Here is a 56624-nt window from a genome sequence, read left to right on the forward strand (position 1 = left end):
CCAGAGTGTGAATCATAAATCAGATCCAGACAAAACCCATTCTCAAACGGTCTCTTAGGCCAGTCGGTTAGCGTCGGCTGGTGTGCGTCGGCGCGAAGGCGCCGCGAAGCACCCTCGCCTCTCACCGATCAGCGCGCTCGCTATTGCAGACGCGTAAGCGCAGCTGCGAGCTTCTCGGCCTCCAGACGGTAGCCTTCCCGCTTGGTCCGTTCCTGCTCGACCACGTCGTCCGGCGCGTTGGCGATGAACCTTTCGTTCGACAGCTTCTTGTCGATCCGCGCCATCTCGCCCTCGGCCTTGGCGTGCGCCTTCGTCAGACGGGCGCGCTCGGCGGCGATGTCGATCATTCCGGCGAGCGGCAGGGCAAAGGTCTGGCCGCCGACGACGATCTGGGCCGATTGCTCCGGCGCGCTGCCTGCCGTCTCGATCTTGCTCAACCGCGCCAGTCGCTGCAGGGCAGAGCGGTGCCGTTCGATCCGGGCGCGGGTCGCCTCGTCCGGCGCGATCGCCTGGAGTTCGGCCTGAGCGCCCGGCGGAACGTTCATCTCAGCGCGCACGGAGCGGATCTCGCTGACGAGATCGACCAGCCAGTTGATGTCGTCGGCGGCCTCCCGGTCGGTGAAATCGACCGCCGGCCAGTCGGCATGGCAGAGCAGCGTGGCGCGCCCTCCCTCAGCGGTCGTCGACCAGAGCTCCTCCGTAATGAAGGGCATGAAGGGGTGCAGGAGCGCGTAGATCCGGTCGAGGACGAAGCCCATGACGGACCGAACTTCTGCCGCCGCCGCCTCGTCTGTATCGTTCAGCGCCGGCTTGGCGAGTTCGACATACCAGTCGCAGAAGAGGTTCCAGACGAAGCGGTAGAGCGTCGCCGCCGCATCGTTGAAGCGATAGCCCTCCAGCGCCGCATTCGTCTCGGCGATCGCGCGGGACAGTTCGGTGACGATCCAGCGGTTGAGCGGCTGGGTCAGGCTGTCCGGGTCGATCGCCTCGCCGTGCACGGCTCCGTTCATCTCGGCGAAGCGCGTCGCGTTCCAGAGCTTGGTGCCGAAATTGCGGTAGCCGGCGATGCGCTGGGTATCGAGCTTCACGTCCCTGCCCTGCGCGGTCATGATCGCCAGGGTGAAGCGCAGCGCGTCGGCGCCATATTCGTCGATCAGATCGAGCGGATCGACGACATTGCCCTTCGACTTCGACATCTTGGCGCCGTTCTTGTCGCGAACGAGTGCATGCATGTAGATCGTGTGGAAGGGCTCGGTGCCGGTGAATTCGAGCCCCATCATCATCATCCGCGCGACCCAGAAGAAGATGATGTCGAAGCCGGTGACGAGGACCGAGGTCGGATAATAGGTCGCGAGCTCCGGCGTCTCGTCGGGCCAGCCGAGCGTCGAGAACGGCCAGAGCGCCGACGAGAACCAGGTGTCGAGGACATCCTCGTCGCGCCGAAGCGTTACCCGCTCCAACCCTTTGGATCCATATGAGTAGGCGAAGGCATCTCCGAAGTTTATCTCTACATTCTCTCCATATTCCTGCCTTGCAAGACCACGGACCTCTTCTTCATCTTTCCCGACAAAGCACTTGTAGTTAAAGTGGGGGGCACGTGAATTAGTATCTTGTCTGACCCAACGCTCGATTGACTCTTTTGAGTCACCGTACCAGGCCGGGATCTGGTGCCCCCACCAGAGCTGGCGCGACACGCACCAGGGCTGGATGTTCTCCATCCAGTCGAAATAGGTCTTCTCATAGGTTTTCGGCACGATCGCTGTGCGTCCTTCGCGCACGCTCGCGATCGCAGGCTTGGCGAGTTCGGCCGCATTGGCGAACCACTGGTCGGTGAGCATCGGCTCGATGACGACGCCGGAGCGGTCGCCGAAGGGCTGCATGATCGGCCTGTCCTCGACCTTGATCATCAGGCCTTCGGCATCGATCTCGGCGACCACCTTTTCACGCGCCGCGAAGCGGTCGAGGCCGCGGAAGGCATCGGGAACGAGGTTGATCTCGTCGACCACCGCGGCATCTGGCGATCCGCCGGAGGCAACGATCTCCGCCGCCCGCGCCGCGGCCTCCGCGTAAGGGGCGCCGTCGGACCGCATGGCGCCGCGGGTGTCCATCAGCCGGTAGAGCGGAATGTCGTTGCGCCGGGCGACCTGATAGTCGTTGAAATCATGCGCGCCGGTGATCTTCACCGCGCCAGAGCCGAAGTCGGGATCGGGATATTCGTCGGTGATGATGGGGATCAGCCGGCGGTGTTCCTTGGGGCCGACCGGGATCTCGCAGAGCTTTCCGACGATCGGGGCATAGCGCTCGTCGTCCGGATGCACCGCGACCGCGCCGTCGCCGAGCATGGTCTCCGGCCGCGTCGTCGCGATCGAGATATAGTCCCGCGTCTCGCGCAGGGTGACGTTCCCGTCCGAATCCTTCTCGACATATTCGTAGGTCTCGCCGCCCGCCAACGGGTACTTGAAGTGCCACATGTGGCCGGCGATTTCGCGGTTCTCGACCTCGAGGTCGGAGATCGCAGTCTCGAACTTCGGATCCCAGTTGACGAGCCGCTTGTCGCGGTAGATCCAGCCCTTGCGGTAGAGCTCCACGAAGACGTGCAGCACCGCCTTGGACAGGCCCTCGTCCATGGTGAAGCGCTCTCTGGACCAGTCGCAGGAGGCGCCGAGCCGCTTCAACTGGCCGAGGATCGCGCCGCCCGATTCCGCCTTCCACTGCCAGACGCGCTCGATGAAGCGTTCGCGGCCGAGCTCGCGGCGGGTGACGTTCTCGCCGGACGCCGCCATCTGCCGCTCGACGACCATCTGCGTCGCGATGCCGGCATGGTCGAGACCCGGCTGCCAGAGGACGTTCTTGCCACGCATCCGCTCGAAGCGGATCAACACGTCCTGAAGCGTGTCGTTCAGCGCGTGCCCCATATGGAGCGAGCCGGTCACGTTCGGCGGCGGAATCACGATGGAATAGGCTTCGGCGCCCGCCTTCGCGCCGGCTCCGGCGGCGAAGGCGTTTGCCTGATCCCAGCGGGCAGCGATCCTCGGCTCGATGGCGGCCGCGTCATAGGTCTTGTCGATCATGAATTGTCCAGAAGGCGTTATAGCGTTGCCTTCCGGTTAGCGCCTTGCTTTCGGCGCTGTCAACGAAACCGGCCGGGATTGCGCTCATCGGGCCACGATGCGGCTTCGTGGCCCGATGCGAGCGCGGCGGCGCTTGCCGCACTGCCTGTCACAGGCAGGTCGGCATTTTCGGCACGTCTGCCCAAAAAACCCGCCGACTCGGCTGGAGTCGACGGGAGTTGGTGAGTGTGCTGCAGCTACCCGTATGCCAGACGAACCATTCGCCAGCCTTGGCTTTTGTCCGAAGGCGCCGTCGGTTCTGCCGAACTGTGATGAGGCTGGGGCGTGCTAGGGCGGAACGCGCGGTGGAACGCGTCAGTCGTCCTCGTCATGCGCCTGCGCCTCGGCGGAGAGGAAGTCGCCGAGAGGACCGAGCGGCTCGATATAGCTCGCGAAGACCTTCATCGCGACCATGAGCGGAACGGCCAGAAACATACCGACAAGACCCCAGATCCAGCCCCAGAAGGCAACGGACAGGAAGATCGCCGCGGCATTCATCTCCAGCCTGCGCCCGACGATCATCGGGGTCAGGAACTGGCCTTCCACGGTCGTGCAGGCGAGATAGAGAAGCACCGGCACGAGGGCACCGCCGAGATTGCCGAACTCGGCGAGCGAGACCACGCCGACGATGCCCATCCCCATCACCGCGCCGATATAGGGAATGAAGTTGAGGAGGGTCGCCAGCGCACCGAAGATCACGGGCGTCGGCACGGAGACCCACCACAGGGCCGTACCCACCGCGGCGCCGAGGCCGATATTGATCAGCGTGATGGTGAGGAGGTAGCGCGAAAGCTCGCGCTCGATGTCATGCGCGATGTGCAGCGCCCGCTTCTTGTCCGACAGCGTTGGCATGGCGCGCACAAGCTTCTGGTAGAAGAGATCCCCGGACGCCAGCAGGAAGAACAGGAAGACCAGCGAGAAGGCGACTGAGGCGATGACCTGCGGAACGATCACCGTGACGTTGTCGAGCAGGCCCGGGTTCTTCACCACCACTTCCTGGGGCTGGTCCCCACCCGCCGGCGCGCTCGGCGTCTGCGCGTCGTTCGCCGCCTCCTGCACCTGCTTCTGGGCGGTCTGCAGACGCTGCAGCCTCTGCTGCACGGACCGCAGTTCGTGATCGACGGCAGCCGCGTATCGCGGCGCATTGTTGATGATGTTGGTGATGGGGTCACTCAGCATGTAGAAGCCGAGGACGAGGGTGAGAAGCGACCCGATCACCAGCACGAATGCCGAGATCGGCTCCCATATGTGCAGCCGCCGCCTCAGGAACCGGACGATCGGGCTCATGACCAGCGCGAACAGGATGGCGATGATGACCGGAAGGACGAAGCTGGCGGTCAGATAGAGCGCACCGAAGGACAGAATCAGGAAGATCCCGATCACCGCCCAGCGGGGGCCGTGCTCGAATTTCTGCTTGTTGACCAGTCCGATGGTGGGCGCGATGGTCGTCCCGCGGGAGTCAGGCGTCTTCTCGCTGCTTCGTTCCGACAAGCTCACCCTCCCGATCGCGCGGTGTTAACGGCTTCGTGAGCTGTCGGTTCCCGCCTATCAGTCTGCCCGAACGCCGCATCTGGCGCCGCTCGCGCGTGCCGGCGAGACAGCGCGGTTCACCTCGGCCGGCGGCCCGCAAAGCAGCTCATGCGAGGTCCGGCCGATCCCTGGGATATGCCGGACTTCAAGCCGATCTATCGCCGCCAAGTCGCGGGTACGGCACGCCAGCGCTTCACTCGGACGAAGGTCCAACCGGGCGCCGCCGCATCAGTGGAGAATCTGCGACAGGAAGAGCTTGGTGCGCTCGTGCTGCGGATTGGTGAAGAAGGCGTGCGGCTCGTTCTCCTCCACGATCTGGCCGGCATCCATGAAGATCACCCGGTTCGCCACCTGGCGGGCAAAACCCATCTCGTGCGTCACGCACAGCATGGTCATGCCCTCCTCCGCGAGCCCGACCATCACGTCGAGCACCTCCTTGATCATCTCGGGATCGAGCGCCGAGGTCGGCTCGTCGAACAGCATGATCTTCGGGCTCATGCAGAGCGAGCGGGCGATGGCCACGCGCTGCTGCTGACCGCCGGAAAGCTGGCCGGGATATTTGTGCGCCTGCTCCGGGATCTTGACCCGGGAAAGATAGTGCATGGCGACCTCCTCGGCCTTCTTCTTCGGCATCTTGCGCACCCAGATCGGTGCCAGCGTGCAGTTCTCGAGGATGGTCAGATGCGGGAAGAGGTTGAAGTGCTGGAACACCATGCCGACTTCGCGCCGCACCTCGTCGATCTTCTTCAGATCGCCGGTGAGCTCGATGCCGTCGACGACGATCTTGCCCTTCTGATGCTCTTCAAGCCGGTTGATGCAGCGGATCATCGTCGACTTGCCGGAGCCGGACGGCCCGCAGATGACGATGCGCTCGCCGCGCCGCACGGTGAGATTGATGTCCCGCAGGACGTGGAACTCGCCGTACCATTTGTTGACGTTGGCGAGCTGGACGGCGACCTCCTTGGAGATCTCGAGCTTCCGCGGCTCGGCGGGTTTGGTTTCGACGTCGACGGCCATGAAGTCGCTCCTTCAGCGCTTGTGCCCGGTGTCCAGCCGCCGCTCCGTATAGATGGAGTAGCGCGACATCGAGAAACAGAAGATCCAGTAGACGAATGCGGCAAAGATCAGTCCGGTCGCCGGCGTCGAGACGGTGATCCAGGAGGGATCGCTGAAGCCGCGGCGGACCGTGCCGAGAAGATCGGCGAGGCCGATGATGTAGACGAGGCTCGTGTCCTTGAAGAGCCCGATGAAGGTGTTGACGATGCCTGGGATCACGAGCTTCAGCGCCTGCGGCAGGATGATCATCCGCATCTTCTGCCAATAGGTGAGCGCCATGGCGTCGGCGCCCTCGTACTGGCCCTTGGGGATCGCCTGCAGACCGCCGCGGATCACCTCGGCCATGTAGGCGGCCGAGAACAGCGCGACACCGACCAGCGCCCTGAGGAGCTGGTTGAAGGTGACCCCTTCCGGCATGAACAGCGGCAGCATGAAGTTCGCCATGAACAAGACGGTGATCAGCGGCACGCCGCGCCAGAACTCGATGAAGACGATCGAGAGCAGCTTGACCGCCGGCATCTGCGATCGCCGCCCGAGGGCGAGCAGGATGCCGAGCGGCAGCGAGGCCGCGATACCGGTGAGCGCCACGACGAGGGTCAGCATCAGGCCGCCCCAGATGTTGGTCGGCACGTGCTGAAGCCCGAAATCCGCCGAAAGGACGAAGATGAAGGCGAGCACCGCCACCGTCGGAAGGAAGACGCCGACGACATTGCCGCCGCCGCGGCGCGAGCCGACTCCGACCGCGACGACCGCCACTAGCGCGCCGATGCTGGCGATCAGGGCGACAAGGCTGAGCGGGCTGAAGGCCATGTCGAGGAAGCGGATGGTCGTACCGTTGACGAAGGCGGACAACAGGAGCGCCAGGAGCGCGAACAGCGCCGCGGCCGCAGCCGCCTTCACCGGCAGCCGGTGGAAGCCGACGGCGGGATCCGCCGCGACGTCGCTGATCGTCACGCCCGCGGCGATCAGCAGCAGGAGCGAGATCGTGCCGCCGGAAAAGTCGAACTCGCCCCCCGTCAGCAGCACCAGCGTGACCACCGGGAAGACCGCAAGGAGCAGGGTCGCGTTCAGCCGCTTGTACGGGATCTTGGGGATCGCGACCCCGGCCGACAGGATGACGAGCATGATCAGCACGGTGTCGACTCGCCAGCGCTGATCGAGCGGATAGGTGCCATACATGAACTGGCCGAACTTCGCCGAGATGAAGGCCCAGCACGCGCCGCCCCCACCGCCGCCTTCCGGCGTGCAGGCCTCGCGGTCCGAGCCGATGAAGACGGCGTTGAACCACGCCCAGTCGAGGATGTGCCAGACGGCCCAGACGACGAAGATACCGCCGAGGACCGACAGGACCGAATCGACCGGGGTGGCGAAGAGATTGCGGCGCACGGTGCCGACGATGCCGACGTCGCTCGACGGCGGCGGCAGCGGCTGCTTCTGGTCACGCGCGATATACGGGGTGTAGGGGGCGACCTGTTCTTCCATCGTCGTTCCCTCTCAGCGCTCGACCAGCGACATTTTCGCGTTGAACCAGTTCATGAACACCGACACGGAAAGGCTGATGCCGAGATAGACGACCATCCAGATGCAGACGACTTCGATCGACTGGCCGGACTGGTTGAGCACGGTCGAGCCGACGGCGACCAGTTCAGGGTAGCCGATCGCGAGGCCGAGCGAGGAATTCTTCGTGAGGTTCAGATACTGGCTGGTCAGCGGCGGGATGATCACGCGGAAGGCCTGAGGCACGACGACGAGCCGCAACAGCTGGCCGCGCTTGAGGCCGAGGGCGGAAGCCGCCTCGGTCTGGCCCTTGGATACCGACATGATGCCGGCACGCACGATCTCGGCGATGAAGGCGCCTGTGTAGATCGACAGCGCCAGGAGAAGGGCGATGTATTCCGGCCGGATCTGGATGCCGCCGGCGAGATTGAAGCGGGTCGCCGTCGGGAACTCCAGCACCGCCGGCAGGCCGGTGACCAGGAAGGCGAGGATCGGCAGGCCGACGATCAGCCCGAGCGCCGTCCAGAGAAGCGGCTTGCGCTCCCCCGTGGCGAGCTGGATTCGCTTGTTGCGTCGGGCGAGGACCACCACCGCAACGAGGCCGAAGACGAAGGCGCCGAAGGTGACCCAGGCAAGCGGGTCCAACAGGATGCTCGGCACCTGCAGGCCGCGATTGGTGAGATAGACGCCAAAGAAATTCTCGGGGATCCCGCGCGGACCGCTGAGGACCGAGAGAACACCGAAATACCAGAACAGGATGACGAGCAGCGGCGGGATGTTGCGGAAGATCTCGACATAGATGGTCGACAGCGAGCGGATCAGGAAATTCTGCGACAGCCGGCCGATGCCGACGAGGAAGCCGAGGATGGTGGCTAAGAAGACGCCGCTGCCGGCGATGATCAGCGTGTTGGCGATACCGACGAGGATCGCCTGCCCGTAGGTGCCGTTGGAGGAATAGGCGATCGGCGTGATGGCGATGTCGAAGCCGGAGCGCGAATTGAGGAAGCCGAAGCCGGACGCGATGTTCGCCGCGGCGAGGTTGCGCGCCGTATTGTCGACGATCCACCAGGTGAACCCGACCAGGAAAACCACGAGCGCGATCTGGATCACCGCGCTTCTGACGGTCGGATTGGTCAAAAGAGACGACCCGCCGCCGCGCGGTAACGATTGGCTATCGACAGTCACGCAAGGACCCTTTCACGCCGACGACGAGGACCGGGCCCGTCACCCGGGCGGGCACGCGGCCCGCCGGTGGCGGACGCTCGTGTCGAGCGCCCGCCTGCCAGCATCGATCAGCGAACCGGCATGCCGTACTGCAGGCCGCCCTTGGTCCACAGCGCGTTCTGGCCGCGCTGGATCTTCAGCGGCGTGTTGACGCCGATGTTGCGCTCGAAGATCTCGCCGTAATTGCCGACGGCCTTGATGATATTGACCGACCACTCCTTCGGCAGGCCGATCGACTCGCCGAAGTTCTTGTCCTGGCCGAGCAGGCGCCGGATCTCCGGATTGTCAGAGGTCATCATCTGGTCGACATTGTCCTTGGTGACGCCCAGTTCCTCGGCGTCGAGAAGGGCGAAATGCGTCCACTTGACGATGTTGAACCACTGCGGGTCGCCCTGGCGCACGGCCGGTCCGAGCGGCTCCTTGGAGATGATCTCCGGCAGGATGACGTGCTCGTCCGGATTGCCCATTTCGAGCCGCGAGGCGGCAAGGCCGGAAGCGTCGGTGGTCAGGACGTCGCAGCGGCCGCTGTCATAGGCCGAGTTCACGCTGGACTGCGCCTCGATGACGACCGGGTTGTAGTTCATGTTGTTGGACTTGAAGTAGTCCGCGAGGTTCAACTCGGTGGTGGTACCGCTCTGGACGCAGACCGTCGCGCCCGAAAGCTCCAGCGCCGAGTTCACGCCGAGGTCCTTCTTCACCATGAAGCCCTGGCCGTCGTAATAGTTGACGCCGGCGAAGGCGAGACCGAGCGTGGTGTCGCGGTCCATCGTCCACGTCGTGTTGCGGGCGAGCATGTCGATCTCGTTGTTCTGCAGCGCCGGGAAGCGCTGGACGGCCGAGAGCGGAACGTACTGGACCTTGGAAGCGTCACCGAAGACGGCGGCGGCGACGGCCTTGCAGTAGTCGACGTCGAGGCCCTGCCACTCGCCCTGGTCGTTCTGGGAGGCGAAGCCCGGCAGGCCGGTATTGACACCACACCGCAGCATGCCGCGGTCCTTCACGGTCTGCAGCGTCTGCGCCGAGGCGGCACCCGCCGCGAGACCTGCGATCGAAAGACCGATTATTGCGCTCAAAAGCGTCGATTTCATCAGGAAGCCTTCCCCATTTGGGTTTTGGTTTGTAACTCTCGGATCGACGCTCGAGACCGATGCGCAGCAGCCGCCGCGCTTGCGAGCCGTTCGGTCGACCGTGGCAATTCCATGTCATAAAAATGGGCAGGTCAAGAAGCTGACGCTTTTTTCCGTCTATTTCAGCGACTTCGAGCCAAACCGATTAACAGCAGAGCAGAAAGCAGGAAGATTGAGCACCGAAAGTCGAAAGACGCTTCACAAGGGGGCGAACACGACCCTCGCCCACGGTCCTTACGATCCGTATTCCTTGCATGGTTTCGTCAATCCTCCCGTAGTCCACGCCTCGACCGTGCTGTTTGAGGACACTGCCCGCCTGCGGGACCGGGCAAGCAGCCAATACACCTACGGGCTGCGCGGCACGCCGACGACGACCGCTCTGGAAGAAGCGCTCGACCAGCTGGAAGGATCGGCCGGAACCATCCTGGTTCCCTCGGGTCTCGCGGCGGTGACCGTGCCCCTTCTCGCCTTCCTTTCTGCCGGCGACCACTGCCTGGTCGTCGATTCCGTCTACTCGCCGACCCGGCAGTTCTGCAACGGGACGCTACGCCGCATGGGCGTCTCCGTCGACTATTTCGACCCCCATGTCGGGGCCAGCATCGCCGAGCTGATGCGCCCCGAAACCAAGGTCGTCTTCCTGGAATCGCCCGGCTCCAACACCTTCGAGATGATGGATGTCGCCGCGGTCTGCGAAGCTGCTCATGCCGGCGGCGCGGTGACCATGATCGACAACACGTGGGCGACGCCGCTGTTCTTCCGGCCGCTCGAACACGGCGTCGACCTGTCGATCCACGCCCTGACGAAATATCCGGGCGGTCATTCCGACGTGATGATGGGCAGCGTCTCGGCAACGGCAGAGACCTACAAGCGGCTGCGGGCGACGCAGTTGCAGCTGGGGATCAATGCCGCACCGGACGACACCTACCTCGTCCTGCGCGGCCTGAAGACCATGGGCGTGCGGCTCGCGCGGCACCAGGCCTCGGCTCTGGAACTCGCCGAATGGCTCGCGGGCCGGCCGGAGGTCGCCGAGGTCCTGCATCCGGCCCTCCCCTCCTTCCCGGGCCACGCGCTCTGGAAGCGGCAGTTCTCAGGCTCCAGCGGCCTGTTCGGTTTCGTCCTCGAAGGAAGCCTCGCCCGGGCGAACGCCTTCCTCGACGCGCTCGAACTCTTCGGCCTCGGCTATTCCTGGGGCGGTCACGAGAGCCTGGCCGTGCCGGTCGACCTGTCCGACCGCACGATCGCGACGGGCCCGCAAAGCGCCGGCGATGGCAAGGGGACGCTGATCCGACTGCAGATCGGTCTCGAAGACGTCGTTGATCTCCGGGACGACATGGAGACAGGCTTCCGCGCCGCCGCAGCAGTCTGACTCCCGCCGTAAAGCGGCAGGCCGGCACGCTTGCGGCGACGCGGCGCGCCGGTTCCTCTCGCCGCGTTTTCCCGCTAGAAGCCGCGCCGATAGAGCCGCGACGGAGACGAACCGCCATGACCAGTGCCGCGACGCCGAACGACAACGGCGAGACAAAGGCCGCCCTCCTCGCCGAGGCCCTGCCCTTCATGCAGGCCTATGAGAACAAGACCGTCGTGGTGAAATATGGCGGCCACGCCATGGGCGATGCGGCGTTGGGACAGGCCTTCGCCCGCGACATCGCCCTGCTGAAGCAGTCGGGCGTCAACCCGATCGTCGTTCACGGCGGCGGGCCGCAGATCGGCCGCATGCTGAACCAGATGGGCATCGAATCGCGCTTCGAGGGCGGCCTGCGCGTCACCGACGAGGAGACGGTCAAGATCGTCGAGATGGTCCTCGCCGGCTCGATCAACAAGGAGATCGTCGCGCTCATCAACGCCGAGGGCGAATGGGCGATCGGCCTGTGCGGCAAGGACGGCAACATGGTCTTCGCCGAAAAGGCCAGGAAGACGGTGGTCGATCCGGATTCCAACATCGAGCGCGTGCTCGATCTCGGCTTCGTCGGCGAGCCGGTCGAGGTCGACCGCACCCTGCTCGACCTTCTCGCCCGCTCCGAGATGATCCCGGTGATCGCGCCGGTCGCACCCGGCCGTGACGGCGCCACTTACAACATCAACGCCGACACCTTCGCGGGCGCCATCGCCGGAGCACTGGAGGCGACGCGCCTGCTCTTCCTCACCGACGTGCCCGGCGTTCTCGACAGGTCCGGACAGCTGATCAAGGAGCTGTCGGTCTCGGAAGCCAAGAACCTCATTCGCGACGGCACGATCTCCGGCGGCATGATCCCCAAGGTCGAGACCTGCATCGAGGCGATCGAGCGCGGCGTCGAGGGCGTCGTGATCCTCAACGGCAAGACCCGCCATGCCGTCCTGCTCGAACTCCTCACCGAACACGGGGCCGGCACGCTCATCGTGCGCTGATCCCGCCCGGCCGGAACCGACATTTCGGCAAACGCGCTGCCGCTGGGTCCGCGGCGTCGACGTCGGCTGGGCCTCGGCCGGGGCGATTTCGCGGTGCCGGGCGTCCGATTTCGACCGTTCGGCTTGTCTCAAGCTTCGAGGTCTATCATCTACGGCTCCCGGCCCAGCCTGCCGGCAGCCCTCAGATTGGACGCCATGTCATCGCAGCCCGCCCTCCGCCAGACAGAAGACGCGACGCCGCGGGATTTTGCCCATGTGCGCGACTGGGTCTTCGATCTCGACAACACGCTCTATCCCCGCCACTCGAACCTGTTTTCCCAGATTGACGAACGCATGACGTCGTTCGTGGCGGACCTCCTGTCCCTTCCGAAGGATGAAGCGCGCCGGGTCCAGAAGGACTTCTACCGCCGCTACGGGACGACGCTGCGCGGGTTGATGCAGGAGCACAAGGTCGATTCCGACAGCTTCCTGCAGTTCGTCCACGACATCGACTATTCGTGGATTTCCCCCGATCCGGCGCTCGGTGACGAGATCAAGGCGCTGCCGGGCCGCAAGTTCATCTTCACCAATGGTGATCGGCGCCATGCCGAAAGGGCTGCCCGCCAGCTCGGCATCCTCGACCATTTCGAGGATATCTTCGACCTCGTCGCCGCCGATCTCGTGCCGAAACCGGCCTCCGAGACCTATGACAAGTTCATGGGACTGCACCGGGTCGATGCCGCCCACGCCGCAATGTTCGAGGACCTTGCGCGTAATCTGGAAGTCCCCAAGCGGCTCGGCATGCGTACCGTGCTGATCGTCCCGCAGAATTTCGAGGACACGTTCGGAGACGTGTGGGAACATGAGGGCCGCGAGGGCCAGCATATCGACTATGTCACCGACGATCTGGTGACCTTCCTGCGCAAGATTCGCTGATCGCCAAACTTAAGGCTCTGCCGTCGACGCAGCCTGTCTGAGATTGGCGCGGTGAACGCTCGGGCTTGCGGCGTGATGCTGCGCGAAGACGCGGCGAAGCTGGCGCGCCGAACCGAAGCCGCAGCGCTCTGCCACCTGTTCGAGGCCGAGGCCGGAATGGGCAAGCATTTCGGCAGCGAGCGTGGCGCGCAGCCGGTTGACATAGCCGGGAATGGTCGTGCCGACATTCTGGCGGAAGAGCCGGGACAGGGTCCGCTCGCTCGCCGCCGCGATGCCGGCAAGTTCGGCCACGGTCCAGTCGCGGCCGGGCGCCGCGCAGATCGCGTCCTGCACAAGGTGGACCGCCGGATGCAGATGATTGCGGCCTTCGAGCCAGGGCGAGAGCTGGGGGTCGCCTCCCGACCGCCTCAGATAGACGACCAGATGCTTGGCCGCATCGCTGGCGACGGCCGGCCCGCACAGCCGCGAGACGAGATGCAGCGTCAGGTCGATGCCGGCGGTAACGCCGGCGCTCGTCCAGACCGCGCCGTCCTCGACGAACAGCCGATCGGCGAAGACGGTCGCCGTGGGCGCCGCGCGGGCGAGGTCTTCCAGCATGCCGAAATGCGTCGTGCAGTGTCGGCGATGCAGAAGTCCTGCCTCGCCGAGAAGAAGGGCGCCGGAGCAGATCGAGACGATCAACGCCTCGCCGTCGGATCGGAGCGACGGCGCGACGACGTCGCGCAGCCAGCCGACGATCGCGCGTCGGCCGAGATCGCGTTCCGCATCGCTCTCCCTCGGCCCAGCCGCACCGAGGACCGTATCGGCAGCACCGACGACGATCACGATCACCCCCGGCGGAAGCTCGTTCGGCAGTTGCTCGAGCGGACCGATCGGCAGGCCGACGGAGGTCACGAGTTCGCGCGAAGGCGAAACGAAGCGCAGTTCGAACGGACGGGGAGGCTCAACCATGTTGGCGCGGCGAAGGACCTCCGCCGGGCCGGCGATGTCGAGGAGGAGCGGACGAGGCGGAACGACGAGCAGAACCGGCCGCGTCTTCATCTCGGCGGGGCCCACTCAGGCGGCGGCCCGAGCCGCGGCCGGCGGCGCAAGCGCCTCGTCGACCGAGAGGATCCGCGCGAAGCGGCCGGCAAGGACGAGCTCCGTCCTCTGACGGATGTCGTCTGCCGTGTAGAGCCGCCCGTCCGCCGCGGTCATGTCGAATGTCAGCGTGGCCTCGGATACGAAGTCCACCTCATAGCCGAGATCGGACAGATGCCGGGTCGTCGTCTCGCAGCACTGCTCGGTGCGGATGCCCGCGACGATCACCCGGCGGACGCCGTTCTGGACCAGCCAGACGTCGAGGCCGCTGCCGACGAGTGCACTGTGCCGCCGCTTCGAAAAGACCTTGCCCGGAGCGACGTCGATCCCGTCCATCGTCCGCACATGGCCGGAACCTTGCGAAAACGGACCGGCATCCTCGACGTGGAAGATCTGAACGACCGGGATCTTGCGTTCGGCCGCGCCTGAAACGAGCCGGTTCAGCGCACTTTGAAAGCGCGGGAGGTGGTCCTCCTGCCAATAGGGGCGGTGGCGGAAGCTCTCCTGAACGTCGATCACCAGGAGGGCGGTGGCGGAAACGGGCATTTTCTGCGCTCCATCGCAAGCAGCTGACGAAGCCAGTTGAACCATCCAGCGCAGCGATCGGAAAGACGCACCGCCGCCAAACTGCGGACAAAATCAGCCACGCGCTGGAGACGCGTGGTTCTCACCGAGGTCTCGATGCCAGACATGACTGCGACCGCGCTCGGTCACCTTGAACGCGGGCATCCACGAGCTCAAGAAGAACGGATCAACGGCGCCTGCTGCCGGTCGAGGCGCACCTGACCGGCTGCTCCGCTTTCGACTGGTGGCGCGCCGTCAGTCGTCGAGGCGTGAGCGGCCGGACCGGGCAAGGCCTGCGCGGTGGGACGCAGACTTCTCCGCTGCCTCCTCGTCCTCTCCGCTCGGTGTGCCGCCGGCGCCGGCTTCGGCATGGTTCGCGTCGAGGATGGCGTCCATCTGGGCCGTTGAATCGCCGGTTCCGGTTCGAAGTGCCTTGCGGCGATCGTCCCGGCTTGCAGCGTCGCTGTCGCTCGCGCCGGGATGGGCCAGCGTCTCGTCTCTCGCGAGATGCTCCGGCGTATCCTTGTCCTGCTGTTCGCGCATCATCTTCGGGTCGGTGTCGAAATCGGGCATGGTCATTCCCCTCGGCCGCGTCTGTGGAACGCCGGCTGACGAAGTGGTATCGAACGCACGGAGAGAAAAGGACAAGGTCGGGTGCGGCAGCGCGACTGCGCCATTCCCTCGGCGATCGGCCTGTCAGCCTGGCAGATCATGATTGGCAAACGAAACCGTGCAACAGCGGTTCCGCCGGAGCGCCTGGCGGTGTTATCGGCGACACTCGGGTAGAAGCGCGCACCTCCCGGGAAACGCGCCGGCAGCAGCCAATGCGCGTTTTGATCCGGAAATCGTAATGGCGCGGACGGACCGCGCCATTAACGAGCTGCGCTCAGAAATGCGTGAGGGAAAGCATCTAGCTTGCCGCCCGGCATCGAGGCTGACGGTCAATGGTCGAAACAGACGACCGGGAAGACCGAGTCCTTAACCGCAGCCGTCGCATCCGGCACGCTTTCCAGCGAGGCATCCGGGTCGGCGGTTCGGAAGGCAACGTCGTTGGCATGCAGGAAGGACGTGACGGCGTCCGGCCGGATCGCGAAGTTGATCGACTGCGGGATGTCACCCGTCGCGTCCGCCACGGCGACCGCATTCAGCTTCGCAGTCACGACACCGACCACTCGTCCCGCGAGATCGACCAGCGGACCGCCGGAATTGCCGGGCTGGACCGGGGCCGAAATCTGCAAATAGCGCGGGTCGTTCATCAGGCCGAGCAGCGAAGAGACGTTGCCGCGGGTAACGTTGAGGGAATCCGCGAGGATGGAGCGCAGCGGATAGCCAAGAGCGAGGATATCTTCGCCGAGGCGCGGCTTGGCGGCAGAGATCTTCAACGGCTCGCCAAGCGACTCCCCGACCTTGATGAGCGCCAGATCGTTCTTCGGATCGATGCGGATTTCCTGGGCAACAGTGCCGCTGCCAACCGTCACGGTCTTGCAGGCCTTGACGACATGGGCATTGGTCAGGAGCCAGCCATCCGAGGAGACCACGAAGCCGCTCCCGGCCATGTCGAATTCCGACGACCTTGCAGCGACCGGATCACGCTCCGCCGTCGCCGGCGCTTCAACCGGCGGCATCTCGAAGAGATTGGGCCGGCCGGGCTCGATCGACGCCATCGCGTAGCGGGTGTCGGCCGATGCGCTCTCCCGACGACGCTCGAGCAGCGACGAGAATGTCCTAGGCTCGTTGGACGCGACCAGCGGCGGCTGCGGCTCGGAGGCGAACGGCTCGAACATGTTCGAAGCGACGCGCACATAGGGGTCGAGTTCGCGGGCATCGGCCGGCGGATAGGAGACCGAGAAGCCCCGGAGATCGCCGTCCCGCGCCGCAAAGCGCATGAAATAGGATCGACCCTGCTCCTTGCCGGAGACCGTGAACCAGTCGCCGGCATTCTCAGCGGCAGTGACGGTGCGATCCTGCGTAGGCTCAGACAGGACTGCGTAGAGCCCGTCCAGCGTCTGGCCGCTGTCGATCCGGATGCTCTCGATCTCCACGGCCTGATCTTCGGACCGCCACAGGCTACCGACAGCGGTCGCGCCGTGATCGCTCACCAGGGAAAGCGGCATCGGAAGTCGCACGCCGGTGGCCACGTCGTCGACGAGCTTGACGCCAAGCGGGGACTGAGCTTCATCGGACTGCGAAATCAGCAGCTTCAGCATGGGCTCGTCGATCACGCCATCGGGCTTCATGCCGTGGCGCGCCTCGAAGTCGCGAATCGCCCTGAGCGATGCGGTGTCGATCGTACCGGTAAAGGGGCCCGCGTAATCGCCCGTCCAGGTGAGGCGAATCTGCAGCCCCTTTCGGAAGGCGGGGTCGGTCTGCGCATTATATGCGTCAGACAGCTCGGAAGCCGGGCTGGCAACAGTCGAGAGCGATACCGGCAAGGTCGCCAGTGCAATCGCCGTCAACATTTTCCGCGCCACGCGCCGCATCTTGTCCCCCTGTCACATCGCGGTTCCCCACAGCAACGCGGCAAGATGCGATTCGATCCCGTTCCCCTTCATCTTTTTTTAAGATATCCGCGCATTCCGTTGCTGCCGGCCTGTCGGACGCCAGAGACCTTGAACGATCAATGCTTGTAATCGGCCGCTAAGAGCCGGTTCGCCGGCCAGTTTCCGATAGAGGCAACCCCGAGTCTTCCCCAAGGTCAACGGCTGCAATCCGCTCGCCGCGCCGTGTCAGCTTTTCGGTCGAGACGAGGATCTGGTCGATGTCCCGCGCCGACTGGCCGAAATGGTTCTTCAGCGCGGCAACCCTGGCGTCGAGACGCTGGAGGTCTTCGGTCAGGAGCCGCACCTCGGTCTGGATCCTGCCGGCCTCGGCCCGCATGCGGGCGTCCTTCATGATCGCCTGGATGACCTGGATCGCCAGCAGGAGGAGCGAGGGCGAGACGATGACCACGCGCGCCCGATACGCCTTCTGGACGACGTCCTCGAAATGCTCGTGCAGTTCGGCGAAGATCGTCTCTGAGGGGACGAAGAGGAAGGCCGTCTCCTGAGTCTCGCCAGCGACGAGATATTTCTCCGAGATCGCGCGGATATGGACATCCATATCCCGCCTCAGCCGGCTCGCGGCGAAGGACCGTGTCTCTTCGGTCTCGGCGGCGCGCAGCGCGCCATAGGCTTCGAGCGGAAATTTCGCGTCGATTGCCAGCGACGGCGCCCCGTTCGGCATGCGGATCAGGCAGTCCGGCCGCTTGCCGTTCGACAGCGTCGCCTGGAACTGGAAGCTGCCGGCCGGCAGGGCGTCGGCGACGATCGCCTGCATGCGGCCTTCCCCGAACGCGCCGCGGGTCTGCTTGTTGGCGAGGATGTCCTGCAGCCGGACGACCTCGCCGGCAAGGCCGCGGATCTCGCCCTGCGCCCGGTCGATCACGGCGAGCCGCTCCGCCAGTGCGGACAGCGACGCCTTGGTTTCATGCGTAGTCTGCAGAATGGACTGCCCGACCCGCGAGGACAGCCCGTCGAAGCGGTCGGCGAGCGTCCGCGTGAGATCGGCCTGCCGCGAGCCGAAGACCTCCGTCATGGTCTGCATGCGGCCGGTGATTTCCGCCTGCGCCCGGAGGACGGCGTCCAGCCGGTCGGCCTCGCTCTGCGTCGCGTCCAGTGCGGCTTCCGCCACGCGGGCAGTGCTCACGGCCCGGCGCCAGAGCAGGAAGAACACCAGCGCCAGTCCCGCGGCCATAACGAGCGCCGGTGTCACGGCCAGGCCGGCGAGGCTGGCGATCGGCGCGTTCCAGCTGGCGGAGATGCGGGTGTCCATGCTCGGACTCTATGGTGAAGAGGTTAACGGAATGGACTAAAACAAGAACAGTCCTAGGCATAACTTCCCGGTCATCGCGTCGCAAGTGGCCGAAACAGAAGATCGCTGCGCGCCAGTTTCCGAGCGGTCTCCGGCCCCGGCCCGGATTGACCGTAAATCCGACAGCGATTACCTGACGGCCATGACCATCAAGCCGCTCATCATCCTGCCCGATCCCGTTCTGCGTCTGCAGTCGAAGCCGGTCGAAAAACTCGACCAGGCCGTGAAGACGCTCGCCGACGACATGCTCGAGACGATGTACGATGCGCCGGGGATCGGACTGGCCGCGATCCAGGTCGGCGAGCCCCTGCGTATGCTGGTCATCGACGTGTCGCAGGAAGACGAGGACAAGGCGCCGCGCGTCTTCCTCAATCCGGAGATCCTGTCGACGTCGGACGACCGCAGCACCTATGAGGAAGGCTGCCTGTCGATTCCCGACTATTATGCCGAGGTCGAGCGGCCGGCGACGGTCACGGTGCGCTATCTCGGGCTTGATGGCCAGATGCACGAGGAGACCGCGGACGGCATCCTCGCAACCTGCCTGCAGCATGAGATCGACCACCTCAACGGCGTGCTGTTCATCGACCACATTTCCAAGCTGAAGCGGGAGATGGTGGTCAAGAAGTTCACCAAGCAGGCCCGCCGGGCCACGGCCTGAGGCAATGGCGCTCACCGTCGTCTTCATGGGCACGCCGGACTTCTCGGTGCCGACGCTGCGCGCCGTCCATGCCGCAGGCCATGCCGTCGCCGCAGTCTACACGCAGCCGCCGAGAAAAGCCGGGCGCCGCGGCCTGACGCTGACGCCCTCGCCGGTCCAGGCCGAGGCCGAGCGCCTCGGGATTCCCGTCCGCACGCCCGCGAACTTCAAGGATGCGGCCGAGCGCGAGGCCTTCACGGCGCTCAATGCCGATGTCGCAGTGGTCGTCGCCTACGGCCTCCTCCTGCCGCAGGCCGTCCTCGATGCGCCGCGCTTCGGCTGCCTCAACGGCCATGGCTCGCTCCTGCCGCGCTGGCGCGGCGCCGCGCCGATCCAGCGGGCGATCGAGGCCGGCGACCGGACGACCGGCATGATGGTGATGAAGATGGAAGCCGGGCTCGATACCGGGCCCGTCGCCCTGACCGCCGAGACGGAAATCGGCGAGACCGACACCGCCGGCGAGCTACACGACCGCCTCTCCGCGCTCTCCGCCGACTTGATGGTCGAGGCGTTGGAGCGGCTGGAGGCGGGCAGGCTCGTCTTCGAGGATCAAGCCGCGATCGCCGCGCGCACCGGCCGAGAACCCGTTTATGCCAGGAAGATCGACAAGGCGGAGGCCGCACTCGACTTCTCGCAGGAGTCCGGCGTGCTTGCCCGCAAGATCAACGCCTTCTCGCCGTTTCCCGGCGCCTGGACGACGATCCCCTTTGCGGCCGGGCCGGAGCGGGTGAAGATCCTGCGCGCGCGGACCGAGGCCGGGACCGGCGCGCCGGGCACGGTTCTCGACGACGGCCTCCTCGTTGCCTGCGGAACCGGTGCGGTGCGCCTTCTCGAACTGCAGCGCGCCGGCGGCAAGCGGCTCGATGCCGGCACGCTCCTGCGCGGCGTCGAGGTTCCGAAGGGCACGATGCTGGGTCTAAAGGTCGAAGGCCTCTGAGAGTATCCGGTGCAGTTGTGTTGCGCCCTCGCGATCAAGCTGCAGGGTCTGGCTGGTTTTCCCGGGAATTTCTCGACTGGCTCGGCCATAGGTGTTCAGTTGAACAAACACCCGATCCTCCCATCGAAATATCGTGTAGGTCGCTTCAATCTCCTCATGAAGCGAATTCCGCTCCATAGGTTTTGCTGTCAGCCGTCGAATCAAAGCCATAACTGGACCTTCTCTTTCTAATGCCTCGATACAAGCTCACCGTGGAATATGACGGCAAGCCCTATTGCGGCTGGCAGCGCCAGGCGAATGGTCTTTCGGTCCAGGAGGTCATCGAGACGGCGCTTCACGGCTTCACTGGCGAGACGGTGACGCTGTTCGGCGCCGGGCGCACCGATGCCGGTGTCCATGCCACCGGTCAGGTCGCGCATGTCGATCTCGCGCGCGAATGGGAGACGGACACGGTGCGCGACGCGCTGAACGCGCATCTTCGGGAAACGGCGGTCAGCATTCTCGGGGCCGAACGGGTGCCGGACGATTTCGACGCGCGGTTTTCGGCCAGGAAGCGGTACTATCTCTACCGCATCTTCAATCGCCGGGCCCCGCCGGCGCTCCTGTCCGGCCAGGTCTGGTGGGTGTGGAAGGAGCTCGATGTCGACGCGATGCACGAGGCCGCCCAGCGGCTCGTCGGCACGCACGATTTCGACACGTTCCGCTCCACCCACTGCCAGGCGAAGAACCCGATCCGCACGCTGGAGCGGCTGGACGTCGTGAAGGGGCCGGGCGAGGAGATCCATATCCACGCCATGGCGCAGTCCTTCCTGCACAACCAGATCCGCTCCTTCGCGGGCACGCTGAAGCTCGTCGGGGAAAGACGCTGGAGCGCGGGCGACGTCTCCGCGGCGCTCGAAGCCCGGGACCGCACCCGCTGCGGTCCGGTCGCGCCGCCGGACGGGCTCTATCTCACCCGCGTCGAATACGGCACCCAGCCGAAGCGGACGCTGCCGCCCTATCCGGGCTGACGGGGTCCGGCATCGGCGGCTCCGGCGGACCCGTTCGCCAGGGGCGAGCGCAGGGCCTGTTCCAGGACGTCGAAGACGCGCTCGTCCCCCATCTGCGCCACGTTGAAGCGCATGAAGCCATCGGCGTTCTGCGAAACGCTGAAGACGTTTCCGGGCGCCAGCACGACACTGTCAGCGATCGCCGTCCGGGCGAGATCGGAAGCGTCCCGACCGGGCGGCATGGCGCACCAGAGGTAGAAGCCGCCGCGCGGCATCAGCCAGGGCACCATTCCGAGACGGCCGAGACGGGCTGCCGTCTCCCGCCGCGCCCGCGCCAGCCGCCGGCGCAAACCATCCATCTGCTTGCGATAGCCGCCGTCGCTGAGAACGTTGAAGATCAGTTCGGCCGCGAACGGGCTGACCGCCCCGAAGTTCGTCGCGATCTGCAGGTCGATCAGCGCCTCGATCCAATCCGGCCTTGCCGCGATGTAGCCGCAGCGGATCGATGCAGACAGCGTCTTGGAAAAGCTGCCGACGCGGATCACCTGCGAAAGGCCGTCCAGCACCGCCAGCCGCACCGAGGGCTCAGGCTCGAAATCGGCGAAGATGTCGTCCTCGACGATGACCATGTCGTGGCGGGCGGCAACAGTCAGGATCCGGTGCGCCTTCTGCGGGCTGAGCGTCGCCGTGGTCGGGTTATGGATGGCGGAATTGGTGATGTAGAGGCGGGGGCGGCTGCGTTCGACGGCTGCGGCGAAGGCTTCGACGTCTGGCCCCGTCGGCGTCGCGGGAACGCCGACGACGACCGCGCGATGAGCCCGCAGCAGAGCCCGAAAGTTGAAGTAGCAGGGATCGTCGACCAGCACCGAGTCGCCGGGCGTGATGAGCAGGCGGCAGATCAGGTCGATGGCCTGCGTGCCCGACCCCGTCAGGAGTATCTGATCGGGAGGGACTTCCAACCCTTCGACCGCGAACTGGCGCGCCAGGAGACGGCGCAGCGCGAAGGATCCGCGTGCCGAGCCGTAGTCGAACAGCGTGCTCTCCTCCGCCCTGGCAAGCGAGCGGACGGCGCGCCGAAGGGCGCCCGCCGGCAGCCAATCCGCCGGCAGCCAGCCGCAGCCCGGCTTGGCGGCGCCTGGACCGGTATCGAGAGACTGTCGCGAGACCCAGAGCGGGTCAACCTCCCGCTCGAGCTTCGGACCGATGTCGGCAAGCGTCATCGGCTGGGTGGCGGTGGAAACGTAGAAACCCGAACCACGGCGAGCGTGGATCACGCCGTCTGCCGCAAGACGATCATAGGCTTCCACGACGGTCGAGGGAGAGATGCCCATCTCGGCCGCGAAGCTGCGGATCGAGGGCAGCCGATCGCCGGCAGTCAGAGCCCGGCTCGCGATCCTGCGGCGGATCGCCTCCATCGCCTGGACGGTCAGAGCGACCATACGCGTCTCCACGAAGAACGAGCCAGATTGTATCGGCGCGCGTGACCATACAGTTTGGCCCGATTGTATGGAAGTGTCTCTGGGTCCGTTCTCCCCGCTCGCGCTAGCACTCCAGCAGAGCAAACGGGGGAGCGAGATGCGAACGGAAGCGGACGGATGGATCAGCGGCCTCTTGGGCGTCGTGATCTTCAGCGGCTCGCTGCCCGCGACCCGCGTGGCGGTCGCCGGCTTTTCGCCGCTGTTCCTCACCTCGGCGAGGGCCGTCATCGCTGCGGCGCTGGCGCTCTGCCTCCTGGCCACGCTGCGCCAGAAGCGGCCGGCCCGTGCCGACGTCGGCTCCCTCATCGTCGTAGCGCTCGGGGTGGTCGTCGGCTTCCCGCTTCTGACCGCCCTCGCCCTCCAGCATGTCACGGCGGCGCATTCGATCGTCTTCATCGGACTTCTGCCGATCTCGACCGCTCTCTTCGGCGTCCTGCGCGGCGGCGACCGGCCGAAACCGGCCTTCTGGGTGTTCTCCGCATTAGGAAGCGCGTTGGTGGCCGGCTTCGCGCTGTCCCGGAGCTCGTCCGGGTCGGTACCGGGCGATTGTCTGATGCTGGCGGCGATCGTCGTCTGCGGCCTCGGCTACGCCGAAGGCGCCTCGCTGGCGCGTCGTCTCGGCGGATGGCAGGTGATCTCCTGGGCGCTCGCCATCGCCCTGCCGGTCATGACGGTCGCCACCCTCCTGACGCTGCCGACGCATTGGGGCGCGATCGCTCCCTCGGCCTGGCTCGGCCTCGGCTATGTCTCGGTCTTCAGCATGCTGATCGGGTTCGTCTTCTGGTATCGGGGCCTGGCGCTGGGCGGCATTGCCGGCGTCAGCCAGCTTCAGCTCCTGCAGCCCTTCTTCGGCCTCGCGCTTGCGGGCCTCCTTCTGGGCGAACCGGTCGACTGGCTCATGGCGACGATCTGCGGCGTCGTCGTCCTCTGCGTCGCCGGAGCCAAGCGCTTTGCATGACGGCCAAGATCGACGCTTCCGTGCTCACATCAGCCTGACGCCGGTGACGTCCATCACCGCGCCGTAGCTGACCAGGGAGCTGACGACCATGAGCGCGGTGATCGCCGTGGCGCCGGCGAAATCCTTGCCGATCGAGAAGAAGATCAGCCGCATGGTCAGCGCGATCGAGGCGATGGTGACGAGAAGCCCGACCACTGCGGTTGCCTCGTTCTGCCCGAACAGCATCAGAATCACCCAGTAGGGCGCGAAGGCCCAGGCAAGCAGCGCCCCGCCCCAATTGGTCGCGATGACCAGCGGCGCGATCTTCTTCGAATAGCCGATATGTCTGGCCGTGATCATCAGGATGAAGATCGGCAGCAGCCAGGCGAGGAGATCGGCGAAGGCATGAGCGCCATAGACGTGAAGCACGCCGAGTTCTGCCCGCGGCCCCACCCGCTCGACCCCCTCGAACTCGACCCAGGACAGCGCCACCGGCGGCAGCGCGACGATGATCGCGGAAAACGACTGCCAGAACCCGTCGGCCGAGACGTCGAGCCGCCGGAGCCCGTCGGTCTTGCCCGCCATCAGCAGGAGCGCACCGGAGAAGAAGCGGACGATGTCCTCGAAGCCCGGCACCAGATCAGGCGTCGGCGGCGAACCAGCGGGCGATGAAGGTTTCATAGATCCTCGTCAGTCCTTCCAGATCGGCAAGGGCAACGCGCTCATTGGACATGTGCATGGTCTTGCCGACAAGTCCGAATTCGACAACCGGGCAATGATCCTTGATGAAGCGTGCGTCGGACGTGCCGCCCGAGGTCGACAGCTCGGGACGACGGCCGGTCACGGCCTCCACGGCATCCGACAGCGCCTGCGTCAACGGGCCGCTCCTGGTGAAGAAGACCGGCGACGGACGATCGCGCCAGACGATTTCCACAGCGGCCGGCGCCCGCCCCGGCCGCAGGCGCGTGTCCTCCGCAGCGAGCCTGATCCGGTCCTCGAGTTCCGCCTTCAGCGTCTCCGGCGTCCAGGCGTCGGAAAAGCGAACGTTGAAGAACAGGCGGCACCGCGCCGGGATGACGTTGACCGAAGGGTTTCCCGTTTCGATGGCGGTGATCTCGAGGTTCGACGGCTGGAACCGCTCCGAGCCCGCGTCGAGCGGCTCTGCCAGAAGGCGGTCGGCGATCGAAAGAACCGCACGGACGGGATTGTCGGCAAGATGCGGATAGGCGACGTGGCCCTGGCGGCCGGTGACCCGCACCTCTGCCGACAGCGAGCCGCGCCGGCCGACCTTGATCATGTCCCCCAGCGCATCCGGATTGGTCGGCTCGCCGAGGAGGCAGGCATCGAACCGCTCGCCCTTCTCCCCCGCCCATTCGAGGAGCTTTGCCGTGCCGTTGATCCCCGGCCCCTCCTCGTCGCCGGTGATCAGGAGCGAGACCTGGCCGTCCGGCGCGCCATGCTTCGCCGCGTGCCGCGCATAGGCCGCGACGAAGGCCGCGATGCCGCCCTTCATGTCGACGGCGCCGCGGCCGATCATCTCGCCATCGACGATCGCGGCGGAAAATGGCCCTTTCGACCAGTCGGCCTCCTCGCCCGGCGGAACTACATCGGTGTGGCCGGCAAAGACGAGATGGGGTCCCGTCGCCCCAACCTTGGCGAAGAGGTTCTCGACATCCGGAGTGCCCGGCTCCGAAAATACCGGTCGCGCGACGGAAAAGCCGAGCGGCGTCAACAGATCTTCCATGACCGCGAGCGCGCCCGCCTCCTGCGGGGTCACCGACGGGCATCTGATAAGACGGGCAAGGACGGCGGCGGGATCGGTCGGGTCGGTCATCGGTGCGGGACATAGAGCAATTGATGCAGCGCGGCCACAGGACCTCAAAGAGAGTAACAGTCCGTTAATATGTGACATGAGTGCGGCAGGCTCGGCCACTGTTCCGCCCCGATTGGACGGGAGACCGGCGGCTGGGGAAGAGTGACGAGTGAGGGCCTCATGGAATCCGATCGAGGTGAGACCGGCGCAGTCGGCGCTTGCGCGCTGCGCCTCGTGCCGCTGGTGGCGATTCTGTCGGTGTTCGGAGGCTGCCTTGCCGATGGGCCGGGCGGCGGGCCGCTCGGGGTGAACTTCGCTGCCGACTCGGCACAGCAGCGCTCCGGCGGGACGGAAGTCGCCGCCGCGGACGAGACGGCCGGCGAAGAGACAGACGGGCGCTCCGGCCGGGTGATCAAGGCTTCGGCCTCGGACCGGCGGATTGCCGAGCGGGAGGCCGCCGCCGAAAGCGGAACCATCTCGGGAAGCGCCGCGATCGACCGGCTGATCGAGAAACATGCCAAAGAGAACGACATTCCGCCTGCCCTCGCCTATGCCGTGGTCCGGGTCGAGAGCCGCTACAATCCGCGCGCCCACGGCGTCGGCGTCTACGGCCTGTCGCAGATCAAGCCGGCGACGGCCCGCAGCCTCGGCTTTTCCGGCCCGGCAAGCGCCCTTTACGACCCCGACGTCAATCTCACCTACGGCATGCGGTATCTGAAGGGCGCCTGGGAACAAGGCGGCCACGACGTCTGCCGCGCGGCGATGAAATACAAGGGCGGCCACCGGACCACGCATATGAGCCGGGCCGCCGCACGCTACTGTTCCGCCGTCAAGGCGCATATGGCGGCGATCGCGCAGCGCCGGCAGAAGGGCGACGATGGCGAATCGAAGGGTCTGCTCGACACGCTCGTCGCGGCCGTAGCCCCAGCGGAAGAACCGGCTGAGACTGCATCCGAGACGCCGCATGCGCCGGCGAGGACCAAGGCAGCAGCCGCGGCGAAGGTGCCTGCCCCGCGTGGCCGCGATGCCAATGACCGGAAGGACTCGCTCGTCTCCGCCGCAGCCTTCGCGCCGGCAGACGCGCGAGCCATTCCGGTGCCAGGCGAGCAGTCGAGGCGTGCGGAGCCGGCCAAGGCTCCCGAGCGCAAGAAGCAGGCCGTCGCGGCGACAGAGCCGGACAAGGGTGCGCGGCCGGCAGAGCCGAAGGTCAAGGTCGCCGAGGACAGTTTGGCGGCCCGGATGGCCGGCTTCGGCGAATAGCCCGCGATGGACCTTCGCGGACCCGAATAGAGCGCTGCGAACGAAGATTGGCTCCGTGCAACCCGGAAGCCTTGCGCGGCCGTGAGAGTCAGCCCGCCCGGTCGGTGACGACCAGCATCGGGCCGAGCCGATCCCGGCGATAATCGATGCCGCCGGCGGGATAGAGCAGGCTGGAGACGTGGCCGTCGAAGAACAGAGCGTCCCGGCAGCCCAGCCGGTCGCGGAAGACGACGGCGAAGTCCCAAAAATTCACCGGCGAGCGCGACAGGACGAGATGGACCGTGCGGCCCTCGTCGCCGGCGCACACGCCGTTGCGCACATAGCGGCTGTCCGATCCTTCGATGAAGCGCGGATGCAGTTTGCCATCGACGAGGAGCATGGGCCCGGACTGGGTGGCGAGTTCGGGACGATGGCGGCCGGCGCGATAGCGACCGGTCTCCGCGACATGGGCGCGCCCGTCCTCGATGTAGAAGATGCCGTTCGGGTGCATGGAGAAATTGCCGGTCCCTGCCCCGGTCACGGCGTCCTTCAGCTTGCGCCCGTCCTGGACCGCGAGGCCGACCGGGCGGCGGTCCTCGTGATACATGCCGGCATTCATGATCAGCCGGACCGGCGCATCGCCAAGGCTCGCGGCCGCCTTGTCGAAGGTCCCGTACGGTTCGCCCGCCGCGTCCTCGGCGCGCAGCGCGATCCGGTAGCGCGACAGCGGCACGTCGCAGACGATGTATTCGACGCCGCCCGCGCGCTCGATGCGGCAGAGGCCGTCATGATCGGCCGGCAGCGAGGGCACGCCAGAGAACAGTCCGAACAGCCCGCCGGCGGCCAGGAAGGATAGCGGCCAGATCGAAAGAAGTCTGGGCATGGAAACGGGATCCTCGGACGCAGCTGCGTCCGTCCTGCCGGTTCAGCTTCGAAGCAGCTCGTTGATCGACGTCTTGGAGCGCGTGCGCTCATCGACGCGCTTGACGATGACGGCGCAGTAGAGGCTCGGGCCGGGCTCGCCGTTCCCCATCGGCTTGCCGGGCATGGCGCCAGCGACGACCACCGAATAGGGCGGCACCTCGCCATAGGTGACCGAGCCGGTGGCGCGGTCGACGATCTTGGTGGACTGGCCGATATAGACGCCCATGCCGAGGACGGAGCCCTCGCGGACGATGCAGCCCTCGACCACCTCGGAGCGCGCGCCGATGAAGCAATTGTCCTCGATGATGGTCGGGCCGGCCTGCAGCGGCTCGAGCACGCCACCGATGCCGACGCCGCCGGACAGATGCACGTTCTTGCCGATCTGGGCGCAGGAGCCGACCGTCGCCCAGCCGTCGACCATCGAACCCGTGTCCACATAGGCGCCGAGATTGACGAAGGACGGCATCAGGACGACGTCCTTGCCGATGAAGGAGCCCCTGCGGACGATAGAGCCGGGGACCGCCCGGAAGCCTGCCTCGCGGAAACGATTCTCGCCCCAGCCGGCAAACTTGGAGGGGACCTTGTCCCACCAGGTGGCGCCGCCGGCGCCGCCCTCGATGACGCTCATGTCGTTGAGCCGGAAGGACAGGAGCACCGCCTTCTTCAGCCATTGGTGCACGGTCCAGGCGCCGTCCTCGCCACGCGTCGCGACACGCGCCTCGCCGTTGTCCAGAAGCTTCAGCGCCGCATCCACCGCGTCCCGCACTTCGCCCGTCGTCGAGGCGGAAATCCGGTCGCGCTCCTCGAAGGCACGGTCGATCGTCGATTCGAGAGCGGCGCGGTCGGGCGCGGTCATCGGCAGGGCTCCTCGGTCAGCGGGAATCTGCGGGGATCGGCCCCGCCAGTCGGCGCGGACCGTAGTGGATGGTCAGGAAAGCGTCAACGAAGCGCGAGCGGCCGAAAAGCCGGTCGAGGGCGGCCCGGATTCGGTCGCGCAGCCACCGGTCTCAAGCCCGGAAACCAGCCCGTCAGGCCGCCCCTGCGAGGCTCCCCTCCAGCGCCGCACGGATCAGCTCGCGCGTCTCGCAGATGCCGTAGAGCGCCACGAACGAGCCGAAGCGCGGACCCCGCTCCTGGCCGAGGAGGATCTGGTAGAGCGCCTGGAACCATTCCACCGAAACGCCGGGGCCGCCTTCCGGTCCCTTCTTCTTCAGGTCCTGATAGCGCTCGATCGGGCGGGCGACGTCGAGCATGGCGTTCTGGATGGTCTCGCCGTCGGCGTCCGCCGGCAGGCCCGCGAGCTTGGCGTCGAGTTTCTCCAGCGCCCGGCGCTCGACATCGTCCGGCGCGCGGAACCGCTTCGCCGGCTTCACGAAGTCGTCGTAATAGCGGATGGCATAGCCGACGAGCCGGTCGAGCTCCGGCGCGGTCTCCGGCGTGACACCCGGTGCGTAGCGGGTGATGAAGCCCCAGAGCGTCGCCTTGTTCGACGCGTTCGAGGCCGAGACGAGGTTGAGCAGCATCGCGAAGGGCACCGGCACGGCGCTCTCGGGCGGGCGGCCGTCATGGATGTGCCAGACCGGGTTCTGCAGCCGCTGCTTCAGATCCTGGCGCTGATAGGCCGAGACGAATGCGTAATAGTCGTCGACCGCCTTCGGGATGACGTCGAAATAGAGCCGCTTCGCCGCCTTCGGCTTGCCGAACATGTAGAAGGCGAGACTCTCCGGCGAGGCATAGGCGAGCCAATCGTCGATGGTCAGGCCGTTGCCCTTCGACTTGGAGATCTTCTGGCCCTTCTCGTCCAGGAAGAGCTCGTAGTTGAAGCCCTCCGGCGGGTTGGCGCCCAGCGCCCGGCAGATCTGCGAGGAGAGATTGACGCTGTCGATCAGGTCCTTGCCGGCCATCTCGTAGTCGACACCGAGCGCCGCCCAGCGCATCGCCCAGTCCGCCTTCCACTGGCACTTCACCGCGCCGCCGGTCACCGCCGTCTCGATCCGCTCGCCGGTGTCGGGGTCGAGATAGGCGATCATTCCCCGCTCGACGTCGCGCTCGACCATCGGCACCTGCAGGACGATCCCGGTCTTCGGATGGATCGGCAGGAAGGGCGAATAGGTGGCGCGCCGATCGGGCCCGAGCGTCGGCAGGATGATCTCCATCACCTCGTCATAGGCGGCGAGCATCGTCAGGAGCGTCGCGTCGAAGCGTCCCGCCGTGTAATATTCGGTCGACGAAGCGAAGGTGTAGTCGAAGTCGAAACCGTCGAGAAAGGCCCGCAGCCGCGCATTGTTGGCCGCGCCGAAGGACGGGTGCTCGTTCGAGAAGGGATCGGGGACACGCGACAGCGGCTTGCCGAGATGGCTGAGCATCATGTCGCGGTTCGGAACATTCTCCGGCACCTTGCGCAGGCCGTCCATGTCGTCGGAAAAGCACAGGAGCCGGGTGGGCACGGCGTCGCCGGTCAGGACGCGGAAGGCATGCCGCACCATCGAGGTCCGCGCGACCTCCCCGAACGTCCCGATATGCGGCAGGCCGGACGGGCCGTAGCCGGTCTCGAACAGCACCTCCGCCGGCATTCCCGACGTCTCGAAGCGCTTGAGAAGCTTTCGTGCCTCCTCGAACGGCCAGGCGTTGGAAGCTATGGCCTCATCACGCAGCGTCGCGGCATCGGCATCGATCGGCGGGGTCGGCATCGTCTGTCCTCAGATCATGGAACGGGGTCGCGGCCGCAGGGGCTGGGCGCCGGTCGCGACCGGCCGCACGCGCCACGGACGTCTAGAAAGAAGGCGGCGGGCCGTCAACAAACGCGCTGCCGGCGTCTTGTTGCGTCGCACGAGCATTCCTAGCTTCGGCTTCCCTTGGAACGCATGGAGGCAGCAGCAGATGGCCGATCTCGAACCGCAAGAGGCGCTGGTCCATTTGATGGTGGCGATGGCCGCCGCGGACGGCGCCGTCCGCGAGACGGAATTGCGCGAACTGTCGCTGCTCCTGCAGACGCTGCCGGTGTTCTCCGACTTCGACCTCTCCGCCCTCGACGACATGGTCCGCCATTGCAGCGCCATTCTCGATCGCGAGGACGGCATCGACGAGATCATCGGCAATGTGACGGCCGCCGTCCCGGCAAATCTCTACGAAACCGCCTACGCCCTGGCCGTTGAAGTCGCCGCCTCGGACGTCAATGCCAACCAGCCGGAACTGCGGTTTCTGGAAATGCTGCGCGACGCGTTCGAGCTCGACCGGCTGACGTCCGGCGCGATCGAGCACTCGGCGCGGGTGCGCTACCGCCGGCTCTGACCCTCACTTGCGCGGGCGCATCCCTTTTCCGGCTCCTGCCCGGAAGCGACGGTCGGTGCCGCGCCGGCTTTCGGCGCGTTTCGTCGACAGGACCTGCCCCTGAGCCTCCCCTCGTCGGTCAGAAGGCGCTGACCGGGAAATAACGCAGCATCAGGTCGGAGAAGCGCTTCTTCTCGACCATCTGGCCGATCGCGTAGTCGATGGAATCGGCAAGCGCGGTGTCGTTGGGCGCCACGGCCACCGCCAGCCCCTCTCCGAGAAACCGATCGGAGAGGAAAGGCCCGCCCGAGAAAGCGCAGCAATCGGCCGCCGCCTCGCTTTCGAGCCAGAAGGAGAGGCTGACGCCGTCGCCGAAGAAGGCGTCGATCTTTCCCTCCTTCATTGCAGACAGTCCCTCGTCGCGGCTTTCGAAGGGCTGGACCTGCGCATCCGGGAAGAAGGCCTGCAGCATTGCAGAATGCGAGCTGCCCTTCTCGACGCCCACCACCTTGTTCTTCAGGTGATCCGCGATCGGCGCGGCGATTGCGTGGTCCTTGCGCGCCACGAAACGAGCCGGATAGCGGAAATAGGGCTCGGAGAACGCGAAGTCGGCGCGTGTGGCCGGGGTCATCGCGAGGCCGGCGATGATCGCCTCGCCGTCGCCCCGCTTCAGGGCCGGCACCAGATCCTTGAACGCCATCGCCTCGATCTGGCAACGCGCCAGGATATCCAGTTCCTCGCAGATGCCCCTGGCGAGCTCGACATTGAACCCGGTGAGGCGGCCGCGCGCATCGAGGAAGTTGAACGGCGGATAGTCCGTCGTCGTCAGGAAGCGGATCCGCTGCCGGCCGCTGAGGTCGGGCTTGGTCATGCGCTGGCGCTGATCGAAGAAGTTCGGCGTCGGGACGATGGATTGCTGCGCTCGCGCGGCCTGCCCGAGCAGGAGCACCGATACGGAACAAAACGCGACCGCACCGATCAAAAGCAACTTTAGCGCGATTCGTTCCCGCATTGGTTTGTTTCCTTGGATTGTCAAGCCCCGCAAAATCATCCTGCCGTTGCACAACCGTGAGCGGCGCAGCGGAAGTTCTTTCGCCGGGTATGGCCGAGTGCGCGACAGTCCGGAATGCGACGTCACCACCGCTTCTTACGCGTTCGCCGACGAGCTGCGCAACGGGTCGATCGACGGCGACGGTCCGGCGGATGCAAATGGCCTCCCCGACGTCTGGACCCGCCCGGCTGCCGCGCAATCGGCGCCGGCGCCCGACCTTCGTCGCCACGTGCTCCTCGCTCTCGGCCTCGATCGCCTTGCGGTGCAGGAAGCCGTTGATGCCGCCTCGCGGAACGCGACGGATCTCGCCGCCGAGCTCGTCGCAGCCGGCGCGACCAGCGAACAAGCGCTCGCCGACGCCTGCGCAAAGGCGCTCGACGTCCCGTTCGAAGCCTTGCGAGAGGGAGACCGGATCCTCGGCGCCAGCACGTTCCACGGCCTGCCGACGCCGCGTCTGATCAGAACCTGCAGCGACCGTCTCGACGTCAAGGTCTTCATGCTACCGCGGCTCGAAAGCCTCGACGCGATCGCCCGTCTGCTTGCCGCCCATCCGTCGCTTAAGGCGTTCGTCCGGATCACGACCCCGTCCATCATCCGTGGCGCGATCGATCGGCAGACGTCCCGCGACCGGCAGTCGGCGGCCGTGCTCAGCCTTTCCGCCACCCAGCCGGACCTGTCGGCCCGCCGTGTCATGACCGCTCCGCAGGCCGCATCGCTGATCCTCGCCGCCTGCCTCGTCGCGATCGCCCTCACCCACTCTCCGGGATTCTTCCTCCAACTCCTGCACGCGGGGGCGGCCATCCTCTTCGGCGCGTGTCTCGCCTTCCGCCTGGCCGCGATTGCCGGGCGGCGGCCGGTGGAGCGGATCGATCGGCCGGCGGCGGCCAACGAACCTTTGCCGGTCTATTCGATCCTGGTCGCGCTGCATCATGAGACGACCGTGGTGCCGAGGCTGGTCGCGGCGCTGTCGCGCCTCGACTGGCCGACGAGCCGGCTCGAGATCAAGCTGATCTGCGAGGCGGACGATGTCGATACGATTGGCGCGGTAGAGCGGGCGATCGCCGGGCGCCCGCATTTCGACATCGTGCTCGTGCCGCCTTGCGAGCCGCGCACCAAGCCGAAGGCGCTGAACTACGCCCTGCCGCTCGTGTCAGGCGAATTCGTCGTCCTTTACGACGCCGAGGACGAGCCCGATCCCGGCCAGTTGCGCGAGGCCTATCGGGCGTTCCGCTCCGGACCCGGCGACCTTGCCTGCCTGCAGGCACCGCTCGTCATTCGCAATGGCGACCGGAACTGGCTCACCGGCCTCTTCGCGCTCGAATACGCCCTGCTCTTCCGCCGGTTCCTGCCCTGGCTCGCGGCGCACGGGCTGCCGCTCCCGCTTGGCGGAACCTCGAACCACTTCGTCCGCGCCCGCCTGATCGCCGTCGGCGGCTGGGATTCCCACAACGTCACCGAGGACGCCGATCTCGGCCTCCGTCTCGCCCGCAAGGGCCATTCGGTCGGAACGATCACGCGGCCGACCTTCGAGGACGCGCCGGAACGCCTCGGCGTATGGACGAGGCAGCGCACGCGATGGATGAAGGGCTGGTTCCAGACCTATTTCCTGCACATGCGAAATCCGCGCCGCCTGCATGCCGAACTCGGGCTGAAGGGCGCGGCCTGCTTCCATTTGTTGTTTCTCGGCATGTTGACGCCGGCACTGGCGCATCCGGTGTTCCTGGCGATCGCCGGCCTTCTGGTTTTTCGCCTGCTCTGCGGCGCCATGACGATCGAGGCCTGCGGCCCGCTTTTGGCGCTCGACCTCTTCAACGCGGCCGGCGGCTATACGATGTTCGTCCTCCTGTCCGTGAGCGCGCTCGACCGGCAGGAGCGACGATCGCTGCCTTGGTTCTACGTCTTCCTGCCGCTCTATTGGGTGCTGATCGCCGCTGCGACGCTGCGGGCCATCGCGCAGCTTTTCGTCACGCCGCATAAATGGGAAAAGACGCCGCACGGGTTGGAATCGCGCATGGACGCAGGCGACCAGCGCTACCGCGTCGAGCCGAATTTCGACGGCCTGACCGCCGAAATTCGGCGGGCCAGATGCCAGCTTCAGAGGGGGGCGGAGAGCCAGGACCGACGTCCGGTCGGCGGGGACCAGTGAGACGTCCACGCGTGAGCGTCCTTTGGGCGTCCGAACGGAAGCACAAAGGACGCTCCAGGGTCTCGACTGCCAGTACATCCGTGGTCAGCAAGACCGGTCGCAAATCCAGATGGGATCCGACTTGCGCGGACCCCGATCATCCGCGCGAAGACTTGCGCGAGGCTGACCCGCCCATCGCCGCATCGCGCTTCGACGCCGGCGGCCAATCCGCCAGGGGAAGCTCTTCGCTGCCATTCAGGTCGGTGGCGGGTTCGCACTTGAAGCGCCGCAGGCCGAAGGTGACCTTCACGCCTCGGCCCACATCGTCGACGAATTGGCCGTCCGAGGTCCAGAGTTCGACCGTCACCTCGTCGCCGCTCCGAATACCCGCGCAGGCGAGGTTGATGCCCAGCTCTTCGATGACCGATTGAATGAGTTCCATGCCGAACCTCCTGTTTTGGAAGGAGATTCGGTCCGCCTGCAGGCTTGGCAAGGCGCGGGAGGGTAACGGGGTCAACGGAGCCTTAAGATGCGTGGGGCGCGGCATGACGCGACAGGCGCCGGCAGACGCTCGAGAAAAGGAGGCACCGAATCGGCCCAGACTTATCTCCGCCGTCGCCGGAGGCGCCTATCTTCGGGCCTTGCACTCGGGCGAAAGCCGCCCGTCACTTCGGCCGCGGCAGATCGGTGATGAGGTAGCGCTTGGCGAAGGCGATCTGAACGAGCGGAGCCATGGAACCTGTCCTTTGGTGATGACCAACGTCTGGACAGTGGAAGCGTCAGAGGCATTCAAAACGCGTGCGGCAGGATCGGTCCGGCACAGACGTGCCGAGCCTTGGCCGCGGCAGGCGAGCAACGAGACGGGCAGATACCTGAGAGAACCGGCGACATTCCCGCGACCCCGACAGGCTCAGTTCGGGAGTTTTTGGTGCCGGCGGAGAGGATCGAACTCCCGACCTTCGGTTTACAAAACCGCTGCACTACCGCTGTGCTACGCCGGCGCGGCGCAGCAGATAACATATCGTCGGCGGTTTTGCAGCCCGAATTTGCTCTGCCGGCACGCCGCCTTTGGCAGATTTCTCCGGCCGAGCTTGGCCTTTGGGCAGGCTGGCGCTAGGTGAGCGCCGGTGCGCGGTCACAGGTCCCGCCGCTTTTGACGAGATCAGCCGAGAGCATGTCGCGAAACTTCCAGTCCATCGCCTTCGTCGCCAGCGAGAACCCGCTCGCCCAGGAAGCCGCCCATCGTCTTTCGGCTCTTTACGGCAACGACGATGTCGATCAGGCCGACATCATCGTGGCGCTCGGCGGCGACGGCTTCATGCTGCAGACGCTGCACCAGTTCATGGACACGGGCAAGCCGATCTACGGGATGAACAAGGGCACGGTCGGCTTTCTGATGAACTTCTACCGGGAGGACGGGCTTCGCGAGCGGCTGGAGGCGGCCGTCGAGAACGTCATCCATCCCCTGGAAATGACCGCCTTCGACCAGGACGGAGAGCCGTTCGAATCGCTGGCGATCAACGAGGTCTCGATCTTCCGCCAGTCCTACCAGGCGGCGCGGCTGCAGATTTCGATCGACGGGACCGTGCGGCTGGAGGAGCTCGTCTGCGACGGGGTGATGGTGGCGACGCCGACTGGTTCCACCGCCTACAATCTCTCGGCGCAAGGGCCGATCATTCCGATCGACGCGCCGCTGCTCGCCTTGACGCCAGTCAGCCCGTTCCGTCCGCGCCGCTGGCGCGGAGCGCTGCTGCGCAATCGCCAGACGGTCGAGATCGTGGCCCTCGAATCGGAGAAGCGGCCGGTGAACGCCGTCGCCGACGCGACCGAGGTGAAATCGGTCGTGCGCGTCCTCATCCGCGAATCCCTTGAAGACAAGGCGATCATCCTGTTCGACCGCGATCATTCCTGGGACGAGCGGATCCTGGCCGAACAGTTCCGCTACTGAACCGCTGCCGCCGGACCGCAGGTAGCCCTCTCCCAAAGGACGGTACGGTGGCGCCGACCCGGGCGCGCGCGAATGCGAGCCCGCCGCGGCGTCGATAGGCCGTCAGCCGGCCAGGCGTGCGGTCAAGCCGCGAGCCTGCGCACCCGGTCCTTGGCCGCCTCGCAACTCGCCTCGCCCGCGATCCGGCGCAGGTGACGCATCACCTCTGTGAAACCGTCGAGACGGCGATGATCGCGGTCGCCGGCGGCAAGATGCTCGACGATGAGCCGCGGCACCATGTCAGAATCAGCGAGCTTCCCGCGCGCCACATTGCGCCAGAGCCCGACCGCCACCCGGAAGATGGGTGCGGCCGCCGACGGCAGCCCGCAGCCGGAGACGAGAGAGCGGAAGGCCGCCTCGCGGCCCTCAGCGACGACGGCCCGAACCCGGCGCTCCGACAGCGGCGAGATCTGCGCCAGAAGCGCGGTGAAGAGATCGATGTGGCCGAAGCAGACCGTCCTGATCAGGAGCGCCATGGTTACTTGGCCGCTCTCGCGCAGATGGTTCGCAAGCTGCGGCAGAGCCGCCTCCGCAAGCTCGTCGGCAAGCAGCCCGGTCGCATGCTCGCAGGCGTCCTGGACGATCGTCTCGGCCCGGCTCTCGCCGAGAAGATTGCGAAGGAGCGGCAGGCTTGCCAGCGCCTCGCCCGTCCGCAGGATCAGGGTCTGGCGCACAGCGCACGGCAGATCGACCCGATCCAGCAGTGCGCCGCGAATTTCCCCGTCCGCTCCGAACCGCTCGGCGATACGGCGAAACGCGGCATCCGTCAGGGCCGCGCCCTGGTTGTCGCAGAGCGCCAGGACGGCATCCTTTTCGGCGAGCTCGGCAAGCAGCGCCGCGACCGTCGGCGGCACGACGAATCGGGTCGCGATCGCCGCATGCAGCTTCGCAGACCCGGTCAGGACGAGATCGGCGAGATCGTCATCGCGAAGGCAGAGCGAGCGGCCGGCGACGAGGCAGGCGATCGGATCGGTATCGGCACAGAGCGAAAGGAGGATCGCAGACGGCACATCCAGGCCCTCGGCCAGGACCGCGGCGATCGTCTGGCGGACCTGCGGCGCGGGATCGTCCAGCATCAGCGTCAGCGTCTGCGTGACGATCTCGCGGTCCTCGGCCTCCAACTCCCCGTCGACGAGCGAAATGGCCAGTGTCTCGGCCGCCTCGACGCGCTGCCTGGTGGTGGCGGTTTCGGACCAGCGGGCGAATCGTTGCAGGATCATGACGCGGCGACCTTTGCATTCCGGGATGCTTCGCCCGTCAGTGTCGGATGCAAAGGTTTAGGTTTCGTTCACCATAATCCGGCGCGCACCCGCATCAGCGGGCTCGCCCGTCAGACATCGCTCGCGTCGGGCATCCTCGGCCGATGCATCTGGAAGACGCTGTCCGTCACCGCATAGTCGAGATAGCCGAGACGCGAGAGCGGCTGGGCCCGGCCCATGTCGATCATCCCGTCCACGAGGATGGAATCGTCGATATGGATGGCGACGACCTGGCCGATCACCACGGTGTTCTGCGAGGCCGTTCCGTCGAGCCCTTTTGGCTGGAACCACTCGGTCACGCGGCATTCGAGCGCCGCCGGACTTTCGGCGACGCGGGGGGCGGAGACGAGCCGGCACGGCGCCTCGGTGAGGCCGGAGAAGGAGAACTCGCTCGTCCCGAGCGGGGCCGGCGCCGACGTCCTGTTCACATGCTCGGCGAGCGGGCCCGTCGCGAGATTGACGACAAACTCGCCGCTCTCGATCGCCAGGCTCGCCGAATCCTTCATGCCCGCCGAGGAGAACATCACCAGCTTGGGCCGGTCGCTGATCGCGTTGAAGAAGCTGTAGGGCGCAAGATTGACCGTGCCCTCCTTCGACCGGGTGGAGATCCAGCCGATCGGACGCGGGGCGACGATGGCCTTGAACGGATCGTGCGGCAGGCCGTGCTCGTTGGTGTCCGTCGTGTAGAAGCGCATCAGCCTGCTTCTCCCGGGCCGCGGGCTTCCGAAACGATGTCCGCCAGCGCCGGACGCGGCCTGTCCGAAGGCGGCTCCTGCGGCGTGCCGATGTGAATGAAGCCGATCACCTTTTCCTCGGGCGCGATCGACAGGATCGCCTTGGCCTGCTCGTCATAGGCGACCCATTCGGTCACCCAATTGGCGGCATAACCCTTTGCATGGGCCGCGTTGACGAGGTTCATCGCGGCCGCGGCGCCGGACAGGACCTGCTCCCAGACCGGGATCTTCACATGCTCCCCGGCCCGCGAGATCACGCCGACGACGAGCGGCGCGCGGGTGAACCGTCCTCTTTCCACGCGCAGCCGCGTCTCGGTGGCGTCGGCCGCCTCGCGCCGGGCGACGAGATCGGCGAGCGCTTCGCCTATCCTTGCCGCCGCTTCCCGCCGATAGAGGATGAAGCGCCAGGGCGCGAGCTTGCCGTGATCGGGCACCCGCGCGGCGATGGTCAGGATCTCGTCGAGCTCCGCCCCTTCCGGCGCGGGTTCGGCGAGCATCGGGATCGGGATCGAACGGCGGGTGGACAGCAGCGTGATGGCGTCGGTCAAGGGCAGCATCCTTCCTTCATCGGCCTGCAGCTAACCCTCATCGGGCAGCTTTTCAATTCGCTGCGAAGCGCCCGCATGCGGCACGGCCGTTCTTCCTTGCCTTGAATTTGTCCCGCATCTCGGGTCAAGGATAGTCGAAGGGGGAATGTGTTACGGGGATCGGCATGTCACCGCTGCCATGCGGACTGAAAATCGCGACCATTGCGAGCCTGATGCTCGCGACGTCGGTTCCTGGCCTTGCACAGGACAATACCGGCAGGCGCGGCTTCTTCGACGGCGGCCTGTTCGGCGACGGCAAGCCCGACAAGCCCGGCGCCTACGTCTCCCCCTCCGCCAACGAGCTTCTGCCCAATGCGCGCGATGTCGGCGCGCCCCCGATCCGGCCGCTGGACAAGTACGAGCCGATCGCACTTCCGAAGCAGCCAGGCATCCCGACGGCGCCGAAGATTGATCTTCCGGGACTTCCCGCCTACGCACCGCAGCCCAATCCGCAGCGGGACGTCATGCGGTCACGCTCGCGCCTGACGCTGCAGGCGAAATTGACGAATGAAGGAACGCTCGTGCCCGGCGGCCTGGTCTGGCGGCTGTTCGCGGCGATTCCATCGCTCGACGGACGCCCTTCCATGGTCGCCTCCTCGGAGAACGGCACCGCCGATTTCGACATCCCGCCCGGCTCCTATGTCCTGCATGTGGGCTTCGGGCGGGCGGGCCTCGTCAAGCGGATCGACTTCACCGGCGTCAGGACCCGCGAAACCGTGGTGCTCAACGCTGGTGGCCTGAAGCTCGACGCGGTGGTGGGAAATGGCGGCGAGGCCCCCGCAACCCGCCTCAGCTTCGACATCTATTCCAATGCCAAGGACGAATCCGATCGCAAGCTGATCGCCAGCGACGTTCCCCCCGGAAGGGTCGTGCGGCTCAACGCCGGAACCTATCACGTGGTCTCCAGCTACGGCTCGGTGAACGCTTCCGTGCGGGCCGACATCCGCGTCGAGGCCGGCAAGATCACCGAGGCGACGCTCCAGCAGCGGGCGGCTCAGGTGACATTGAAGCTCGTGCGCGACCATGGCGGCGAGGCGATCGCAGACACGGCCTGGTCGATCAGCACCAGTTCCGGCGACGTCGTGCGCGAGAGCGTCGGCGCGTTTCCCTCCATGGTGCTCGCCGAGGGGGAATACCTCATCGTCGCCAAGAACCGCGACAAGGTCTACCAACGGCCCTTCACCGTCCACTCCGGCGAGAACACCGACGTCGAGGTGCTGACATCGGACGTGTCGGCGCCGGACGGCGCCGACGAGAGCTCCGGCGACTGATTTTCGACGTGGCTCTTGCGCGCAGAGGCGGTCGCCGCGCCCAGCCGAGCTGCTCCGATCGAAGCGCCGTGCGAAAAAGTGGAAACCGGTTTCTCGGCCATCCGGAGCGTCACCAAGGTGATCGCGAGCATCGAGCGATGCCGATTCGTCGCCTGATGCTCTAGCCTTTGCCCGCGCTCCCGCCGGCCCTCAGGCGGCGCGCAGCCGCGCGATGCGGAACCGGCCCCGCTGCTCGCCGGCCAGCTCGTAGACGGCGTCCCGCAGATGTTCGGTCAGAAGCTTGCGGTCGCCGATCGCGGCCAGTTCCTCGAACGGCATCACGCGCCCGATGGTCAGGCGGATCGCGCGGCCGTACATGCGGCGGAACTCGCCGATCAGAAGACCGACCCGCAGCGACATCGACCATTTGCTGATCAGGTGGAACAGCGGGCCGCACTGGCCGTGGAAATGGATCGGCAGGACGGCGGCGCCGCCGGTCTGGATCAGGCGGGCGGTGAACAGCTTCCAGGGCAGGTCGTCGGCCGGGCCGAACACCCTGTCGGCCGTAGCGACCCCGCCGGCGGGAAAGACGACGATGGTGGTCCCCGACGCGAGCAGGCGGATCGCCTCCTTGCGTGTCGCCATGTTGAGCGCCAGCGCCTCCTTGGTCTCCTCGAAGGAGACCGGCAGGCCGTAGGCGGCCATTTCCGGGATCTTCATCAGGTCGTTGTTGATCAGGATACGGAACGGCCGCTCCAGCCGTTCGGCGGTGGCGAGCAGCGCCGCGCCGTCGCCGATGCCGAACGGGTGGTTGGCGATCATCACCAGCCGCTCGGGCAGGTCCTCGGGCGCCGGAAGCTGGCCGGTGCAGTCGAGCCGGATCCGCATCAGGCTGAGCATCTCGCGGAAAGCCGTCGGCGACCCGTTGCCCACCCGTGCGCGCCAGATGCCGTAGAGGCGGGACAGGCGCTTGCGCCCGGACAACTGCTCGATCGAACGGATGGCGTATCGTTTCAGGAGACGGTCGGTCGGTCTCGCATAGGTGAGTTCGGGATAATCTCGCATGCGCCGCAGCCGGTACGATCTGGACTTTGCCAGCGCGTATCCGAGATCGATGACGCGGCGATGACGGGCGGCCGCCCGTCATCCATGTTCTATCATCACAGCTTCATGCCGCCATGAAGCCTTGCCGCGGCGCCGAGCGGCGCACGCGGCGGGTCGTCAGGCGGCCGCGTTCTGGCGGGCCGTCCGGCGGCGCCGGACATCCGGGGGCAGCGCCTCGTCCGTCAGCGCTGCAACGGCATCGGGCAGGCTCGCCGAGCTTTGGTCGCGCGACCCGAGCCGGCGAATGTTGACCGTCCGCTCCTCGGCTTCGCGCTTGCCGCAGACGAGGATCACCGGCACCTTGGCCAGCGAGTGTTCGCGGACCTTGTAGTTGATCTTCTCGTTGCGAAGATCGAGCTCGACCTTGAGCCCGGCCTCGCGCAGCTCGGCCGCGACCTCCTCGGCATAGGCGTCGGCATCCGAGGTGATGGTCGTGACCACGGCCTGCAGGGGCGCGAGCCAGAGCGGCAGGTGCCCGGCATAGTTCTCGATCAGGATGCCGAGGAACCGCTCCATCGAGCCGCAGATCGCCCGGTGGATCATCACCGGCTGCTTCTTCTCGGAATCCTTGTCGATGTAGAAGGCGCCGAAGCGCTCCGGCAGGTTGAAGTCGACCTGGGTCGTGCCGCACTGCCATTCGCGGCCGATGGCGTCGCGCAGGGTGTATTCGAACTTCGGCCCGTAGAACGCGCCCTCGCCCGGCAGGATGCCGGTCTTGATCCGTCCGCCGGATTCGGCCGCGATCTGCTCCAGGACCTTCGACATGATCGCTTCGGCATGGTCCCAGTTCTCATCGGAGCCGACGCGCTTCTCCGGGCGGGTCGAGAGCTTCACCGTGATCTCGTCGAAGCCGAAGTCGGCATAGGTCGACAGGATCAGGTCGTTGATCCTCAGGCATTCAGCGGCGAGCTGCTCCTCGGTGCAGAACACATGGGCGTCGTCCTGCGTGAAGCCGCGCACGCGCATCAGCCCGTGCAGCGCGCCGGACGGCTCGTAGCGGTGGACATTGCCGAACTCCGCATAGCGGATCGGCAGATCGCGGTAGCTCTTCAGGCCGTGCTTGAAGATCTGGACATGGCCCGGGCAGTTCATCGGCTTGATCGCGAAGACCCGGTGATCGGCCTCCTCGTCGTCCGGATGGGTGAAGGCGTGAGCCGACTTCACCGCGAACATGTTCTCCTGGTACCAGCCCCAGTGGCCAGAGGTCTCCCACAGCGACTTGTCGAGGATCTGCGGCGCGTTGACCTCCTCATAGGGACCGTCGAGACGCCGGCGCATATAGGAGACGAGGGTCTGGAACATCCGCCAGCCGCGCGAATGCCAGAAGACGACGCCCGGCCCCTCCTCCTGGAAGTGGAACAGGTCCATCTCGCGGCCGAGCCGGCGATGGTCGCGCTTCTCGGCCTCCTCCAGCATGGTGAGATAAGCCGACAGCTGCTCCTTGGTCGCCCAGGCGGTCGCGTAGATGCGGGTGAGCATGGCGTTGTTGGAATCGCCGCGCCAATAGGCGCCGGCCACCTTCATCAGCTTGAAGGCGTCGCCGATCTGGCCGGTCGAGGCCATGTGCGGGCCGCGGCACAGATCGAACCAGTCGCCCTGGCTGTAGATCTTGACGTCCTCGCCCTCGGGGATCGCGTCGACGAGTTCGACCTTGTAGGCCTCGCCCTTCTCCGCGAAGACCGCCTTCGCCTTGTCCCGCGACCAGACATCCTTCTTGAAGGGCGCGTTGCGGCGGATGATCTCGGCCATCTTCTTCTCGATGACCGGCAGGTCCTCGGGCGTGAAGGGCTGGTTGCGGGCGAAATCGTAATAGAAGCCGTTCTCGATGACCGGGCCGATCGTCACCTGCGTGCCCGGCCAGAGCTCCTGCACGGCTTCGGCCATCACATGGGCCGCGTCGTGGCGGATCAGCTCCAGCGCTCGCGGGTCGTCGCGGGTGATGATCTCGATCGCGCCGCCATGGCCGACGGGATCGGAAAGATCGCGCACCTCGCCGTCGAGCGCATAGGCGACGGCCTTCTTGGCGAGCGACTTGGAAATGCCGGCGGCGATCTCCTGGCCGGTCTGACCGGCGGAAACCTCGCGGCGCGAATTGTCGGGAAATACGAGGGAAACGGCCTCGGCCATCTTGTCTCTCCTGTTCCAGTCCCGCCTACGAGCGCGGGTGGGATTGTCCGTGAGCGCCCGAACGGGTCATAAGCTCGCCGCCGGTATAGGTGGAAGATTTGAGCGGCTCAAGCGAAAGGCTGACGATGACTGACACGGATCCGAAACTCGCAAGTGACTGGACTCCGCCGCAGCGGATCCGCCCGATCGCGATCGCGCTGATTTGCGACGGCAACCACGCCCTGTTGATGGAGGTCCGTGATCACACCGGATTGCTGAAGGGCTTTCGCCCGGTGGGAGGCGGCATCGAATTCGGAGAGACCGCCGCGCAGGCAGTCGCGCGCGAATTTCGCGAGGAACTTGGCTGGGAACCGCTCGACCTCAAGCTTCTGACGGTCTGTGAGAACCTGTTCAAGCACAACGGATCGGCCGGGCACGAAATCGCCTTCGTTTTCCAAGGCAAGCGACCGGACGAGGCGCCGCCCGCCGATCGCGAGACCAGGATCGATTTTCAGGATCACGGGGTCGCGACATCGATCCGATGGGTTGGCCTGCCGGAGCTTCGAAGCGCTCCCCTGTTTCCGGACGAGATGCAAGCGTTCCTCCGCACGGCAATCGCGGAGGGCTGATCAATCCGGGACGTTGTCGATCCCCGACGTGCCGAACGGTCCGCATTTGGCGACGCGCTTCGCCGAGAGCCAGCCGCCGCGCAGGAGCCCGTGCCGCGCCACCGCCTCATAGGCATATTCGGAGCAGGTCGGCAGATGCCGGCAATGCCCTCCGACGAGCGGCGAGAAGGTCAGCTGATAGAGCCGCACCAGCCCGACGCCGAGAAGGCGCCCCGGCGTCTTCGGCCAGGGGCCGGTATAGTTGCGGGAAGGATGAGGCGCCATGCCGGTTCGCTGGATCGGCGGGATCGGTCGTGGGATCGGCCGGATCCCGCGCCCTCAGGCCGCCGCGCTGTCGCGGCGGCGCTCGATCTGGTCGAGGCAGTCAACCACCGCGTCGAAGGTGAGGAGCGTCGAGGCGTGCCGCGCCTTGTAGTCGCGCACGGGCTCCAGATATTTCAGGTCCGCAAAGCGGCCCTCCGGCGGCGCGCCGTTCTCCTTCAGCATTGCGCGCATGCGCTCGCGCACCTCGCGCAACTCCTTCGGCGTCGCGCCGAGAATGTTGCGCGCCATCACCGATGAGGAGGCCTGGCCGAGCGCGCACGCCTTCACCTCCTGCGCGAAATCGGAGACGACGCCATCCGTCAGCTTCAGATCCACCGTCACCGTCGAGCCGCAGAGCTTGGAATGGGCGGTCGCGCTGGCATCGGGCAAGTCGAGCCGGCCGATCCGGGGGATGTTGCCAGCGAATTCGAGGATCCTGGCATTGTAGACGTCGTCGATCACGAGATCACCACACTGGTTTTTCGCCGGCGGGCTGTTACTGCCCGTTTCCTCCGACTATATAGGCGGCTGGGTGGCGCTTCGAAAGTCGGAGACCGTCGACGGTGCGTCCGCGAGGAGTTTGCCGGCACCGCCGGTTCAGGAACGACGAGAACGAGAAGCGTGATTAAGAACCCGATCGCAAACAGCGACGATCGGCCGGTTTCGGCTCCCGATCATCATTCGGAATGGATCGCCGCGCGGATTCCGACCAGAGCGAGACGAGACACCATGGACGCCGTCGTGAAGAAATTCCCGGACCTTGCCGAGGATCGGCGCACCGACCGGCCAAGTCGCGCCGAGGCGGAGGCAGCCGTCGATACCCTTCTGCGCTGGATCGGCGAGGATCCGAGCCGCGAAGGCCTGCGCGAGACTCCCGCCCGCGTGGTGAAGGCCTATGAGGAACTGTTCGGAGGCTACAAGCTCGAGGCGGGCGACGTACTCGGCCGCACCTTCAAGGACGTCTCCGGCTATGACGACATGGTGCTCGTCAAGGACATCGACTTCCACTCGCACTGCGAACACCACATGGTGCCGATCATCGGCAAGGCGCATGTCGCCTATCTGCCGGAGGACCGCGTCCTCGGCCTATCGAAGATCGCCCGCCTGGTCGACATCTACGGCCGGAGGCTTCAGACGCAGGAGTCGATGACGGCGCAGATCGCGGCGGCTCTCGTCGGCGTGCTGCGGCCGCGCGGCGTCGCGGTTCTGATCGCGGCCGAGCACATGTGCATGTCGATGCGCGGCATCCGCACCAAGGGCTCGCTCACGATCACCTCTTCCTTCCAGGGCGCCTTTGCCGAGGACTCCGCGCTGAAGGATCGCTTCCTCTCCCTCTCCGGCCATCGATCGTGACGCAGACGAGCTTTGCTGATCCCTCCGCCGAACCGTCGGTTCAGGAGGAAGGCGACGAACTGCGGCCGCGCTTCGACGCGGCAGGCCTCGTGACGGCGGTGGTCACCGACCATGCCTCGGGCGAATTGCTGATGGTCGCCCATATGAACGCCGAGGCGCTGGAGCTGACGCTCGAGACGCGCAAGGCCCATTATTGGTCGCGCTCGCGACAGGCGCTCTGGAAGAAGGGCGAGACCTCGGGCGGACTGCAGACGGTTCGCGAAATGCGCCTCGACTGCGATCAGGATGCCGTGTGGCTGCGCGTCGACGTCGCGGTTCCCACCGAGACCTGCCACACCGGCCGGTCGACCTGCTTCTATCGAACGGTTGCCGATGACGGCCACACGCTTAAGCTGGCCGAAGGCGTAGCGTGCCGGTCTTAACCGGATGGTCAAGGGTCCAAGCCAGACTGTACCTTCGAACGAAGGACAGCCGGGACGACGCAAGATGCTCGACCGCGTATTCGGGTGGCGGGAAGAGCCATCCTCGATCAACCCAGTCCGGCTCTCCGTACCGCAGGATGGAGCTCCCGGAATTGCCCTAGCCCTCGGCGGAGGGGCAGCCCGTGGCTGGGCGCATATCGGTGTCCTCAAGGCGCTCGACGAAAGCGGCATCCGCGTCTCGATGATCGCGGGCACCTCGATCGGCGCGCTGGTCGGCGGGTGCTATCTCGCCGGCAAGCTGGACGAACTGGAGGCCTTCGCCCTCTCCCTGACCCGGCGCGGGCTGATCCGCTTCCTCGACTTCCGCTTCGGCCGCGGTGGCCTGATCGGCGGTCTGCGCCTCAGCCGGCGACTGGCGGTGGAGCTTCAGGACATCCGCATCGAAGACCTCGACCGCCGGCTGATCTGCGTCGCATCGGACGCGCAGACCGGCCACGAGGTGTGGCTGGATTCGGGGTCGCTGGTCCTGGCCATGCGCGCATCCTATGCGCTGCCCGGTGTGTTCGAGCCGGTCGTCTGCGGCGGCCGGAGGCTGATGGACGGGGCGCTGGTCAATCCAGTGCCGGTGAATGTGTGCCGCGTCTTCGAGCACCAGATGGTGATGGCGGTGAACCTCCATTACGATTTGTTCGGCCGAGCCGCGGTTCTGCGCATGCGGGCGGAGGACGACGGTTTGCACGAGGCCGGAGCGGCAGGCGCCCCGGCAGCCTCGGAGCCCCGTGCGGAAGCCTCGGCGAAGCGGCGCGAGAAGCTCGGCGTCACACGCTCTATGGTCGACGCCTTCAACATCATCCAGGACCGGATCTCGCGATCGCGCCTGGCCGGCGACCCGCCGGATTTGTCCTTGCAGCCTAGGGTCCGCGACATCGGCCTTTGGGAATTTTTCCGCGCCGAGGAAGCGATCGCGATCGGCTACGAGACGACGATCAGCCGCATCGCCGATATCCGCCGCATGGTCGAGGCGCACGCCCTCACCGTCAACGACTGAGGCTTGCCCGGGATGACGGCCGGCCGCGCCCCGAGCCGCGGCTCGCCGACACTTGATCCCGACTTTCCGAGCCTTTCGACGCGAGCCGTTCCCCGGACCGGACTGCGCCTTCGTTGCGGCGCCAACCCGCTCCGGTTCCTCGCGCGCAATCAACTTCCGGAAGAGGTTGCGTCGCCAACCAGATCACGCTGAAGCCGTCCGCACCATGCAGTTGCGGATGCTCACTCAGCCTGCCGCGATGTAGTCGCGCATCTCCCGTGCCTCGCGCTCGGCATCCTCGATCTTCTGCTTGACGACGTCGCCGATCGAGATGATGCCGATGAGCTCGTCTCCATCGCAGACCGGCAGATGACGGAAGCGGCCGTTCGTCATGATCTGCATCGCCTCGTCTACCGTGGTCTTCATCGTGCAGGTCGTCACCCGGAGCGTCATGACGTCCTTGACCGCCTGGGTGAGACACGAGATGCCCACCTTGGCGAGCGTCCTGACGATGTCGCGCTCGGAGATGATGCCGTCGACGCGGCCCCCTTCGCCGAGAAGGACGATGGCGCCGATGCGCTTCTCGGACATGACCCTTGCCGCTTCTTCCACGCTCACGCCTGGATCAAGCGTGACGACGCCCCTTTGCTTGCCGCCGAGAATCTGGCCCACTGACATATTCGCTCCTCCCATCAGTGCCTTCCGTGAAGGTGTGTCAGGGAGAAGACGAGAGCAAGCCCAGATTTCGCCGATGACAACTTCGCCGGCATAACGACGCGATCCAGCCGTACGCTTGGTAAAGCCGGAACGGGCGATCTTCGCGGAGATTACACCGCGCGATGACGCGCTCAGTCCTGGCGATCCCGTCGCGCCGCCGCGGGATCACCCCCTTGTGGCCGGAACGGGATCGAAGGCCGGCAGCGCGAGAAATCCGAAGAGGAAGCCGCCGAGATGGGCCTCCCAGGCCACCTCGCCGCCGCCCAGCGCACCGCCGACGCCGCTTCCGATCAAGAGATTCGTCGCGAAGAAGACGATGATGAAGATCAGCACCGTCCGGTTCGACAAAGCCTCGGCTATCGAGGCGCGCGGCCGGTGCTCTTCGGCCGGCAGGCGGCCGGATGGGTCCTGCCCCGTGAAGGCGAACCGGCAGGCGCCGCCCATCAGTGCCGAAACGACGCCGGATGCACCGATCACCGGCACGATGAGCGCCGGATTGACGAGATAGAAGACGGCAGCCCCGGCGATCGCACCGAGGGCCGAATAGACGAGGAACCGGCCGGTGCCGAGCCGCCGCGCGACCGGCGCGCCGAAGGCGACGAGCCACAGCGAATTCACGCCGAAATGCATCCAGCCGCCATGCAGGAAGGCATAGGTGAGCGGCGACCAGACCCCGGCTCCCGCATCACGAAACCGGCAGACGTCGTCGAGTCCGGCATAGCAGCCGGGAATGAAGGAGAAGTCGATCAGAAAGCGCGCCTCGGCGATGTCGCCCAGCACCATCGTCCGCAGGATGTGGACAGCGGCGAAGGCGACGATCAGGACGGCGATGATCCCGGGAATATTGAAGATCGGCGGGTGCGGTCGTGGGCTGGTCTCATCCGCGACGCCACTCCCATCTTCCCTGCCAACCATCACTTGCTTCCTTCTGGTGAACCCCTCGGCTGCCGGCGCCTGAGCCAGCCGGCGGCCAGCGCTCCACATGGGCCCTGCGGGACAAAATGAAATGGACGCGACGAAAAAGGCCGCCCGAACCGGGCGGCCAAAAATTTCGTCTCGCGGGTTCCGGCATGGCCGCAACGCCGCAACGATCGTGTTTGCAAACGGGGACGAGCTTGTCCTGCCAATCAGTTAGCGCGGATGCTGAAGCTCGGCAAAGACAACGAGCGCAAACGGTTAACATCCCGGGCGGCGCGGCGGTTTCGCTCAAGGCGGAGGGTATATCCACGCAAGATTAACCTTCCCCTGCAAGAATCGTCGCTGAGGAACTCTGCCCTTAATACGACCACAGGACGGCCAGCCCGATGCAGACGACGATGACGGCCCAACCGCCACTGACGGATTTCGTCGAGCGTCGCCGCTTCCAGCGCGTCTCCGTCGATCTCCACGGCCGCTTCATGCGTCAGGACCTCAGCGAATATCCCTGTCGCATCGAGAACATGTCGCCCGGCGGGGTCGCCGTGCTCACGCAGGTCACGCCGCAGCCGAAGGAACGGATCATCTTCTACATCGATCATATCGGTCGGCTGGAAGGAACCGTGGCGCGGCTCTTCAAGGGCGGGTTCGCCGTCGACCTCGTCAACAGCGAGCGCAAGCGCGAAAGGCTCGCGGCGCGGCTGACATGGCTCGCCAATCGCAGCGAGTTGGACCTGCCGGAAGACCGTCGCCACGAGCGCATCATGCCGACAGACCCGTTCGCGGACATCGTGCTGGAGGATGGGCGACGCTATCAGGTCCAGATCATCGACCTGTCGCTCTCGGGCGCCGCAGTCCAGGCGACGGTGCGCCCTGCCCTCGGCGCGCGCGTGACACTCGGTACCATGCAGGGCCGCGTCGTCCGCCACCTCGACGAGGGCTTTGCGATCGAGTTCGCAAACGTCCAGGCGCGCGAGTCGCTCGAGCGGCTGTTCCGCTAACGGCCGCGACGCTATAGCCGCCGCTCTCCTTCGCCGCGCTCGATCCCGCATCGTGGCAGCTCTTTGAGGTCGGGGCCGCGGGCCGAACGGTCTGCGCTCTTTGACGAAAGACGGCATCCAGGCCGCGGGCGGGATTCCCGCAGCGGCGGATAGCCGGCTTCCTCAACAGATTGGCGGCCCTAGCGCTCGCCACCGGCATCATCCGCACCGTGCGGACCTCCCTAAACCTGGCGTGAGCACGCCCGGTTGGCCGAGCCGGCCCTCCTTATACCGGCGCGCATGGATGCTGACGCATCCGCCCGCTGAACACATCCCGATTATCGACGCCAAGCCAAAGGCTTGACGAAATTCGGGATTCGGAACCAGGAGTCATGTCCAATGCCTCCTGGTATTGGCCTTCTATGAACTCCCCCCAGGCCTGCGCTCGTCTCGTCCAGCAACCTCAGACGCCGCGGTCGGAGGAATTCCTCCTTTTCCTCACATGACGACCTCGGCCGTGCGGCGGCTTTGGCCGAAGAGGGGCCGCCCCCGCGCCCCTACTGCTTCCTTCGCCCCGCAGATGGCCGCCTCTTTCCCTCATCCTTTCCAACCCATTGCGATCCCGGCCGCTCCAGAAGCGCCGCGATTAACCATGCTGTCAGAACGCAAGGCCGGATTCCCGGGGTTTTCCCCGGCGGAATGACATTCCGCCTCTTGCAATGGGCCGGCTTTTCCGGCCCCATGGGCCGCGAGGTTAACAAACGGTAAACGGAAACGGGCAAATTCTCCGTCTTCGATTAGAGAGTTTTATAGTATAAATTGCTTCAAGTTCTCCGACATTTTGAATCAAACTGCCGAGCTTGCTTTGGAGCGATAGTAAAATCGCACTGCCATAGTCTCTCCATCGACGGGGAGAGTGCAATGAAAAAAATCGTCAAGCAAATCGCCTTCGCAATCGGACTTCTGGCCGCTTCGACCATGGCGACATCCGCGAACGCCCGCGGTTCTGCAATGCTGACTGCCGGCATCACGTCGCAGCCGGTCGGGCATTACGAATTCTGCAAGCGCTACCCCGGAACCTGCCGGCCGAGCGGCGCGGCCGCTCTGGTGAAGCTGTCCCGCACGGTGTGGAGCAAGATGCTCGACGTCAACAATGCGGTGAACCGCAGCATCATGCCTCGCACGGACCAGGACATTTACGGCATCCCGGAATACTGGGCCTATCCGACTGTCGAGGGAGACTGCGAGGACTTCGCGCTCTTGAAGCAGTACATGCTCGAGCAGCAAGGCATTCCGGCATCGGCCCTCCTGATCACGGTCGTCCGCCAGACCAATGGCGAAGGCCATGCGGTCCTCACGGTGCGGACTGACCAGGGCGACTTCATCCTCGACAATCTCGACAACCGCGTCCTCGCCTGGGACGCCACCGACTACCAGTATCTGAAGCGTCAATCGGAGCGCGATCCGGGCAAGTGGGCCACGATCACTGATGACCGCAACCTCCTGGTCGGCAGCGTCCGCTGACGCTTGCCCGGGGCGGCGACGATCGGTCGCCTGCCCCGCACCTGCGGTCCCGCAATCGCGACCGACAGGGATCAGAGGCAATGGTTCGGTGCGCCCGGGGAACCCCGTCCTGCTCCGCGCGCACCAAAGGAGCCGGTCCTACCAGGGGGGACCGGCTCCTTACTTTTTGCGATGCTCTATGGAGGCGCGTCCTCTCCCAACGAGAAGGGAGCGTGATCCCGCGCTACTCCAGATCGATGTCGAGGATCGTCATCGTGAAGTGGTAGGAGACTTCGCCTTCCTCCGTATCCTTGGAGATCAGGCCGGCGAATTCGTCGTTCAGATAGACCTCGGCCGTATCGGACTTGCGCGGCATGGCACGGACTTGGAGGTCCGCGCCCTTGAAGGTTTTCTTCAAATAGCCTTCGAGCTTACGGATCTCGTCGGGCTTCACGGCGTACTCCCTCTCAGATTTCGAGGGCTCGAAGATAGGGAGGAGGCGGGAGTTTCAATCCTCCCGTCGATCATTCGGCCCTGTCGAAACTCTGATCCATGGCGCGTGCCGGCTCGTCGCATCCTCCGGTCGTCCCGACGACCTTCGCGGGAACGCCGGCCACCGTCGAATGCGGCGGCACCGGCTTCAGGACGACCGAGCCTGAGGCGATCTTCGAGCAGTCGCCGATCTTGATGTTGCCGAGGATCTTCGCTCCCGCCCCGATGAGGACGCCGCAGCCGATCTTGGGATGACGATCCCCGAATTCCTTGCCGGTTCCGCCGAGCGTCACGTCCTGAAGGATGGAGACGTTGTCGCCGATCACCGCGGTGAAGCCGACGACGAGGCCGGTCGCGTGGTCGAGGAAGATGCCCCGTCCCATGCGCGCGTTCGGATGGATGTCGGTCTGGAAGACGGCCGAGGACCGCGACTGGAGATAGAGCGCGAAATCGCGCCGTCCCTCCTTCCACAGCCAGTGCGCCAGCCGATGCGTCTGGATGGCGTGAAACCCCTTGAAGAAGAGGAGCGGCTCAAGATAGCGCTCGCATGCCGGGTCCCGGTCGTAGACCGCCTGGATGTCGGTGCGCAGGCTCTCGCCAAAGCTGCCGCTTTCGGCCAGCATCTCGTCGAAAGCCTGGGCGATCAGCACCGCCGGAACGTCGGGATGGTCGAGCCGCTGCGAGACGCGGTGGACCAGCGCCGATTCCAGGCTGCGATGGTTGAGGACGGTCGCATAGAAGAAGCCGGAGAGCATGGGTTCGCCCTCGGCCGCCTCCTCCGCTTCACGCCGGACCTGCGCCCAGATCGGATCGACCGCCTGGAGCTTCTCGTGAACCTGCGGGCTGCTGACGCTCATGGCGTTCTCCCTAGTGCGCTGACCCGATCATCCGGTTCCACCCGGGAATGCTGCCGGACCCGTGATCTTGTCGCGGCGCGCCGGCCGGAAGCGTCCTGCCGCAGGAACCGGCGACCGTCTCCGCAGATGACATAGGCGATCGCCAGCCGCGCGAAAAGATGCCGGTGGTGCACGACGCGTTCATCTATCGCGGCCGCTTCGAGCACCCGATTGCCGGAGCGCCCGGCTGATCAGGCCGTCGCCTTCAGGAAATCGGTGACGGCAGCCTTGAAGGTCCGGTCGCCGACGGACAGCATGTGGTCGCGGTTCTCGATCGCAAAGACCTGGGCATGCGGCATCATGGCGGCGAGCGCGACGGGCGATCCGGCGATCTCGTCCTTGGTGCCGACGCCGATGAACACCGGCTGTTCGATCCGGGCGACATCCTCCGCCGTCAGTTCCTTGCGCGACGTCTCGATACAGGCGGCAAGCGCGTGGCGGTCGCTCCTGGTGCGATCGGCAAAGGCGCGGAACATCCGCCCGCGCTCGTCCGACACATCGTCGAGCGAGGGTGCCCGCAATGCCGCCGCGATCGGGTCCCAGTCGCCCACGCCTTCGACGAGGCCGATGCCGAGCCCGCCGAGGACGAGCTTCTCGACGCGATCGGGATGGGACAAGGCCGCGAAGGCGGCGACCCGCGCCCCCATGGAGTAGCCGAACAGCGTCGCGCGTTCGATCGCGAGATGATCGGCGAGCGCAATCGCGTCGCCCGCCATCTTTTCCGGCGTGTAGGCGGCCGGATCGGTTGGCTTGTCGCTCATCCCATGGCCGCGATGGTCGAAGGCGACAGCGCGATACCCGGCCCCGGTGAGCGTTTCGATCCAGCCGGGATCGATCCAGTTGACCCGCATCGACGAGGCGAAGCCGTGCAGGAGCATGACGGCGGGCGCATTCCGATCGCCCTCGTCGATATAGGCGAAAGTCAGTCCGTCGTGAGCAAAATTATCCATCACAGATCTTCCGGCGGAAATCGGATTTGAGGCAGCGCGCTCTGGATAGGCGCGATGCCGCGTTTTCGCCACCCCTTCTCATTCCGTCTCCTCGCCACTATGGTCCGGCGCGACGCGAACGAGCCGAGGGAAAACGGCATGGCCGGACATCTGATCCCGCATTTCCAGAACGACGCCGGTCATTCGAGCATCGAAGTCGGTGTGAGTGAATTCATGTGCTGCGGGGCGAACCCGCCGCACGACCATCCGCACGTATTTCTCGACATGGGCGACGAAGCCGAGATCGTCTGCGGCTACTGCTCGACGCTCTACCGGCTGAACACGACGCTGAAGCCGAACGAGACCAATCCGGCGGGCTGCCTGTTCGAGGAGCGCGCGGCCTGACACCGGCCTGCGCCGAAGGCACGTTGCCATGTCAACTTTAAAAGGTCCGCCGCCCAGGATCGCCTTTGTCGGGGCCGGCATTGCCGGTCTGACCGCGGCGCTGGAGTTCTCCATGCTCGGATGGCCGGTGACGGTGTTCGAGCGGGCCGCCCGGCTTGAAAGCGTCGGCGCCGGGATCCAGCTCTCGGCCAATGCGCTGCGCGTGCTGGAGCGACTCGGCCTGTCGGCGGCGCTCGGCGCGACCGGCACCCGTGCCCGCGAAGTCAGCCTGCGCAGCGGTCGCACCGGCCGGCTGATCGCGAAGGTCCCGGTCGAGGCCGATGACGGCACGCCTTACCTCTCGATCCACCGGGCCGATCTGCAGACCGTCCTGGTCGAGGCGGTCAGGGCGCGCCGCGAAATCGATCTCCGCCTGGGATGCGAACTCGCTGCGATCGCTCCCGCGCCCGAAGGCCTGTCCCTGACGATCCGCGAGACCGGGCGGGAAAGCCGCTGCGAGGCCGATCTCGTCGTGGCCGCCGACGGCGTGAATTCGGCGATCGCCAGCCAGCTCGGGCTTCCCCCGTCCCGTCCAAGCGGCGCGGTCGCCTGGCGCGCCGCGGTTCCGGGCACGGGATTTTCCGGGATCAACGCCTGGCTCGGCAGGAGCCGCCATGCCGTCGCGTACCCGATCCGCGGCGGCACGCAGACCAATCTCGTGCTGATCGAGCCGGCCGCGGCCGCGCCCGACGCCGATCCTGCGGCGATGCTCGAGCGCTTCTCCGGCTGGGACAGGACGCTGAAGGAACTGATCCGTGCGGCGAAGCAGCCGACCTTCTGGCCGCTGCTCGAAGTCCCGGCCGCGCGGCCATGGCGCCATATGGACGACCGCATCGTCCTGATCGGCGACGCCGCGCATGCGATGCTGCCCTACGCCGCCCAGGGCGCCGCGATGGCGATCGAGGACGCGGCTGTCCTTGCCGCATGCCTCGCCGAGGCGCCGGACCTTTCTTCGGCGCTCGCCGCATACGAGGCAGCGCGCCGGCCGCGGATCACGCGCGTTCGCGAACGCGTCGCCTTCCATCGCCGGGTCTACCACTTGCCCTTCCCGCTCGGGCTTGCCCGCGACGCTGTCATTGCGGCCCGTCCCAAGGCGAGCCTGCGCGGCGACCTCGCCTGGCTCTACGACTGGCGCCCGCCTGCAGCCGGGGCTCAGACAGCCGGCTGATCGAGGATCGCCGGGTGCGTTCGCCCGGGTATCCCAACGGAACGCAATTGCGAGACGTCGCGTTTCCTGAGAATGTCGGGAGCGGGAACTGGCGGATAGCGGCTTCCGGTTGGACCGGGTCGCGCCGCCAAACCGCTTCGATCCCTCGGCGGCAAACGATCTGGCACCTTCGGGACCCGGCCGTCGGCCCGGGCTTCAAGAAGGAACTTCGATGCCGCGCTTTGCGCTCATGCCGTCTCACCGCCGCACACGTCCCTTCGCGCTTTTCCTCGCCTCGCTGGCGCTTTCCGGTGCCGTCGCGGGTAGCGCTCTAGCCGAGGACACCGGTGCCGACGGCAAGAGCGGCCGCGTGATCCCCAAGGCCGCGCAGTCCTCCGCTCCCGATCTCGCACCGGCCGAAACGACACCGGCTCCGGCGGCCGGACCGACTCCCCCGGCGCTTTCCCAGCCCGAAAGCGACGCCATCGAGGAAGCCGTTCCCAGCAACGAGCCGAAGCCGATCGAACCGCAGGCGACCGAGCCGCGGCCAGAGCACGCTTCGCCGAACTCCGCGCCGGCAGCCCCCGATTCCACCGCTGCTCCCGAAGCGACGACGGGCGAAGCGTCGGGAACCATCGTGCTTCCCAATGACGACACGCCGGATACGGAAATGCCGACACAGGGCGCGCCGGACAGCGGAGAGGCGGCGCCGGCCCGGTAGCCTCAGACTTCCGGATCGCCCTGTGCCCTCGTCATCCCGATAATTGCAACGCGGCGGATGCACATCCGTCGCGGTATCGCTATGCTCCGCTCCCAAGGCGGGCGGATAACGCTTCGCACATATCCTGGGAGGAGGGACGCATGGCAGCGGAGATCTTCGAGACACTCGACAAGCGGTTCAAGCGCCTCTTCGTCCCGACGGCGCGGCTCGATCATCTCTACCAGGGCTGCCGCTGGGCCGAGGGTCCGGCCTATTTCGCGGCCTCGCGCACCCTCGTCTGGTCCGACATCCCGAACGACCGCATGCTGCGCTATGACGAATGCACCGGCACGGTCGGCGTCTTCCGGCATCCGGCAAATCATTCCAACGGCAATACGGTCGACCGGATCGGCCGGCTCGTCTCCTGCGAACATGGCGGGCGGCGGATTTCGCGCACCGAGATCGACGGCAGCGTCGTCACGCTGGTCGATTCCTACGAGGGCAGGCGGCTGAACAGCCCGAACGACATCGTCGAGAAGTCGGACGGCACGCTATGGTTCACCGACCCCACCTACGGCATCGATTCCGACTATGAGGGTCATCGCGCCGAGAGCGAGCAGGCCGGCTGCTACGTCTATCGATTCGACCCGAAGGACGGCAGCCTGACGGCGGTCGCCGATGATTTCGAAAAGCCGAACGGCATCGCCTTCTCGCCCGACGAGCGGACGCTGTACATCGTCGATACGGGCCTCACCCATCGCGAGGACGGCCCCCGCCACATCCGCCGCTTCGCGGTATCGCAGGATGGCCGGCTCACCGGCGGCGAGGTCTTCGCCGAATCCAGTGTCGGGCTGTTCGACGGATTGCGCCTCGACGAAGCTGGGCGCATCTGGACCAGCGCGGGCGACGGCGTCCACTGCTACGACCCGGACGGCACGCTGATCGGCAAGGTGAAGGTCCCTGAGGTCGTGGCGAATGTCTGCTTCGGCGGGCCGAAGCGGAACTACCTCTACATCTGCGGCACGACATCGCTCTACGGCGTACGGCTCGCCGTCAACGGCGCGAAGACGTTCTGAGAGCCAGGATCACGCATTCGACTCCGCGCCCAGCGGCACGTCGACATGGAACGCCGCGAAACTCCGTGCGAACAATGGCATAGGCCGCGAACTTCAACTCCGACATCTGCTGGCCGATCTCCACTGGCGGCCGGACGTCGGAGAAGGCCCACAAGCCTCGCTGAGGTCGCGAGAACGCGGGCCCAGCGGCCAGCTCTCTCGGACCGCGCCGACCGGTCTGGACCTCGCATGCAGCCATTTGCCATCGCGCGATTCTGGAACCCGTCG

The 56624-nt window shown here is 66.1% G+C and carries 53 protein-coding genes and 1 tRNA gene; 22 read left to right on the plus strand and 32 right to left on the minus strand.

From position 1 onward, the window contains the following. Positions 1–140 precede the first annotated feature (140 nt). The 6 genes from LH400_RS21960 to LH400_RS21985 all read right to left on the minus strand — a co-directional run bounded on the left by LH400_RS21960 (position 141) and on the right by LH400_RS21985 (position 9505). Positions 141–3071 carry a valine--tRNA ligase gene (locus LH400_RS21960; RefSeq protein WP_229155609.1) on the minus strand — a complete coding sequence of 977 codons (2931 nt, stop codon included), beginning with the start codon at positions 3069–3071 and terminating at the stop codon, positions 141–143. Positions 3072–3425: 354 nt separating this feature from the next. After that, positions 3426–4601 (minus strand): AI-2E family transporter, encoded by a 1176-nt coding sequence (locus tag LH400_RS21965; protein WP_255618202.1) that lies wholly within the window; start codon positions 4599–4601, stop codon positions 3426–3428. 267 nt (positions 4602–4868) lie between these two features. Then, positions 4869–5657: an amino acid ABC transporter ATP-binding protein gene (locus LH400_RS21970; RefSeq protein WP_229155612.1), complete on the minus strand. Its 789-nt coding sequence runs from the start codon at positions 5655–5657 to the stop codon at positions 4869–4871. A gap of 12 nt (positions 5658–5669) precedes the next feature. Next, positions 5670–7178 (minus strand): amino acid ABC transporter permease, encoded by a 1509-nt coding sequence (locus LH400_RS21975; protein ID WP_229155613.1) that lies wholly within the window; start codon positions 7176–7178, stop codon positions 5670–5672. Positions 7179–7190: 12 nt separating this feature from the next. Continuing rightward, positions 7191–8378: an amino acid ABC transporter permease gene (locus tag LH400_RS21980; protein ID WP_370638456.1), complete on the minus strand. Its 1188-nt coding sequence runs from the start codon at positions 8376–8378 to the stop codon at positions 7191–7193. A gap of 107 nt (positions 8379–8485) precedes the next feature. Further along, positions 8486–9505, minus strand: a complete 1020-nt coding sequence (locus LH400_RS21985) for an amino acid ABC transporter substrate-binding protein (protein ID WP_229155615.1) — start codon at positions 9503–9505, stop codon at positions 8486–8488. Positions 9506–9716: 211 nt separating this feature from the next. Between LH400_RS21985 and metC the strand changes: the two genes are divergently transcribed. From metC to LH400_RS22000, 3 genes are all read left to right on the plus strand, one after another. Further along, complete coding sequence (gene metC, locus LH400_RS21990; protein ID WP_229155616.1) at positions 9717–10910, plus strand: cystathionine beta-lyase; 1194 nt, start codon at positions 9717–9719, stop codon at positions 10908–10910. 116 nt (positions 10911–11026) lie between these two features. Beyond that, on the plus strand, positions 11027–11929 hold the full coding sequence (gene argB / locus LH400_RS21995) for an acetylglutamate kinase (protein WP_229155617.1): 903 nt from the start codon (positions 11027–11029) through the stop codon (positions 11927–11929). Positions 11930–12124: 195 nt separating this feature from the next. After that, positions 12125–12844 carry a pyrimidine 5'-nucleotidase gene (locus LH400_RS22000; protein ID WP_229155618.1) on the plus strand — a complete coding sequence of 240 codons (720 nt, stop codon included), beginning with the start codon at positions 12125–12127 and terminating at the stop codon, positions 12842–12844. Positions 12845–12853: 9 nt separating this feature from the next. On the opposite strand, the gene LH400_RS22005 is transcribed toward LH400_RS22000, so the two are convergent. The 5 genes from LH400_RS22005 to LH400_RS22025 all read right to left on the minus strand — a co-directional run bounded on the left by LH400_RS22005 (position 12854) and on the right by LH400_RS22025 (position 18298). Beyond that, a complete protein-coding gene (locus LH400_RS22005; RefSeq protein WP_229155619.1) occupies positions 12854–13885 on the minus strand; it encodes a GlxA family transcriptional regulator in 1032 nt (343 codons plus the stop codon). 15 nt (positions 13886–13900) lie between these two features. Continuing rightward, the gene (locus LH400_RS22010) at positions 13901–14470 is read right to left on the minus strand and encodes an isochorismatase family protein (protein ID WP_229155620.1); all 570 of its coding nucleotides are present in this window, start codon (positions 14468–14470) and stop codon (positions 13901–13903) included. 273 nt (positions 14471–14743) lie between these two features. Beyond that, complete coding sequence (locus LH400_RS22015) at positions 14744–15061, minus strand: hypothetical protein (RefSeq protein WP_229155621.1); 318 nt, start codon at positions 15059–15061, stop codon at positions 14744–14746. A 368-nt stretch (positions 15062–15429) separates the two neighbouring features. Then, positions 15430–16968 (minus strand): serine protease, encoded by a 1539-nt coding sequence (locus tag LH400_RS22020; RefSeq protein WP_229155622.1) that lies wholly within the window; start codon positions 16966–16968, stop codon positions 15430–15432. A 157-nt stretch (positions 16969–17125) separates the two neighbouring features. Then, entirely contained in the window at positions 17126–18298 is a 1173-nt protein-coding gene (locus LH400_RS22025; protein ID WP_229155623.1) for a DNA recombination protein RmuC, read from the minus strand. A 181-nt stretch (positions 18299–18479) separates the two neighbouring features. Here LH400_RS22025 and def point away from each other — a divergent pair, with 181 nt between their 5' ends. The 3 genes from def (at position 18480) to truA (ending at position 20981) form a co-directional block, all read left to right on the plus strand. After that, positions 18480–18995 carry a peptide deformylase gene (gene def, locus LH400_RS22030; protein WP_229155624.1) on the plus strand — a complete coding sequence of 172 codons (516 nt, stop codon included), beginning with the start codon at positions 18480–18482 and terminating at the stop codon, positions 18993–18995. Positions 18996–18999: 4 nt separating this feature from the next. Then, entirely contained in the window at positions 19000–19971 is a 972-nt protein-coding gene (gene fmt, locus LH400_RS22035) for a methionyl-tRNA formyltransferase (protein ID WP_229155625.1), read from the plus strand. A gap of 230 nt (positions 19972–20201) precedes the next feature. Continuing rightward, positions 20202–20981 (plus strand): tRNA pseudouridine(38-40) synthase TruA, encoded by a 780-nt coding sequence (truA, locus tag LH400_RS22040; protein WP_229155626.1) that lies wholly within the window; start codon positions 20202–20204, stop codon positions 20979–20981. On the opposite strand, the gene LH400_RS22045 is transcribed toward truA, so the two are convergent. Further along, entirely contained in the window at positions 20969–22399 is a 1431-nt protein-coding gene (locus LH400_RS22045) for an aminotransferase-like domain-containing protein (RefSeq protein WP_229155627.1), read from the minus strand. The two genes, truA and LH400_RS22045, sit on opposite strands and share 13 nt — an antisense overlap. A 136-nt stretch (positions 22400–22535) precedes the next feature. On the opposite strand from LH400_RS22045, the gene LH400_RS22050 reads away from it, so the two are divergent. Then, on the plus strand, positions 22536–23396 hold the full coding sequence (locus LH400_RS22050) for a DMT family transporter (RefSeq protein WP_229155628.1): 861 nt from the start codon (positions 22536–22538) through the stop codon (positions 23394–23396). A 24-nt stretch (positions 23397–23420) separates the two neighbouring features. On the opposite strand, the gene LH400_RS22055 is transcribed toward LH400_RS22050, so the two are convergent. Beyond that, positions 23421–24056: a hypothetical protein gene (locus LH400_RS22055; RefSeq protein WP_229155629.1), complete on the minus strand. Its 636-nt coding sequence runs from the start codon at positions 24054–24056 to the stop codon at positions 23421–23423. After that, positions 24016–25209: a succinyl-diaminopimelate desuccinylase gene (gene dapE, locus LH400_RS22060; protein ID WP_229155630.1), complete on the minus strand. Its 1194-nt coding sequence runs from the start codon at positions 25207–25209 to the stop codon at positions 24016–24018. Before dapE ends, LH400_RS22055 begins: the two co-directional genes overlap by 41 nt. A 159-nt stretch (positions 25210–25368) precedes the next feature. Here dapE and LH400_RS22065 point away from each other — a divergent pair, with 159 nt between their 5' ends. Further along, positions 25369–26448, plus strand: coding sequence for a lytic transglycosylase domain-containing protein (locus tag LH400_RS22065; protein ID WP_229155631.1), 1080 nt, complete (start codon positions 25369–25371; stop codon positions 26446–26448). An 88-nt stretch (positions 26449–26536) separates the two neighbouring features. Here LH400_RS22065 and LH400_RS22070 read toward each other — a convergent pair whose 3' ends face one another. The 3 genes from LH400_RS22070 to LH400_RS22080 form a co-directional block, all read right to left on the minus strand. Continuing rightward, complete coding sequence (locus LH400_RS22070) at positions 26537–27310, minus strand: phosphodiester glycosidase family protein (RefSeq protein ID WP_229155632.1); 774 nt, start codon at positions 27308–27310, stop codon at positions 26537–26539. A gap of 42 nt (positions 27311–27352) precedes the next feature. After that, complete coding sequence (gene dapD, locus LH400_RS22075; protein ID WP_229155633.1) at positions 27353–28207, minus strand: 2,3,4,5-tetrahydropyridine-2,6-dicarboxylate N-succinyltransferase; 855 nt, start codon at positions 28205–28207, stop codon at positions 27353–27355. A 172-nt stretch (positions 28208–28379) separates the two neighbouring features. Beyond that, on the minus strand, positions 28380–30041 hold the full coding sequence (locus tag LH400_RS22080) for a lysine--tRNA ligase (RefSeq protein ID WP_229155634.1): 1662 nt from the start codon (positions 30039–30041) through the stop codon (positions 28380–28382). Positions 30042–30231: 190 nt separating this feature from the next. On the opposite strand from LH400_RS22080, the gene LH400_RS22085 reads away from it, so the two are divergent. Next, positions 30232–30642 (plus strand): tellurite resistance TerB family protein, encoded by a 411-nt coding sequence (locus tag LH400_RS22085; protein WP_229155635.1) that lies wholly within the window; start codon positions 30232–30234, stop codon positions 30640–30642. A 118-nt stretch (positions 30643–30760) separates the two neighbouring features. On the opposite strand, the gene LH400_RS22090 is transcribed toward LH400_RS22085, so the two are convergent. Continuing rightward, positions 30761–31633, minus strand: a complete 873-nt coding sequence (locus LH400_RS22090; protein ID WP_229155636.1) for a transporter substrate-binding domain-containing protein — start codon at positions 31631–31633, stop codon at positions 30761–30763. Positions 31634–31730: 97 nt separating this feature from the next. On the opposite strand from LH400_RS22090, the gene LH400_RS22095 reads away from it, so the two are divergent. Then, positions 31731–33818, plus strand: coding sequence for a glycosyltransferase family 2 protein (locus tag LH400_RS22095; protein ID WP_229155637.1), 2088 nt, complete (start codon positions 31731–31733; stop codon positions 33816–33818). A gap of 136 nt (positions 33819–33954) precedes the next feature. On the opposite strand, the gene LH400_RS22100 is transcribed toward LH400_RS22095, so the two are convergent. After that, positions 33955–34314: a hypothetical protein gene (locus LH400_RS22100; protein ID WP_229155638.1), complete on the minus strand. Its 360-nt coding sequence runs from the start codon at positions 34312–34314 to the stop codon at positions 33955–33957. Between the two features lie 409 nt (positions 34315–34723). Then, positions 34724–34798 (minus strand) — tRNA-Thr (locus tag LH400_RS22105). A gap of 173 nt (positions 34799–34971) precedes the next feature. On the opposite strand from LH400_RS22105, the gene LH400_RS22110 reads away from it, so the two are divergent. Next, positions 34972–35745: an NAD kinase gene (locus LH400_RS22110; protein WP_229155639.1), complete on the plus strand. Its 774-nt coding sequence runs from the start codon at positions 34972–34974 to the stop codon at positions 35743–35745. Between the two features lie 122 nt (positions 35746–35867). Here LH400_RS22110 and LH400_RS22115 read toward each other — a convergent pair whose 3' ends face one another. The 3 genes from LH400_RS22115 to LH400_RS22125 form a co-directional block, all read right to left on the minus strand. Then, entirely contained in the window at positions 35868–37004 is a 1137-nt protein-coding gene (locus LH400_RS22115) for a DUF2336 domain-containing protein (protein ID WP_229155640.1), read from the minus strand. Between the two features lie 110 nt (positions 37005–37114). Then, the gene (locus tag LH400_RS22120; RefSeq protein ID WP_229155641.1) at positions 37115–37738 is read right to left on the minus strand and encodes a flavin reductase family protein; all 624 of its coding nucleotides are present in this window, start codon (positions 37736–37738) and stop codon (positions 37115–37117) included. After that, positions 37738–38325 carry a nitroreductase family protein gene (locus LH400_RS22125; protein WP_255618203.1) on the minus strand — a complete coding sequence of 196 codons (588 nt, stop codon included), beginning with the start codon at positions 38323–38325 and terminating at the stop codon, positions 37738–37740. Before LH400_RS22125 ends, LH400_RS22120 begins: the two co-directional genes overlap by 1 nt. Positions 38326–38489: 164 nt before the next feature. Here LH400_RS22125 and LH400_RS22130 point away from each other — a divergent pair, with 164 nt between their 5' ends. After that, entirely contained in the window at positions 38490–39635 is a 1146-nt protein-coding gene (locus LH400_RS22130) for an RgsD C-terminal domain-containing protein (protein ID WP_229155642.1), read from the plus strand. 189 nt (positions 39636–39824) lie between these two features. On the opposite strand, the gene LH400_RS22135 is transcribed toward LH400_RS22130, so the two are convergent. Continuing rightward, positions 39825–40679, minus strand: coding sequence for a lysophospholipid acyltransferase family protein (locus LH400_RS22135; RefSeq protein ID WP_229155643.1), 855 nt, complete (start codon positions 40677–40679; stop codon positions 39825–39827). Between the two features lie 156 nt (positions 40680–40835). Continuing rightward, a complete protein-coding gene (gene thrS, locus LH400_RS22140) occupies positions 40836–42845 on the minus strand; it encodes a threonine--tRNA ligase (protein ID WP_229155644.1) in 2010 nt (669 codons plus the stop codon). A 125-nt stretch (positions 42846–42970) separates the two neighbouring features. Here thrS and LH400_RS22145 point away from each other — a divergent pair, with 125 nt between their 5' ends. Then, complete coding sequence (locus tag LH400_RS22145; protein WP_229155645.1) at positions 42971–43453, plus strand: NUDIX hydrolase; 483 nt, start codon at positions 42971–42973, stop codon at positions 43451–43453. On the opposite strand, the gene yidD is transcribed toward LH400_RS22145, so the two are convergent. Both yidD and LH400_RS22155 read right to left on the minus strand, forming a co-directional pair. After that, a complete protein-coding gene (gene yidD / locus LH400_RS22150; RefSeq protein ID WP_229155646.1) occupies positions 43454–43717 on the minus strand; it encodes a membrane protein insertion efficiency factor YidD in 264 nt (87 codons plus the stop codon). A 54-nt stretch (positions 43718–43771) separates the two neighbouring features. Continuing rightward, on the minus strand, positions 43772–44218 hold the full coding sequence (locus LH400_RS22155) for an iron-sulfur cluster assembly scaffold protein (RefSeq protein WP_229155647.1): 447 nt from the start codon (positions 44216–44218) through the stop codon (positions 43772–43774). A 267-nt stretch (positions 44219–44485) separates the two neighbouring features. Between LH400_RS22155 and folE the strand changes: the two genes are divergently transcribed. The 3 genes from folE (at position 44486) to LH400_RS22170 (ending at position 46579) form a co-directional block, all read left to right on the plus strand. Continuing rightward, complete coding sequence (gene folE, locus LH400_RS22160) at positions 44486–45109, plus strand: GTP cyclohydrolase I FolE (protein WP_229155648.1); 624 nt, start codon at positions 44486–44488, stop codon at positions 45107–45109. Positions 45110–45168: 59 nt separating this feature from the next. Continuing rightward, positions 45169–45531 (plus strand): phosphoribosyl-AMP cyclohydrolase, encoded by a 363-nt coding sequence (gene hisI, locus LH400_RS22165; protein ID WP_229155748.1) that lies wholly within the window; start codon positions 45169–45171, stop codon positions 45529–45531. A 64-nt stretch (positions 45532–45595) separates the two neighbouring features. Continuing rightward, on the plus strand, positions 45596–46579 hold the full coding sequence (locus LH400_RS22170; RefSeq protein ID WP_229155649.1) for a patatin-like phospholipase family protein: 984 nt from the start codon (positions 45596–45598) through the stop codon (positions 46577–46579). A gap of 225 nt (positions 46580–46804) precedes the next feature. Here the strand turns inward: LH400_RS22170 and LH400_RS22175 are convergent, their stop codons facing one another. Both LH400_RS22175 and LH400_RS22180 read right to left on the minus strand, forming a co-directional pair. Then, complete coding sequence (locus LH400_RS22175) at positions 46805–47236, minus strand: CBS domain-containing protein (protein WP_229155650.1); 432 nt, start codon at positions 47234–47236, stop codon at positions 46805–46807. Between the two features lie 204 nt (positions 47237–47440). Beyond that, positions 47441–48190, minus strand: coding sequence for a rhomboid family intramembrane serine protease (locus tag LH400_RS22180; RefSeq protein WP_229155651.1), 750 nt, complete (start codon positions 48188–48190; stop codon positions 47441–47443). 389 nt (positions 48191–48579) lie between these two features. Here LH400_RS22180 and LH400_RS22185 point away from each other — a divergent pair, with 389 nt between their 5' ends. Together LH400_RS22185 and LH400_RS22190 are read left to right on the plus strand one after the other, a co-directional pair. Next, positions 48580–49191 carry a PilZ domain-containing protein gene (locus tag LH400_RS22185; protein ID WP_229155652.1) on the plus strand — a complete coding sequence of 204 codons (612 nt, stop codon included), beginning with the start codon at positions 48580–48582 and terminating at the stop codon, positions 49189–49191. 900 nt (positions 49192–50091) lie between these two features. Beyond that, the gene (locus LH400_RS22190; RefSeq protein ID WP_370638457.1) at positions 50092–50694 is read left to right on the plus strand and encodes a transglutaminase-like cysteine peptidase; all 603 of its coding nucleotides are present in this window, start codon (positions 50092–50094) and stop codon (positions 50692–50694) included. 223 nt (positions 50695–50917) lie between these two features. Here LH400_RS22190 and LH400_RS22195 read toward each other — a convergent pair whose 3' ends face one another. The 3 genes from LH400_RS22195 to LH400_RS22205 form a co-directional block, all read right to left on the minus strand. Further along, positions 50918–51127, minus strand: coding sequence for a DUF3126 family protein (locus LH400_RS22195; protein WP_229155653.1), 210 nt, complete (start codon positions 51125–51127; stop codon positions 50918–50920). A gap of 70 nt (positions 51128–51197) precedes the next feature. Then, a complete protein-coding gene (gene cysE / locus LH400_RS22200) occupies positions 51198–52022 on the minus strand; it encodes a serine O-acetyltransferase (RefSeq protein WP_229155654.1) in 825 nt (274 codons plus the stop codon). A 230-nt stretch (positions 52023–52252) separates the two neighbouring features. Then, entirely contained in the window at positions 52253–53011 is a 759-nt protein-coding gene (locus LH400_RS22205; protein ID WP_229155655.1) for an alpha/beta fold hydrolase, read from the minus strand. A gap of 138 nt (positions 53012–53149) precedes the next feature. Here LH400_RS22205 and LH400_RS22210 point away from each other — a divergent pair, with 138 nt between their 5' ends. The 4 genes from LH400_RS22210 (at position 53150) to LH400_RS22225 (ending at position 56357) form a co-directional block, all read left to right on the plus strand. Next, the gene (locus tag LH400_RS22210; protein ID WP_229155656.1) at positions 53150–53395 is read left to right on the plus strand and encodes a zinc-finger domain-containing protein; all 246 of its coding nucleotides are present in this window, start codon (positions 53150–53152) and stop codon (positions 53393–53395) included. A gap of 28 nt (positions 53396–53423) precedes the next feature. Further along, a complete protein-coding gene (locus tag LH400_RS22215) occupies positions 53424–54602 on the plus strand; it encodes an FAD-dependent monooxygenase (protein WP_229155657.1) in 1179 nt (392 codons plus the stop codon). A 211-nt stretch (positions 54603–54813) separates the two neighbouring features. Beyond that, entirely contained in the window at positions 54814–55302 is a 489-nt protein-coding gene (locus tag LH400_RS22220) for a hypothetical protein (RefSeq protein ID WP_229155658.1), read from the plus strand. A 140-nt stretch (positions 55303–55442) separates the two neighbouring features. Further along, positions 55443–56357 (plus strand): SMP-30/gluconolactonase/LRE family protein, encoded by a 915-nt coding sequence (locus tag LH400_RS22225; RefSeq protein WP_229155659.1) that lies wholly within the window; start codon positions 55443–55445, stop codon positions 56355–56357. The last annotated feature ends 267 nt before the right edge of the window (positions 56358–56624 follow it).

This window comes from Jiella soli, from assembly GCF_020615385.1.
In the GTDB taxonomy this organism is placed as follows: domain Bacteria; phylum Pseudomonadota; class Alphaproteobacteria; order Rhizobiales; family Rhizobiaceae; genus VKMB-3413.

What these genes read in the sequence shown, in the direction of transcription:
- LH400_RS21960 (WP_229155609.1), bottom strand. Translation starts at nt 3,071, where the DNA reads ATGATCGACAAGACCTATGACGCGGCCGCCATCGAGCCGAGGATCGCT.
- LH400_RS21970 (WP_229155612.1), bottom strand. Translation starts at nt 5,657, where the DNA reads ATGGCCGTCGACGTCGAAACCAAACCCGCCGAGCCGCGGAAGCTCGAG.
- LH400_RS21975 (WP_229155613.1), bottom strand. Translation starts at nt 7,178, where the DNA reads ATGGAAGAACAGGTCGCCCCCTACACCCCGTATATCGCGCGTGACCAG.
- LH400_RS21985 (WP_229155615.1), bottom strand. Translation starts at nt 9,505, where the DNA reads ATGAAATCGACGCTTTTGAGCGCAATAATCGGTCTTTCGATCGCAGGT.
- argB (WP_229155617.1), top strand. Translation starts at nt 11,027, where the DNA reads ATGACCAGTGCCGCGACGCCGAACGACAACGGCGAGACAAAGGCCGCC.
- LH400_RS22000 (WP_229155618.1), top strand. Translation starts at nt 12,125, where the DNA reads ATGTCATCGCAGCCCGCCCTCCGCCAGACAGAAGACGCGACGCCGCGG.
- LH400_RS22005 (WP_229155619.1), bottom strand. Translation starts at nt 13,885, where the DNA reads ATGAAGACGCGGCCGGTTCTGCTCGTCGTTCCGCCTCGTCCGCTCCTC.
- LH400_RS22010 (WP_229155620.1), bottom strand. Translation starts at nt 14,470, where the DNA reads ATGCCCGTTTCCGCCACCGCCCTCCTGGTGATCGACGTTCAGGAGAGC.
- LH400_RS22015 (WP_229155621.1), bottom strand. Translation starts at nt 15,061, where the DNA reads ATGCCCGATTTCGACACCGACCCGAAGATGATGCGCGAACAGCAGGAC.
- LH400_RS22020 (WP_229155622.1), bottom strand. Translation starts at nt 16,968, where the DNA reads ATGCGGCGCGTGGCGCGGAAAATGTTGACGGCGATTGCACTGGCGACC.
- LH400_RS22025 (WP_229155623.1), bottom strand. Translation starts at nt 18,298, where the DNA reads ATGGACACCCGCATCTCCGCCAGCTGGAACGCGCCGATCGCCAGCCTC.
- def (WP_229155624.1), top strand. Translation starts at nt 18,480, where the DNA reads ATGACCATCAAGCCGCTCATCATCCTGCCCGATCCCGTTCTGCGTCTG.
- fmt (WP_229155625.1), top strand. Translation starts at nt 19,000, where the DNA reads ATGGCGCTCACCGTCGTCTTCATGGGCACGCCGGACTTCTCGGTGCCG.
- truA (WP_229155626.1), top strand. Translation starts at nt 20,202, where the DNA reads ATGCCTCGATACAAGCTCACCGTGGAATATGACGGCAAGCCCTATTGC.
- LH400_RS22045 (WP_229155627.1), bottom strand. Translation starts at nt 22,399, where the DNA reads ATGGTCGCTCTGACCGTCCAGGCGATGGAGGCGATCCGCCGCAGGATC.
- LH400_RS22050 (WP_229155628.1), top strand. Translation starts at nt 22,536, where the DNA reads ATGCGAACGGAAGCGGACGGATGGATCAGCGGCCTCTTGGGCGTCGTG.
- LH400_RS22055 (WP_229155629.1), bottom strand. Translation starts at nt 24,056, where the DNA reads ATGAAACCTTCATCGCCCGCTGGTTCGCCGCCGACGCCTGATCTGGTG.
- dapE (WP_229155630.1), bottom strand. Translation starts at nt 25,209, where the DNA reads ATGACCGACCCGACCGATCCCGCCGCCGTCCTTGCCCGTCTTATCAGA.
- LH400_RS22065 (WP_229155631.1), top strand. Translation starts at nt 25,369, where the DNA reads ATGGAATCCGATCGAGGTGAGACCGGCGCAGTCGGCGCTTGCGCGCTG.
- LH400_RS22070 (WP_229155632.1), bottom strand. Translation starts at nt 27,310, where the DNA reads ATGCCCAGACTTCTTTCGATCTGGCCGCTATCCTTCCTGGCCGCCGGC.
- dapD (WP_229155633.1), bottom strand. Translation starts at nt 28,207, where the DNA reads ATGACCGCGCCCGACCGCGCCGCTCTCGAATCGACGATCGACCGTGCC.
- LH400_RS22080 (WP_229155634.1), bottom strand. Translation starts at nt 30,041, where the DNA reads ATGCCGACCCCGCCGATCGATGCCGATGCCGCGACGCTGCGTGATGAG.
- LH400_RS22085 (WP_229155635.1), top strand. Translation starts at nt 30,232, where the DNA reads ATGGCCGATCTCGAACCGCAAGAGGCGCTGGTCCATTTGATGGTGGCG.
- LH400_RS22090 (WP_229155636.1), bottom strand. Translation starts at nt 31,633, where the DNA reads ATGCGGGAACGAATCGCGCTAAAGTTGCTTTTGATCGGTGCGGTCGCG.
- LH400_RS22110 (WP_229155639.1), top strand. Translation starts at nt 34,972, where the DNA reads ATGTCGCGAAACTTCCAGTCCATCGCCTTCGTCGCCAGCGAGAACCCG.
- LH400_RS22115 (WP_229155640.1), bottom strand. Translation starts at nt 37,004, where the DNA reads ATGATCCTGCAACGATTCGCCCGCTGGTCCGAAACCGCCACCACCAGG.
- LH400_RS22120 (WP_229155641.1), bottom strand. Translation starts at nt 37,738, where the DNA reads ATGCGCTTCTACACGACGGACACCAACGAGCACGGCCTGCCGCACGAT.
- LH400_RS22130 (WP_229155642.1), top strand. Translation starts at nt 38,490, where the DNA reads ATGTCACCGCTGCCATGCGGACTGAAAATCGCGACCATTGCGAGCCTG.
- LH400_RS22135 (WP_229155643.1), bottom strand. Translation starts at nt 40,679, where the DNA reads ATGCGAGATTATCCCGAACTCACCTATGCGAGACCGACCGACCGTCTC.
- thrS (WP_229155644.1), bottom strand. Translation starts at nt 42,845, where the DNA reads ATGGCCGAGGCCGTTTCCCTCGTATTTCCCGACAATTCGCGCCGCGAG.
- LH400_RS22145 (WP_229155645.1), top strand. Translation starts at nt 42,971, where the DNA reads ATGACTGACACGGATCCGAAACTCGCAAGTGACTGGACTCCGCCGCAG.
- yidD (WP_229155646.1), bottom strand. Translation starts at nt 43,717, where the DNA reads ATGGCGCCTCATCCTTCCCGCAACTATACCGGCCCCTGGCCGAAGACG.
- folE (WP_229155648.1), top strand. Translation starts at nt 44,486, where the DNA reads ATGGACGCCGTCGTGAAGAAATTCCCGGACCTTGCCGAGGATCGGCGC.
- LH400_RS22170 (WP_229155649.1), top strand. Translation starts at nt 45,596, where the DNA reads ATGCTCGACCGCGTATTCGGGTGGCGGGAAGAGCCATCCTCGATCAAC.
- LH400_RS22175 (WP_229155650.1), bottom strand. Translation starts at nt 47,236, where the DNA reads ATGTCAGTGGGCCAGATTCTCGGCGGCAAGCAAAGGGGCGTCGTCACG.
- LH400_RS22180 (WP_229155651.1), bottom strand. Translation starts at nt 48,190, where the DNA reads ATGGTTGGCAGGGAAGATGGGAGTGGCGTCGCGGATGAGACCAGCCCA.
- LH400_RS22185 (WP_229155652.1), top strand. Translation starts at nt 48,580, where the DNA reads ATGCAGACGACGATGACGGCCCAACCGCCACTGACGGATTTCGTCGAG.
- LH400_RS22190 (WP_370638457.1), top strand. Translation starts at nt 50,092, where the DNA reads ATGAAAAAAATCGTCAAGCAAATCGCCTTCGCAATCGGACTTCTGGCC.
- cysE (WP_229155654.1), bottom strand. Translation starts at nt 52,022, where the DNA reads ATGAGCGTCAGCAGCCCGCAGGTTCACGAGAAGCTCCAGGCGGTCGAT.
- LH400_RS22205 (WP_229155655.1), bottom strand. Translation starts at nt 53,011, where the DNA reads ATGGATAATTTTGCTCACGACGGACTGACTTTCGCCTATATCGACGAG.
- LH400_RS22210 (WP_229155656.1), top strand. Translation starts at nt 53,150, where the DNA reads ATGGCCGGACATCTGATCCCGCATTTCCAGAACGACGCCGGTCATTCG.
- LH400_RS22215 (WP_229155657.1), top strand. Translation starts at nt 53,424, where the DNA reads ATGTCAACTTTAAAAGGTCCGCCGCCCAGGATCGCCTTTGTCGGGGCC.
- LH400_RS22220 (WP_229155658.1), top strand. Translation starts at nt 54,814, where the DNA reads ATGCCGCGCTTTGCGCTCATGCCGTCTCACCGCCGCACACGTCCCTTC.
- LH400_RS22225 (WP_229155659.1), top strand. Translation starts at nt 55,443, where the DNA reads ATGGCAGCGGAGATCTTCGAGACACTCGACAAGCGGTTCAAGCGCCTC.